The organism is Paenibacillus sp. Root52, assembly GCF_001426865.1.
Taxonomy (GTDB): Bacteria; Bacillota; Bacilli; order Paenibacillales; family Paenibacillaceae; genus Paenibacillus.
Genome location: NZ_LMFO01000007.1, coordinates 55,382 through 113,052, shown reverse-complemented (window position 1 = coordinate 113,052; position 57,671 = coordinate 55,382). Strand labels below are relative to the sequence as shown.

Annotated in this window: 43 protein-coding genes (2 of these 43 running past the window's edge); 27 read left to right on the top strand and 16 right to left on the bottom strand. The window is 40.9% G+C overall.

The window, feature by feature from the left end:
* From ASD24_RS09735 to ASD24_RS09710, 7 genes are all read right to left on the bottom strand, one after another.
* Positions 1 to 10 carry the beginning of a hypothetical protein gene (locus ASD24_RS09735; protein ID WP_056694941.1) on the bottom strand. 359 nt of this gene lie to the left of the window's left edge, so 10 of the gene's 369 nt are visible here — the first part of the coding sequence; its start codon is at positions 8 to 10; its stop codon lies off the left edge, out of view.
* A gap of 21 nt (positions 11 to 31) precedes the next feature.
* Complete coding sequence (locus tag ASD24_RS30235) at positions 32 to 208, bottom strand: hypothetical protein (protein WP_156395407.1); 177 nt, start codon at positions 206 to 208, stop codon at positions 32 to 34.
* A gap of 149 nt (positions 209 to 357) precedes the next feature.
* Entirely contained in the window at positions 358 to 798 is a 441-nt protein-coding gene (locus tag ASD24_RS09730; RefSeq protein WP_056694939.1) for a hypothetical protein, read from the bottom strand.
* Positions 799 to 1,121: 323 nt separating this feature from the next.
* The gene (locus ASD24_RS30230; RefSeq protein WP_156395406.1) at positions 1,122 to 1,295 is read right to left on the bottom strand and encodes a hypothetical protein; all 174 of its coding nucleotides are present in this window, start codon (positions 1,293 to 1,295) and stop codon (positions 1,122 to 1,124) included.
* Between the two features lie 200 nt (positions 1,296 to 1,495).
* Entirely contained in the window at positions 1,496 to 1,762 is a 267-nt protein-coding gene (locus tag ASD24_RS09720) for a hypothetical protein (RefSeq protein WP_056694934.1), read from the bottom strand.
* Between the two features lie 247 nt (positions 1,763 to 2,009).
* Entirely contained in the window at positions 2,010 to 2,381 is a 372-nt protein-coding gene (locus ASD24_RS09715) for a hypothetical protein (protein ID WP_056694932.1), read from the bottom strand.
* A 168-nt stretch (positions 2,382 to 2,549) separates the two neighbouring features.
* Complete coding sequence (locus ASD24_RS09710; RefSeq protein ID WP_056694930.1) at positions 2,550 to 2,735, bottom strand: hypothetical protein; 186 nt, start codon at positions 2,733 to 2,735, stop codon at positions 2,550 to 2,552.
* Positions 2,736 to 3,030: 295 nt separating this feature from the next.
* Between ASD24_RS09710 and ASD24_RS09705 the strand changes: the two genes are divergently transcribed.
* From ASD24_RS09705 to ASD24_RS09695, 3 genes are read left to right on the top strand one after another with little or no spacing between them, the layout of a single operon-like run.
* A complete protein-coding gene (locus ASD24_RS09705; protein WP_056694929.1) occupies positions 3,031 to 3,477 on the top strand; it encodes a hypothetical protein in 447 nt (148 codons plus the stop codon).
* Positions 3,477 to 4,622: a hypothetical protein gene (locus tag ASD24_RS09700; RefSeq protein ID WP_056694927.1), complete on the top strand. Its 1,146-nt coding sequence runs from the start codon at positions 3,477 to 3,479 to the stop codon at positions 4,620 to 4,622. The genes ASD24_RS09705 and ASD24_RS09700 overlap by 1 nt, the downstream gene beginning before the upstream one ends.
* Before the next feature lie 19 nt (positions 4,623 to 4,641).
* Entirely contained in the window at positions 4,642 to 6,957 is a 2,316-nt protein-coding gene (locus tag ASD24_RS09695; protein WP_056694925.1) for a DNA topoisomerase, read from the top strand.
* 88 nt (positions 6,958 to 7,045) lie between these two features.
* Here ASD24_RS09695 and ASD24_RS09690 read toward each other — a convergent pair whose 3' ends face one another.
* Positions 7,046 to 7,744: a hypothetical protein gene (locus tag ASD24_RS09690; protein WP_056694922.1), complete on the bottom strand. Its 699-nt coding sequence runs from the start codon at positions 7,742 to 7,744 to the stop codon at positions 7,046 to 7,048.
* Between the two features lie 547 nt (positions 7,745 to 8,291).
* On the opposite strand from ASD24_RS09690, the gene ASD24_RS09685 reads away from it, so the two are divergent.
* The 24 genes from ASD24_RS09685 to ASD24_RS09570 all read left to right on the top strand — a co-directional run bounded on the left by ASD24_RS09685 (position 8,292) and on the right by ASD24_RS09570 (position 53,065).
* On the top strand, positions 8,292 to 9,194 hold the full coding sequence (locus ASD24_RS09685) for a hypothetical protein (protein ID WP_235540495.1): 903 nt from the start codon (positions 8,292 to 8,294) through the stop codon (positions 9,192 to 9,194).
* A 43-nt stretch (positions 9,195 to 9,237) separates the two neighbouring features.
* Complete coding sequence (locus ASD24_RS09680; protein WP_056694918.1) at positions 9,238 to 11,151, top strand: hypothetical protein; 1,914 nt, start codon at positions 9,238 to 9,240, stop codon at positions 11,149 to 11,151.
* Between the two features lie 77 nt (positions 11,152 to 11,228).
* Entirely contained in the window at positions 11,229 to 16,166 is a 4,938-nt protein-coding gene (locus ASD24_RS09675) for a hypothetical protein (RefSeq protein WP_056694917.1), read from the top strand.
* Positions 16,167 to 16,368: 202 nt separating this feature from the next.
* Complete coding sequence (locus ASD24_RS09670) at positions 16,369 to 16,734, top strand: hypothetical protein (protein ID WP_156395404.1); 366 nt, start codon at positions 16,369 to 16,371, stop codon at positions 16,732 to 16,734.
* Between the two features lie 213 nt (positions 16,735 to 16,947).
* Positions 16,948 to 18,282 carry a hypothetical protein gene (locus ASD24_RS09665; protein WP_056694913.1) on the top strand — a complete coding sequence of 445 codons (1,335 nt, stop codon included), beginning with the start codon at positions 16,948 to 16,950 and terminating at the stop codon, positions 18,280 to 18,282.
* Between the two features lie 150 nt (positions 18,283 to 18,432).
* Positions 18,433 to 20,739 carry a phage tail tip lysozyme gene (locus tag ASD24_RS09660; protein WP_056694911.1) on the top strand — a complete coding sequence of 769 codons (2,307 nt, stop codon included), beginning with the start codon at positions 18,433 to 18,435 and terminating at the stop codon, positions 20,737 to 20,739.
* A gap of 183 nt (positions 20,740 to 20,922) precedes the next feature.
* Complete coding sequence (locus ASD24_RS09655) at positions 20,923 to 21,558, top strand: hypothetical protein (protein ID WP_056694909.1); 636 nt, start codon at positions 20,923 to 20,925, stop codon at positions 21,556 to 21,558.
* Complete coding sequence (locus ASD24_RS09650; RefSeq protein ID WP_056694907.1) at positions 21,559 to 22,254, top strand: hypothetical protein; 696 nt, start codon at positions 21,559 to 21,561, stop codon at positions 22,252 to 22,254.
* A 32-nt stretch (positions 22,255 to 22,286) separates the two neighbouring features.
* Positions 22,287 to 22,679, top strand: a complete 393-nt coding sequence (locus ASD24_RS09645) for a hypothetical protein (RefSeq protein ID WP_056694905.1) — start codon at positions 22,287 to 22,289, stop codon at positions 22,677 to 22,679.
* A gap of 406 nt (positions 22,680 to 23,085) precedes the next feature.
* Positions 23,086 to 23,556 (top strand): hypothetical protein, encoded by a 471-nt coding sequence (locus ASD24_RS09640; RefSeq protein ID WP_056694903.1) that lies wholly within the window; start codon positions 23,086 to 23,088, stop codon positions 23,554 to 23,556.
* A gap of 240 nt (positions 23,557 to 23,796) precedes the next feature.
* Complete coding sequence (locus tag ASD24_RS09635) at positions 23,797 to 24,840, top strand: hypothetical protein (protein ID WP_056694901.1); 1,044 nt, start codon at positions 23,797 to 23,799, stop codon at positions 24,838 to 24,840.
* 73 nt (positions 24,841 to 24,913) lie between these two features.
* Positions 24,914 to 27,124 (top strand): relaxase MobL, encoded by a 2,211-nt coding sequence (mobL, locus tag ASD24_RS09630; protein ID WP_056694898.1) that lies wholly within the window; start codon positions 24,914 to 24,916, stop codon positions 27,122 to 27,124.
* A gap of 149 nt (positions 27,125 to 27,273) precedes the next feature.
* A complete protein-coding gene (locus ASD24_RS09625) occupies positions 27,274 to 27,897 on the top strand; it encodes a hypothetical protein (RefSeq protein ID WP_056694897.1) in 624 nt (207 codons plus the stop codon).
* Between the two features lie 179 nt (positions 27,898 to 28,076).
* Complete coding sequence (locus tag ASD24_RS09620; protein WP_056694895.1) at positions 28,077 to 29,957, top strand: AAA family ATPase; 1,881 nt, start codon at positions 28,077 to 28,079, stop codon at positions 29,955 to 29,957.
* Positions 29,958 to 30,378: 421 nt separating this feature from the next.
* Positions 30,379 to 32,631 carry a hypothetical protein gene (locus ASD24_RS09615; RefSeq protein ID WP_056694892.1) on the top strand — a complete coding sequence of 751 codons (2,253 nt, stop codon included), beginning with the start codon at positions 30,379 to 30,381 and terminating at the stop codon, positions 32,629 to 32,631.
* Between the two features lie 149 nt (positions 32,632 to 32,780).
* Entirely contained in the window at positions 32,781 to 33,185 is a 405-nt protein-coding gene (locus tag ASD24_RS09610) for a hypothetical protein (protein ID WP_056694890.1), read from the top strand.
* A 122-nt stretch (positions 33,186 to 33,307) separates the two neighbouring features.
* Positions 33,308 to 37,006 (top strand): type IV secretory system conjugative DNA transfer family protein, encoded by a 3,699-nt coding sequence (locus tag ASD24_RS29905; protein ID WP_156395403.1) that lies wholly within the window; start codon positions 33,308 to 33,310, stop codon positions 37,004 to 37,006.
* Between the two features lie 189 nt (positions 37,007 to 37,195).
* Positions 37,196 to 42,454 (top strand): hypothetical protein, encoded by a 5,259-nt coding sequence (locus tag ASD24_RS09600; protein ID WP_056694888.1) that lies wholly within the window; start codon positions 37,196 to 37,198, stop codon positions 42,452 to 42,454.
* A 395-nt stretch (positions 42,455 to 42,849) separates the two neighbouring features.
* Positions 42,850 to 43,863 carry a WxL protein peptidoglycan domain-containing protein gene (locus ASD24_RS09595; protein ID WP_235540493.1) on the top strand — a complete coding sequence of 338 codons (1,014 nt, stop codon included), beginning with the start codon at positions 42,850 to 42,852 and terminating at the stop codon, positions 43,861 to 43,863.
* Positions 43,864 to 44,088: 225 nt separating this feature from the next.
* Complete coding sequence (locus ASD24_RS09590) at positions 44,089 to 47,274, top strand: hypothetical protein (protein ID WP_056694884.1); 3,186 nt, start codon at positions 44,089 to 44,091, stop codon at positions 47,272 to 47,274.
* A 55-nt stretch (positions 47,275 to 47,329) separates the two neighbouring features.
* On the top strand, positions 47,330 to 47,908 hold the full coding sequence (locus ASD24_RS09585; RefSeq protein WP_056694882.1) for a hypothetical protein: 579 nt from the start codon (positions 47,330 to 47,332) through the stop codon (positions 47,906 to 47,908).
* A gap of 12 nt (positions 47,909 to 47,920) precedes the next feature.
* The gene (locus ASD24_RS09580) at positions 47,921 to 51,097 is read left to right on the top strand and encodes an RCC1 domain-containing protein (RefSeq protein ID WP_056694881.1); all 3,177 of its coding nucleotides are present in this window, start codon (positions 47,921 to 47,923) and stop codon (positions 51,095 to 51,097) included.
* Between the two features lie 854 nt (positions 51,098 to 51,951).
* Entirely contained in the window at positions 51,952 to 52,569 is a 618-nt protein-coding gene (locus ASD24_RS09575; RefSeq protein WP_056694879.1) for a hypothetical protein, read from the top strand.
* A 64-nt stretch (positions 52,570 to 52,633) separates the two neighbouring features.
* The gene (locus ASD24_RS09570) at positions 52,634 to 53,065 is read left to right on the top strand and encodes an HU family DNA-binding protein (RefSeq protein ID WP_056694877.1); all 432 of its coding nucleotides are present in this window, start codon (positions 52,634 to 52,636) and stop codon (positions 53,063 to 53,065) included.
* Positions 53,066 to 53,300: 235 nt separating this feature from the next.
* On the opposite strand, the gene ASD24_RS09565 is transcribed toward ASD24_RS09570, so the two are convergent.
* The 8 genes from ASD24_RS09565 to ASD24_RS09540 all read right to left on the bottom strand — a co-directional run.
* On the bottom strand, positions 53,301 to 53,507 hold the full coding sequence (locus ASD24_RS09565) for a hypothetical protein (RefSeq protein WP_056694873.1): 207 nt from the start codon (positions 53,505 to 53,507) through the stop codon (positions 53,301 to 53,303).
* 326 nt (positions 53,508 to 53,833) lie between these two features.
* Positions 53,834 to 53,989: a hypothetical protein gene (locus ASD24_RS30225; RefSeq protein WP_156395402.1), complete on the bottom strand. Its 156-nt coding sequence runs from the start codon at positions 53,987 to 53,989 to the stop codon at positions 53,834 to 53,836.
* A 431-nt stretch (positions 53,990 to 54,420) separates the two neighbouring features.
* Positions 54,421 to 54,693 carry a hypothetical protein gene (locus tag ASD24_RS09560; RefSeq protein ID WP_056694871.1) on the bottom strand — a complete coding sequence of 91 codons (273 nt, stop codon included), beginning with the start codon at positions 54,691 to 54,693 and terminating at the stop codon, positions 54,421 to 54,423.
* A gap of 13 nt (positions 54,694 to 54,706) precedes the next feature.
* A complete protein-coding gene (locus ASD24_RS09555) occupies positions 54,707 to 55,024 on the bottom strand; it encodes a hypothetical protein (protein ID WP_056694869.1) in 318 nt (105 codons plus the stop codon).
* On the bottom strand, positions 55,021 to 55,530 hold the full coding sequence (locus tag ASD24_RS09550; protein WP_056694868.1) for a hypothetical protein: 510 nt from the start codon (positions 55,528 to 55,530) through the stop codon (positions 55,021 to 55,023). Before ASD24_RS09550 ends, ASD24_RS09555 begins: the two co-directional genes overlap by 4 nt.
* A gap of 537 nt (positions 55,531 to 56,067) precedes the next feature.
* A complete protein-coding gene (locus ASD24_RS30220) occupies positions 56,068 to 56,235 on the bottom strand; it encodes a hypothetical protein (RefSeq protein WP_156395401.1) in 168 nt (55 codons plus the stop codon).
* A complete protein-coding gene (locus ASD24_RS09545; protein WP_056694866.1) occupies positions 56,232 to 57,245 on the bottom strand; it encodes a nucleotide-binding protein in 1,014 nt (337 codons plus the stop codon). Before ASD24_RS09545 ends, ASD24_RS30220 begins: the two co-directional genes overlap by 4 nt.
* Positions 57,246 to 57,392: 147 nt before the next feature.
* Positions 57,393 to 57,671 carry the 3' portion of a hypothetical protein gene (locus ASD24_RS09540; protein ID WP_056694864.1) on the bottom strand. It continues 48 nt past the right edge of the window, so 279 of the gene's 327 nt are visible here — the last part of the coding sequence; its start codon lies beyond the right edge, outside the window; it ends in the stop codon at positions 57,393 to 57,395.

Below are 57,671 nucleotides of genomic sequence, written 5' to 3'. Positions count from 1 at the left end.
TGCTGTTCATATATAACATCCTTCCATTAATTTATCTTTCTGAAGATACGTATAATTCAAAACGGCAAGTGAGAGTAGGCAACTCGTTGCCGTTGTTGTTGTTTTTAATGGTGATGTTTTCACCATCTGAGGAAATGGCTTGATACTCCTTGCCTTCCGTTAATAAGTCCCCGGCTTCTCGATTGTCGATGCAAGTTACTGTAATCATATGTGTACCCCCTTAGGTGAAGATTATTTAATTATTCAATAAGTTGATTGGCGAATGTCATAGACTATCGCTATAGGCTTTAGAGGCATTTACAGATTGTTTTGAAAATAAAAAAAGCCACAGGATATGCTCCTGTGGCTTGTGTTTGCTTATACTTCGAGAGGGGCTTCCTCTTGCGGTTCTTCTTTAGTACCTGGAGTACTGTTTGCTTTAGCGGCTTTATTTGCTTTATAAGCTTCAGTGCGATCCATAACTCTCCAAACGTTTAAGTGTCCGTTGGATTCTTTAAATGTTACGGAAAGTAGATGTTTAGGTGTAAGACTCGCGTAAAATGATTCTAGTGCCTCACTGCCTTTAGCAATAAAAGCTTTCATAGTTTTGAAATGGGTCTCGCCTGTGTCTTTTTCATGGATTGCAAAACGGAAAATGGCTTGTTTGTTCCCGCCTTGAATCTCTTTGATCACTGCTTCACGAACAATACGAGCTGTTGTTTCTTGCGTTCCATTAGCTGCGTGCTCTTTCGCATACTTTGCCAGTCTTCTTTTTTGTCCTGCCGGTGTGAGATCTTGATATTTTTTTGCTTTTGCCATGATAAATCGCTCCCTTTATATATAAATGGTTTTATTTTTCGTTTGTGAGCTAAAGACGAGAGCTGCTTTCTCCGCTAAGCGATACGTCGGGTCAACATGCTTCCATTCTGTTGAGAGACAGGATGGGTTCGAATCTTAAAGGTTCTCAGGCTTTAAGGGTTCGATCTGCACTTACCGACGCAACGGGGTTCGAACCCGTGGCTGCTCCCCGCTTTAACCCACAAACAACTGTTTTAACCTGGCTACCTCTCATCCGTTTAATTGGCGACATGGATGTGTCGCGTAGTTTAAAAGGTTTGGATGATCTTATAAAACACATGGTGTTACGCACGTCGACGGTGGCTAGATACGTTATAGCTCTGATTGCGAGCTCTGTTACGTATGCCCAGAAGTTCATTTAGACTTTTTGATCTAAGTGTGTCTAAGCGCCATCCGTTCTTCGTCCACCAACTGGATAATTGGTCTACTAACATTTCTTTAGATTGAAAGTCGTTCATACGGGTTTCCTCCTAAAATAGATGCATTGGTTAATTTTCATTCTTACTTCAACCATTTATTTGGCGATCGATGGATCGCGCTTTGGCCTTTTAGGGGTTAAAGGGGAGTATGTTCGAATAAAAAAAGTCATACCGAATATGTCGATATGGCCATTTAAATTCGAACGAATTTTAGGTTTTTTGTAGAACGGGATCGCTTATTATTGGGTATTTAGTTTCCTATCTATTGCGTGGAGATTAAGTATAGTGGTAATTTGATCTGCATAATCTCGATGAAAATAACCAATTATTCCACCATGAATCTCGCTAACAATGGCATTCATTGCGCCTTCTTCTAACCAATTAATCGCATCCGTTGTATTCAAAGGTTCAAGATCTTGTGTAAAAAATGGGTGTTCACCACCATCGTATTCAGAGGCGATTTTTTCTTCATCATATCGTGTCAATTTCATTTCATTACTTTTCATTGTTAGGTTTTCCGTCCTTTAGTTTTGGTAGCTTTGATCTACGATTCTTTAAGGGTATTTCTTATAACCTTCAGATGGTCGTATCTATTAAAGTTATGTTGATGAGAATTAATTGCCTTAGAATGCAATTGTTCCTCATATGCTTTATTGGCGATCTATAGAGATCGCGTTTGTAATCACGTAAAAAAGCCATACCGGTTTTAAGTGGTATGGCTTCTTCGAACGTGCATTCAGTTATTACATAAGTTTAGTGGGAACTTGATCGATCGATGCTTATCTGCAGCTCGTCCCGCTGTAATTCTTCTCTTTTGATTAAAGTAAACGTGACTCGATCCTGGGGTAAAAGCGATAGTTGAACCATGTCAGCGATGTTGGTGTTTGTGATCGATCCATAGGAAACAAAGTGAGAGGGTATAAAGTAAAGATACGGGGTATCGCTCTCCATCGCACTAATATCCCAGATATCTGGAATTACGATAGTCATTCCTTGATTATGGATGGTAACATCCACAGATTTGGATGCCATGTTTGAAAAAAAGTGATTCAATAGATAGGTGTAATTGCTATCTATTTCACTGACAAGATCATGCATTGTTCGTTCAAAAACGGTTGCTTTCATGTTTTATCTCCTTTGAGATCTGTGTAATTTCTGATCATTATGAAACCAAATGATAATTTAAAATACAACATTGTTGTGTTTCATCATAACTAAAATTGATGCACCAAGGAAGAGACCCTCCAAAAAAAGAAACGAATCATTCGCAAATTCGAATGACTCGTTCTTTTTTTATTTGTTGTCGGCTTCCGTTACGTAAAATCGCTCTTCTGCTTGTACACGGTTAATTTTCAGGAGCTTGCAGATTTTCTGGTACCCTGCTGTAAAGATGTTAATAGAGCTGTCTTCAACGTGTTCAAACCGTATAACCACATTGTCATTAATGCTACTGCGTACTTCAATTGTCTTATTCTCCATTCTAAACCACTCCCCAGTTGTAATATTTGGACTGCTGCCGCTACGATTATTTTGCGTTTCATATTTCACTCGTTTTACCGGCGGTGACAAACCGCTTGTTTATATGAATTTGCAATTCGATTGGTGCTCTTGATATATGATGTAGAAAATTAAAATTATGACGTACAAAACACATGAATATGTATGACAAAAAGTTTAAGAATCCTTGTATGTATAGCGTTTTACGTTATATACTTGTACACACATCGAATTTTTCTTTATGCAAAAATGATGTTTTACAACGAGAGGTGATTGTATGAGTGATAAAGAGCTATCGACTGAAATGGGAGTAGAAAAGGAGAACATGGATGCTGTTCAAAGTGCTAAAGAAAAAAGTGCTAGAGAAAAAACAGATTCAAAGAAGACAAAGGAGGAAAGAGAAAGCCTTCGTCTTCTAAAGGAAGATAAGGGCTTTATTAAATATTGGGCTGAAGTTTTTGATATGAATAAAACCGAACTGATGATGAGATCGGTTCGGCACTATGTAGCCTGGAGAAATCAAGATTTCGATTTACCGACTGCGGAGATGCAGCGGCTTAATCAACTAATAGATGCAATGAACAATATGGTGTCGAGTAACGAGAGACTAGCCAATACTGTGACAAATGGTTTTGATTCAATGATGGGGATTATGCGTGGCGAAAATTATCTCCTTGAAACGGAAGATGGAGATCTGTCTGAGGAAGAGAGGTATCGATACTGATGACAGGTTTTGGATTTGATTTAAACCGTGAGCTGGCATCAATGCGTGGTTCGGCTAATACACCTAGTCCCGAAATAAGGGAGGAACCAACGCAATTAAAAGAGCCGGTTAATGAAGCACCAATACACCTTCCTCAAGGAAATGGGGGTGAACCATCGGTTCCTGACAATAGTGAGTCACCTGCCCAGTCTCCTCTGCGTGAGCCTGTGATTCCTTCTGTGGTCTTGAAAGAACCCGTAGCAACGGAACCGATAACAACTACGTCATATGCTGATGATTCTGGATTAGAAGTGAAGCAATCGTACGAAGAGAATTTGGGTGGATCGGAAGGCTTAACTGAAAAAGTATACAGTCAGATGATTAATTGGAAGAAGTTTATAACGTTGCCTGGAGTCTTTGAACATGTGGGTGGGGATCGACCTGTAGTTCTTCATCCGAATATCAAAAGAGTACAAGTGTCTGGACTACCTGAACCGATGGTATCTGTTATTCAAGAACGACTCAAAAAAAGACATTTAGGGGCTGTAATTGATTTTCCTTGGGGTACATATCGAATTGAAGCAACGAATAAGGTGTTTACTACGAAAACGTCGTTAATTCGCTATTTTCTATTTGATTCTCTTCGTGACGAAGAAGGTACGCATGTGCAGTACGCAAGACAATGGTTTGCGCTACAGTATCCCACGGGATTTTACCCGGATTTTAAACCTAAAAGTATGAACCCAAGTAGCGATGAACTTGATATTTATGCGCTGCTGGCTGTTGCTCAATCGTCAGAACCACAACGGTCTACTGTAGGTAACAGACATAATGGACTGGATGTTGAAGCGATGGAGCGTCTGCAGATGCTAAGCACGAATGTTGATCGAGTACTGAGTAAATTGACGGAGCAAGACCAGATGATGAAAAAGAATTCCGATCACAACAATATGATTCAAACGATTATGTTGCTCGATCGAATGGGATTGCTGAAGGGTGGGATCCCCCGAGATATGGGTGAATTTATTCGGGTATTAGAACAAAATCGAGAAGTTATCAATCAGACAACGAGTTCGGTAACAAACCACATGGAAGCGGAGCAAGAACGAAACAAAACGTTAATGAGAGAAGAGCGTATGCGGCAGTTTCAGAACAGAAATCGATGATGAAGGGATGAAATAACGAATGACCTATTTGTTGCTTGCTGAAAAGCCAAGTGCGGCTAATAACTTTGCAAAAGCACTGGGCGGGATGACAGGAACGTTTAATGGTAAGCCCTATAAAGTACAAACGCTGTATGGCCACATGCTTGAATTCGTTGAACCTCACGAAATGGTTCGTGGAGATGAGGCAAAAGAACGATTTAAGCTTTGGACTGGAAATGCTATGCCGTGGGATCCAAAGGAATTAACATGGAAAAAGCAAGCTCAGGTCACAACGAATGCGGTAGGTAAAAAGTCGTCTAAAGCTAAAGCGATAGCTGACGTGGCAGCAGCCGCAAAAGGAGTTAGTGCGATCGTTATCGCAACCGATAAAGATCCTTCAGGTGAAGGGCAGCTTATCGGATGGGAAGTGATTCAAGCGATTGGTTGGAAGGGGCCGGTAAAGCGATTGTATTTCATCGATGAATCCGAGAAAGAGCTCCAAAAAGGATTCACGAATATACAGGATTTGCCTTCCTATGATAAGGACGGTGAATATGTAAAAGCGAATTTAAGGAGCCGGTGGGATTATCTGAGTTTACAGCTTACGCGTCTATCTACGGATGCAGCACGGATCCACGGATACCGAGTTGTTGTTCGTCAAGGTCGTTTAAAATCTGTAATGACGAAGCTTGTTGCCGATCAGATCAACCTGGTGAAAGCTTACAAGAAAAAGCCGTTTTATGAAGTGAAATATAAAGATGATAAGGATAATGTCTATTCGCGCGTATTTGACGAAGATCGTGATCGTTTCCGTTTTGCAAGCAAGGGTGAGGCCGAAGCGGATGCCAGAAAATATGGTCCTTCAAAAGTCGTACAAGATAGTGTGACCAAAAAAGAAACGGCACCAGGTAAGCTGCTTGACCTGGGGGGACTAGCATCCATTTTGGGTGCTCAAGGGTTTAAACCTAAGGAAGTCCTAGCGACATATCAAAAGATGTACGAAGCTAAAATTGTTAGTTATCCAAGAACAGAAGATAAGTTTATATCTGTTGAACAATTTAAAGAAATGCTACCACTTGTTCCTAAAATTGCAGCGGTTGTAGGGGCAGATATGAAGCATTTGACGTATCGCAGCATGAGGAAAACGCATGTCAAAGATGGTGGAGCTCACGGAGCTAACCGTCCTGGGTTAAAGGTACCTTCAGCTTTAAAGGATCTCAAGGATTATGGGCCGAGTGCTATGGCCATTTATGAAACGTTAGCCAAGAACTTTCTAGCCATGTTTGGTGAGAATTACGTCTACAATTCGATAAAGGGTCACATCGAAAGATATCCTGAGTTTACTACAATAATTAATGTACCGATTTCTCTTGGATTTAAAGCGATTTTTGATGCTGACAAAGAAACTGCGGATGACGATAAGGGAAATGATCCAGTTAGTTCAGGGTTAGGCCGGTCTGCAAATCAGTTTGTGTTTGAGGGCGTGAATAAAAAGCCCCCGCATCCAACGCATAAGTGGCTGGAAAAACAATTGAGTCGCTATGAAGTAGGGACGGGTGCTACGCGGGTTAGTACATTGTCTGAAGTAACTACAGGGAAGACAGCTCTTCTTACCGATTCAAGAGGTAAACTTAACCTGACTACCATTGGAGAGATTGCAGCCGTGATGTTAGAAGGCTCTTTGATCGGGGATCCGGCGGTAACGGAAAAATTGTTCAAGGCGATGAAGGATGCTGGCCAGTTTAAGGTAACGCCAGAGACTGTGCTACATACAGCAACACAGTTAATTAAGCACGACAAAGAAGTATTTTATCGGAATGCCCAGAAGCTTCACAGCAAAGTTGGGGAGCCTGAACCTATCGTTGAAAAAGAAAAAGTGGATGGACTGTATGTCCCGACCGGAGAAAAAATAAGTTTTAATAAAGAATGGAACGGGTATGTGTTCTCGGATCAAGAAGTGCAAAAATTATTGCAGGGCGAAGTGATTACGATCGAAGGTAAGAATCCCACTTCGGGAGTTCCTTTCCGGAACGAAGGAAAGCTTGATAAAAGTAAGTTTAAGGGACATACTTTTTGGGGGTTTAAGCGTCTAGATGCCGATGCATATACAGCGAAAACGGCTCCGTTTCCAACGGAATGGTCGGGACATAAGTTTACGTCAGAGGAACAAGTGCGGCTCCGCGCTGGTGAGAAAATTAAAATAAAAGCAATTAGTAAATCAAAAAAAACGTATGAAGTTGAAATTACGTTTGAAGTTGAAAAGTATAAAGGGACTAGCTCTTGGAAGATCAAGCCTCATTTCGAGGAGCGAGCAAACTATGCTAAACCGAAAAGTACAAGGAAATCGCGATCATAGTGCTACACGGTAATGGTACCTCTCGTAATGGAAGCTAGTAAAGAAACGACCTACTCGAGTAATCGGGTAGGTCGTTTTTAATGTATTTCTATATTTTTTTCATTCGTTTTCCGTGAATCATCCATCGCTCAGATGCAAGTAAGCAAAGTTGCTCTTTAAAAATAAGGGGACTGCTTGGAGATTCATCTTCTATTGTCTTTTGGTACAAGACAAACCACCTATGATATGTACGATATAGCAGTTCTAGTGGGATCATGTCCCAATTGTATGACTGTTCGAAGCTATTCCAAAAGTCGGAAATGATATTATCGTTCTGTTTGTTTCTCGCCGGGATTGGGAGGTTTATTTCTGGTGCTGAAAGTCGAATATGACGGGTGACATTTGGTGTATCTAGTATTCTATGTGTTGGTGTAATTAAGAGAATCATGTTATTTATAAATTCTTTGTCAGTCAAATATTCACCGATCCGCTGTGATGTGTTATTCCAGATACCGTCATGCCCTTCGATTTGGATCCCTAAAGCGTCCTTTTCTGCGGGGAGAGGCATTCGTTTAATACAAAATACATGCATCAGTGTTGCAGCTATCTCTTCAAAAGAAAGCTTGGTTGGAGATCGTCCTCTTCGGAATATAGGATCAATATACTGGCGGTGTTCCATTTTTGTATCGAGCAGGGATGACCCCCATTGGCTTAAAAACGAAGATGTAACTAGATCTGGCTTGGGGGTTTGCTCGAAACACATTTGCAACCAGGTAGGTACACCGGAAGCGATTTGTGTTCCGTTCATGTTGTGATTCCTCCTAGAGATTGTATAGCTTTTTGACGTGGTGTTACTTAATAAGTTTGAATCTAATAGCTATTCTGGTTGTTGATTATATCACGAAAATAGTATTAATGAACTATAAAAAATATAAAAACCTCTGTACATACAGGATAATATAATGAGATTTTAAATATTTTAAGATTAATATTGTAGAAGTATGTATCTTAATGAATATTGATGCTGATGGAATGTCGTGTGGATTTGCATTACCGTAACCTTGTATTTTGTAAGATCATTCTTGATTTAAGGCGCATGATCTATTGAAAATTCATGAGGGATAAGGGAGAGGATGTATCACAATTAAATTAGCGTTATTTTACCGTTTCGAGTGATCCATTTTGTTGAGAGTTCACATTGAAAATTCAAGTAAATATGATGATTAAAATTTGTGAATTTGTTTAACAAAAGGTAACCATAATATTGATGACTCAATGTTTTTGCTATGATATAATATTTGATATGATCAAAGTTTGTAATTGAATTTTGCCTTTGGTCTATCCTTGAAAATTTCATGAAAAAAGGGGGGGCTGCTGTGGCGAAAAAGAGATTTAAAATCCCTACGACATTAGATGAAACTTACTTCGAAATGGAGTTCAATCTGCAATCGAAGAATGGAGTGGGTATCAATAAGCCAGTATCCGCCAAGATTATTGTATCGGTCTTATTTTTTGGATTTGCGTGGTTTTATCTGGTTTTTCAAACATTCATCGGTAAAGGTGGTATTCCACTAATCATTGGATTTTCAATGGCCTGGGGGATATTGTCTATGTTGCTGATTAAGTCGGACAAGACGAACCGGATGGGACTTGAATTAACACTTTCAATGCTAAATTACTTGCCTAAAAGTGGACGATACGTACCAGTGAGGATGAATGATTCCGTATATCGGGTTCAAGAGCTGCTCAACATCAGGGATGTAGATCCTGAGGATGGAATGATTCATTATTTAGATGGGCAAATTGGCCATGCCTATCATGTTGTAGGTTCAGCCTCTGCGTTGATGTTTGAACAAGATCAACATAGAGTTCTCGATAAAGTGGATGGTTTTTATCGAAAGCTACCGGTGGGTGTTGAAGTCATATACGACACAGTGATGGAAGGACATGTGGTAGATGAACAATTGCAAGCAGTGGCTGAAACCAAATCCAATTTAAATATTCAATCTAAGGGCCTAATTGCACTATTAGATGAACAGCATGACATCTTGAAATATGCGATCAATGACCAACAAGGTTTGACATCATTGCATCAATATTTAATTGTTCGCGCACCGAGTGAAGCGGCTTTGTCGGAATTTGAAAACCTGTTAATCGGAGATGTTGAGAATGATGGGCTGATGTTTAGGCTTGCAAAAACACTCAGCTATGAAGAATTAGAACGATATTTCGGTTCTATTATCAAGGCTGCCCATTAGTGAGTGGGCAATGAAATAGCGCATGGAAGGGGAAAGTGCTCATATGAGCAATGCACCAGCGAGAGGATTAAATAGTGTCATGAATAAGATGAAAAGGAAGGAGCGTGAGAAACAGGGCAATAAAAATAGTAAATCGTTGATCCGCGATTTTCCCTTCTTTAAGGCGATTAAACCGAAATCAAAGTTTATTTTTAAATCTGACTATTTTCAGATCGATAATGCTTATGCATCCATTCTCACGATTTTTCATCAGAAAGGTGCAGACGATGCTCTTAGTTATTTTTGGGGTGTTCATCTCATTCCTCGGAATCTCGGAAAGGATGTTAGTGTAAGAAGATTTGAACATGTTGGTCGTATGAGTGAATCTTGGATTGCGCAGCATCAAGGACGTGCAGAAAACCTATACAATAACCAAGCTGGGGAAACAAAAAAGAGTGGGTCACTCACATCGAAGCAAAAACTCAGTAAACGTCAGCAACAGCTTGTCGAAGTAGCTACGGATCTAATGAACGGATCTAGTTATCTTCGGGTGGCATTTCGTCTTATGGTGAAAGCTCCAACGCTTGAAAAACTGGACGAAGCAATCAATAAAATCAATCGGCAGTATAAAGATCGCTTTGATACAGTTTCTGCTGCTGCATACACTGGAGAGCAAAAACGAGAGTTATCGAACCTGTTTGGTAAAGTCGAAAACAAGATGGGTCGTAACTTTATGTTCACATCAAGTGAGTTTGCTGGCAACTATAGCTTAGTCACGCGGGGGATTGAAGATCCCCAAGGTGAATACGTTGGTCAGATGGAAGGCGATGTGAATAACTCAGCGGTGATTTTAGATATTGATAGATATGACTCCCATGTTGTTATTGCTGGTAAAGCAGAAGCGCAGACACTATCAGGGTGGGACTTTAGAGGACAACGAGGCGTTGACGTATGGGGAGCAAAGCTAGGAATGAGTGCTCTTGTGCGAAACAAACGTGTTATCCACTTAGTGTTAAATGGAGCCAAGATATCTAGTTTAGGTGTAGATCTCTCTGATATTACATCAAACGTCGATATGACCCGAGGGGACATCAATCCCTTTGAATTATTTGGATCCTATGAAGATGAACTGAGTGTGTATGCAGCACATCTCGTAAAAATGAGTCTAATGGTTCAAATGCTTTATAAGATGCCTGAAGGGCAGGAGGCTCGTTTTAAGGGTGAGTTGAATAATCTACTAAATGAATTTTATGTAGACAAACGAATGTGGTCGAGAAATGCGATGGAAAACCGAGATAAACTTCGGTTGGTTGGTATTTCGCATGATGAAGTGCCGATGCTTCCTGAGTTTTTGTCGTATTTGACTTCAGGTTATCAAGGTGAAGTGTATGCCGATAAATCGGATCCGGCTGTAAGAGAAGCCTATGGATTTCTCAAAACTGCATTCCGTGACATGCTAGATACGCATGCAGACTTATTTAATAAAACGACTTCGACGATTATAGATCGGGCTGCCGTGTCTAATCGAGTGGTGTATGATTTTAGCTCTCTATTAAAGAGAGGTCGAGGCGTAATGATGGCTCAATTTGTGAATGCACTAAGCTTTGCAGTGGGGAATCTCTCTTCAGGTGACGTTGTTCTTTTACATGGTGTCGATCAAATGGATGATAACGTAAAGGAATACGTGAAAGAGCAATTTCGACAACTAAATGATAATGGTGTTCGTGTCGTATATATCTACGGATCGATCGACGCCATGATTGAGGATCGTAATTTTAATGCATTTGACACTGCAGATTATACATTGCTTGGTGGAATGTCAAAATCCACGATTAATGCGTATGAAACGGCATTAAAACACGAAGTAACAAGTGACCTTAAAGTCTTATTAGAACATAAAGAAAAACATCGGTATTATTTACGCCGGGACTTCGCCAACATTGTGTTCGCAAATGATATTCAAATGGGTTTTCAGTAAAACTTAGCTTGAGCTTATGATCAGCGTGTAAGTTGAAATTGCTCCATATACAAATGAAAGAAAGGGGGCAAAGCAGATTGAGGCAAATGATAGTAAGAACTTTAGAGCGAACGGCTGTACGTGTAGCGCTTTTGGGCGTTATGGGCCTTTCGCTTTTTCTAGCGATTTTTATTCCTGTAAGTAATGTGTTCGCCGCCAATGACGGTGTTTCTGATCTATCCTTATATCAACGAGGCAGCGAGTTGACACGGGAATTCGGAACCGCACTTGCGCCAGGTTCTCAAATCCGGAACATGTACATGTTGGAAGCCACCAACAGTTCGGATCTTTTACCAGCAGGTAATGCCGGGGGCTTACTCGGTTATGCCGAAATTCTTTCAGATGACACTGGCATAAAAGGGTGGCTGATGAGTGCTTTCACTACAGCTTCAGCGACGATTACATACGATCAATTGATGAACGTCGTAGATAACGGCGGGGGTTCAATTTATCACGCAGGATTAAATAATCCGTTCTTTCAATACGCCGGTTATGGTGACGTGTTAACAGAAATGGGTCTAATTACGACGGTTCGACCGGGTCTTGAATCAATGGGAAGATTTTTAGCATCTGGACTCACGTTGCTGGTGTATCTTCTAGCAAATGCTGCACCGTTTTTGTTTCGTGCTGCTTTAATGCTTTTGAGTGCATTGAACCCATTTAAGCTATTTGAAACAGTAATTAATGGGACAGCAAGTGCTGATTTAGGAATCTTATCAGGTGCTGCAGAGTACGTCGGTTCCATTTATGAGACGATTCAAAATTTCTCAATTTATTTCTTGTTCCCTCTACTTTTAGCTCTAACTGCTTTTAGCGTGTTGGTGTTCAACCAAAGAGGAGCGGTGATGAAAAAGTTCGGCCGCTATGCTGTGCGTGTATTTATGCTATTTGCGGGTTTGCCTTTAATTGGTGCCACCTATACAGGTGTGGTGGAAGATTTAAATAGCAAAGTTGCAGTAGGCTCCGAATATGCCGATTATTTAGTTTTGTCCTCTTATGTGGATTTTGAAAACTGGGTGAAGTATTCGCGTCTCGCTCCACCTGAACAAAGTAAGATTCATAATCCACGCTATGAAGAGGATGAGCGCAGAACGTTGAGTAACCGTAAACTAATCTTGGAAATCAACGGAACGCGAGCAGCTAATACAAGAGCAGAAGAATTGAAAAATAGATACGCAGGAACTTCAAACATAAGTGAGATTTTTAAAGAAGGTGGAAATCGAACAGATGTCGATGCACCTCCTTCAACACCACCGGGCGTGCCCCCGGGTGGTTCGGGATCTTCATCCCCGAGTGATTCTAACCAGGGATCATTTTCAAAAGTGTTTAGTGTATTAAGCCGTCATATGAATAGTGCACTGTATTCAGGAAGTGATTATGACGGTGAAGTTGCAGGACAAATTCAAAGGATGAGAGCTTCAAGTCCATCTGAAGTAAACGATCAAGAAATCGCGCATATGTATTCACTCTCTGCTAGTGACAGTCGTACATGGAGCTCAAAGCTTAATCCATGGAACAATGATCCAAAATGGATGGAACCAATTCATTGGAACGGTGAAGACAACAAAGTTGAAAGTAGCGCAAAGGGGCTTTTCACAGCAGGACCAGCTTTAAATCGTTTGTATCAGTTTGGTATCTACTCTTACAACATCTATAATGCTGGGAATTTACAATACAGTGCGGATAAAGGGTACCATGTGCCAGGTATGCCATCTATCGTAACCAAGAAAATTGCTCCTATTGGTAGTGATGAATTGAGCACGGTAGGCGGCCTTTCCCCGATTGCTATGTATAACTTTTTAAATACTACGTTCTCCAATACCGGATTAACTGTATATTCACCTTCTAAGTCAGCAAGTGACTTATCTCGTGACTCCTATGCTGCTGTTGCATTTGGTGGTTCTGGTATGTCTTCATTTACGCGATGGACAGAGAACATAACAGTCATGCTTAGCTTGGCCATTCTTTCAATTATGTATGGTATTGCTATGATTCGAGTTGCTATTAAAAATATTCCTCGTATTCTTTCTGGTGTGTTTGGCACTGCACTCGGTTCGATCGCTTTTATCACAAAGCTACTCATTTCTGTTGCAGTACTGATCGCACAGATTATAGGTATGATCTTTTTCTATATTCTTAGTGAGAATTTGATTATGACCATCATGCTTAATTTCAATGATGTGATTGATGTTGGAGGGGAATTTTTAGGTTCAGGTTTGGTATTTGACTTTGTTGGAAGCTTCCTTACTGTAGCGATTACCTTAGGTGTAACGATCTTCATGATCCGAAATAAAACAGTATTTAATGAATTGATGGAAGAAGTCGTATCTGGTGGGATTAATCGTCTGATGGGCGCTCTCGATACTGGAACGGGTGGTAAGGGTCTCGACGTGGGGAAAATGACGGATGGCCGTATCGGTGCAGATGGAAAACTCACGCAAGGTGCCAAAGCTGCAGATGCTGGAGGATTACTAGGAGGAGCGGCAGGCATTTTGAATGCAGCTCATGGTATAGAGTCCAGAAAAGAGCAACTCGGACAAGAGCTTAATAAAAAAGGCGGCTCGTTTAAGGATAAAGTCAAAGCACGGATGGACACAGCGAAAGATTTAGCTACTGCGAAGGGCAAGGACATTGCAAAGGGTGCGCTCGGAATAGATGGTCAATCCTATGCAAGGGAAATGCAAGCTAAGGAAGCTGGAATTAACGCGCTGCCGTATAGCAAGCTTGCTCAAGATGAATTTGATAATGCTCGTAAGGGTCAGGCGGATTCTAGTTCACCAGATACCACGAGTAGCGGTCAAAAAATCGATGAAAACGGCGAGGTTATAAAAGATGCAGATGGTAACGCCGTGGATGCTGCAGGAAAACCTATCAGTTCGTCGTCTCCTCTAGATTCAATAGGCGCTAGAGCGATGGTGGCAGACGATGGTTCACTTCTTGATCAAAACGGAAGTGCGTATCGAGATGAGGCGGGTAATGCGTTCCATCAGAATGAAAAAGGTCAACTTGTTGATCAAAATGGTGCATTCGTTGAAGTCGGTAAAGATGGAATATTGACACCTGTAGCGGATACTCCTAATGGTAAAGGTAAGCCTGTATCTGCTACGAAGGCAGCTAAGAAACTGGATAGCATGCGATTCGACGCCGATAAGTTTGCCGCTATGAAAGCGGAACAGGATGCCACGCATTATGGTATGGACAAAGACGGGAATGTCGTGGGTAGCGACGGAGAATCATTACGAGCTCGCTCAGGTAACAGTACAGTACCGCTCGGTCTGGATGAGAAGGGTTTTGTAACGGATAAGAACGGTAATCGTGTAAATGCCGCTTCGGTTGTTGGAGCAGTGGATGGCCGTGCATTTGAAGAAGTCGTTGATTCTGAATCTGGAGAAACACAGCTACGCCACAAAGGTGACGCAGCGATCAAACCAAATGCAACAATCCCTGGAAAAGAAACTACTGGAGATCCTAACTTGACGATGCTTGCAAAGCAATCTAATCGTGCTAACGAGATTGCGAATCGAGCAAAAGCTCGCGTCGATGAACTTAAATCAAAAGGGGCTTCTCCATATGCTGTAATGCAAGCAGAGCGGTTTGCTAAAAAATCTAGTAATGATGCAAAAGCGGCACAAGGTGCATTCAACAAAGCGATGGAAGTTAGCATGTCACCTGCATCAGCACAGGCCGCTTTGACGGCACCTGTAGCACCTGTTACAAAGGATCATGTAGCAAGCGCATCACGCTATTTAAAAGAAGCACAATCTTCCTTACAACAGGAAGTCGATGCACTCAGTAATTTACAAACCCAGGGCGCTCCTGTGAAGGATATTACACGCCAGCGTGGTCGAATTGATGAACAGCGACAAGCGGTTCAAAAGGCTATGGTAGCGGAGCGTGATATGCAAAAGGCTCAAGAAGTTGGACGTTCATATGGCGAAGTGAGCAGCGCGAGAAACAGAGTAGATAAAGCATCGAAGTTCTTTATGAATGCTCAAGCAGCACATGAGCAAGCTATCGCTTCGAAAGCAGCGCCAGAAGTAATTGCGAAACATGAAGCACGGATTAATAAAGCATCGAAGTACTTGTCGGATTCACAGCGTAATTTTGAACGCGTTTCTAAGGCGCCAAGCGGTACACCTGCACAGATCGATCAAGCCACGGCTAGATTTGAATATGCTCAGGTGCGGCAAAAGCAGGCACAAAATGAAGTGGAGCAACTTATTCGAAATGGAGCTCCAGAGAAAGTGGTTAAAGCAGCTCAGCGTCAACAAGCGAGAGCGAAGAGTGATGCTACCAAAGCGTATAATGAAAAATTAAAAATGACGAGTCCTAATGGTTGGAGCAAGCTTACAGAATCTCCTTCTGTTAAACCGGTAGCAAAAACAACATCAAGTAAAAGCTTCACAGAGCTAGCTACGCAAGGGATTAATAACTATGGTGACTATAGCCGTGAAGTTACAAATCATTCTGCCACGATTAGACAAGGTCAACTGAAGATGAAACAAGCGCAGGAACGTCTAGCATCGCTTCGTGCTGAATCACGTTCACCGCTGCAAATCGATCATGCAAAAGCGGAGATACGTGGACTGCAGACGCAAATTAAATCGTCTCAAGAGAAAATGAGTCATTTGATGGGGCATGCGCACGGTTTACTAAAAACAGGTGATTTCCAGCCTAGTGTCGCAAGTCGTCCGATTCGCAAGGACGGCTCCGCGATCGTCAATCAATTAGTTAATTTGAGTCAGACCCAAGTATTGTATGACCGTCTTAATCATCAAGAGAAATCGGGTACCATTACCCAGGCTGGTCGTAAACAATTTGAATCGCTCGGAAACCGCATATCGTATATGAAACGTGAATTAATAGGATCTGGTATACGTGAAGATGCCTTGAGCACCCGAGCTAAGATTGCGAATAGTACTAAACAATTGCAACAAGCTTGGGATGATTATATTCAGGGTATTAGCATCGATTAATTGGAAACATATGATTTCGTTGAGGGAGGATCTGCAATTTGTTAACTATAGCATACACGTTGTATACCAAATCGTATTGTCTTCCAAAAAGTGCTATGATATAATTATTTCGTTATTAAAAGCATTGACTAGTCAGTGGTTTCAATTAATTTTGTTCGAAAAAATACATTCAGTTTTAACGAAAGAGGGGCACACGGTATTCATGGATATCTTAAATGAGAGCATGCTTAATTTTGATCTTTTGACTGGGGCTTGGGATATAGGGAGTTTTCTGGAAAATGTAACCGCAAAACTGGGAGATTGGAGTAAGTTATTTTTAATGTTGATAGGCTTGATTGCTGTAGTAGTAGCCGTATTTCAAGTCGTTACTGCTCTCTGGTCTGGCGGAAAAAAACAAGTAAACTGGTTTGTGTATGGTGCTTTGTTTATTTTAGGAGGAGCGCTATCTTCAACAACGGGCTATGATTTAATCAAGAATATTGCCGGTGGTGGTCGTCAAACAATCGAAGATCTTGGCGGCGGCGTCAGTCTATGGTTCGAATATTCGAAGTTTTACTTTTTCAAGTAATTTTTGATATTCTCACATAACTTGAGAGAGAGCGGATTAACCGCTCTCTTTTTTTGCTAAAAAGTTAAAGTACCCTCCTAGTCCTGAACTACTAGTTACTCAAATGCCTAATAACGTGATATATTATTAAAGAGTTATCATAAAAACGCTGAATACAAAGTGTTTTTGGGATTTTTTTAAATATTTATACATATAGAAAGGAGTATCAACAGATTGGCAAAAAAATCTTTGCAAGGATTAAGGAATAGAGATTCTGAAGTGGCAGAAGTGGATGTTCCAGAAAGATTAACATTAGTTCAACGTCTAACACAGTGGAGAGACCGTTTTAAATTTGGACCCCATCATCGTATGGAACGTTTTACGATCATGCTTAGTGCGACTCTAGTATTTCTACTTTTGTTTTCAAGTTTGTCGTTTGCAAAAGATCGAGGGAATCTGGCGCAGCAAGTTTCAACACAAGCCAGGTATACACAAAGTTTTGTCTTTTCGTTGTCTGGTCAAAAAATGTTTATCGATGGTGTATTCGGAGATCTAGACCATAAGGATGTTATGGTACTTTTTCGTCTGCAAGATGCAAAAGGGATGTCTGTAGATGCAAGTAATTATCAGTTATTCATAACAGGGTTAGATAAAAGCATGGAGGCAGAAGCCAAAACGACATTATCGATGTTTGGTTCAACGGGTTATGGAATTATTCGTTTTCAGAATAGTGAGGGTGTACCCAAACGAATTTTGGATGTGACGATTCGTGCGAATGAGCAATTATCGACGAAAGAAGGTACAGGATCAAGCGGAGATAAGAAAAATACCGATGGATCGTTTGCGAAGTATGATCAAGGTCGATTTTATGTTAACCCTGGTGCAGACAATATAACGAAACTGGATTGGTTAGTGCCTGGTGAAAATAATCCAACCAAGTTATATACGGCTTTGGTAGCAGAAGCTAAAGATGAAATCATTCGAGAACAAATTAAGTCACAAACCGTTGAAATGGCGAATCTACTAAACCGGGCAAAAGAGTACACTAACCGCTTGGTGTCCGTTGGATATGAGGCACCTAAAACACCATGGTTTATACAAGGTGATTATGTTGATGAGAACGGCACGTTCGTAGCAGCCAAAAACTTGGCTGGCGCACATCTCATTGATTATACGACGAAGACCATTCGAGATGGCTATATCAAACAGGTAATGGGTGGTTTGTCTGAGTTTGATGGATATATGAAAAAGAAAACAGAATCGACAAGTACGACGGCCGAGAAGAACCAGACGCGTAAAGAGCAGGTCGAGCAGGTAACTACTTTAAACAATGAGGATGGATCGATACTAGATTTGAGATTAGTATCGACGGGAACGAGCCCGTCCTCTCAGGTAGCAGCGAAAGATTCAGCAGAATCGCTACAGCAGACGTGGCGGTCGTATCTGTCTATCAAACAGAAGGTGCAGCGAGATCTGCTCCGTAGTTTGTTAGTACTCGATGCTGATGTGTTGTCTCAAGAACTAGGATTCACACAACAACAAAATGATAACGGTATAACGTACTACTAAGTGAGTTTGCTCAAATGTGTGATTTGATATAAAGCCTGTTGAGCGAAGGAAGTATTCAGCTCAGCAGGCTTTTACTATGGAATAACCATTCATAATCCTACTTCAGGATCAATCCCGATAAATATCGGAGGTATAGAGAGGAGCATCGACATGAGTGCGAACGGAGGAGCAGGGGGAAAGAGGCCATTAAGTGGAGCAGTGTCAAGCAGCAGAGCGCGATCTAGCGGTCAAGGAACTCAGATGAAACAACAAGCTACGGTTACGAATAGCGACAGCGCTCGTGGTGAAGTGCGATCCGATTACGCTAATACCAAATCGAAGCTTGCGGGTGGTGTTCGAACCGGATCTTCATCTGGTGGAAGCAAAGCTTCTGTCGCTTCACCTGCTATAAATCAAGGGGATAAAGCTAGTCAATCAAATCCGTCCAGAGCGGGTAATGTCAACCCTGCTCTCGGTGCTAGGCACAATTCAAGTGAAGGAAATGCTACAAAACAGAATAACGATCACAACAAAGCGGGATCTTCAGGGGTGAATGGTGCTCATCAAGGAAAGGCTGGTTCCTCAGGAGAATTGGCCAACCAAGAGGGACTACGGAATAAAGCAAAAGGTATGACATCGAATGCTACCGGTGTGGATTACAGTGACAAAAGCAAGAAAGATCAGCTTGAACACCAGGCTGCAGATGCCGCTATGGATTTAACGCCAGGACTTGCTCAAGCAAATAGTGTACGAAAAAAGCTGAAAGAGCATAACAGGCGAAAAAATCAGGCTGGCGGCAAAGACGACAGTGTGACGGATAAAGCAGAGGAAGTGGCAGATAAAGCCGTGGATGGTGGAATTAAAGCAACGAAAGCGATAGCCGCTACAGCAGCAGGGGGAAAAGCGGCAGGAGCAGCACTTATAGGTATGATGATGATGAAAATGATGATGATGCTGAAGGGTGTTGTCATGGCAGGCGTCAGTAAGGTTGTTGGCGCTCTAGCTACTGCCTTTAATGCTGTAAGTTCTTTCGTTTCAGGTATTCTAGGTGTTGGTGCCGCTATAGGGAATGCGGTTACGGCAGGTGTGGTTGCAGTTACGGTGACGACTACAAGTGTTCTCGGTTATGGTGTTGTTGGTGATCTAACCTTGAAAGATGATTCCATCTCTAATTGCGTACCGAATCGAACAATTGTAAGGCAGGGTTCACAGGATTATTTGTTAAACGGTGAGCTGGAAGTTATTCGTGAGGCGAATGCCGTGAAGGTTTGGTCCGTATATGAGCGCATCGGCGGTTCGAAAGAACAGACAGCAGCCGTACTTGGAAATTTACAGCATGAAAGCGGACTTGATCCCACCGGAGTCGAGACGATATATAATGAGCCATTCCAGATTGGCCCTCGTAAGCAAACTGCTATGGGAGTGGGATTTAACGTAAGTAAGATTAATGCCAAATATGCAGCGAAGTACCCTGCAATCAAGTACGTTGGCATTGGTCTGGCTCAATGGACTAATGGCCGTAATAATTTGTTAGTCAAATATGCACAGTCACATAGTTCAAACTGGTATGACTTTGATACGCAGATTAAATTTATGTTGGAAGGCGACGATGCCTTGCGTCAGAAGCAGTTAATTGATTTTCTACATACGCCACCTAGTAACGTACAGAAGGAAACAGAGCGGTTTATGAATACATGGATCGGATTGAGTTCTCCAAACAATTCGCTCTCACAACGTCTGAAAAATGCAGCCAATTTTATGTTTGTGTTGGAGAGATCTACGACGGATACAGCGTACGCAGATAGCATATTGAGCGATGTGAATGTAGGCAGATCTGAAGGCAATCGTGCCGTAGCAGCTTATTACCAGGATGACGGTTGTGGAAACCCCATTAAGAGTCATTACGGAAACCAGTCTATTGATGGTACCGGCGAGGTACCGGCAGATTTAGTTTTAGTACCGTGGTCTCGTCAAACACTACCAGCATCCTTACAGGTGTATGCGAAGAATCCGGAGGATGCGGGTCTAGTATGGGGTAGTTCGACCGGATGGGCGAATGGGATTATACCAGACCAATGTGCGGCGTTAGCCCATAGCTACTTTATGCGCTTGTATCCGGATTGGAATCAGGGTGGTAGGCCAACGGATAGACCGTATGGTGATGGTAAAGATGTCGCGGATGGATGGGCTAAACATTATGATCAAGCCGTGTCAGGCATACCAGCTTCAGGAGCAGTGTTTAGTGATGCTACAACTAGCCGGTACGGACACACGGGTGTCGTTCAACATGTTTTTGCGAATGGAGACATTCTAGTCAATGAACAGAACATTCGGGGCGTTAGTGGACGTAATGCACCAGGACTTAGTTATTCATGGAGCTGGCGAGTCATTAAAAAAGATCGCTATGAAAAGGATCATTGGAAATTCTTTAAACCAGCAGACGCTGCACCACAGTGGAGAGAATTAGAAACATACTAAATGATTGATAAAACACTGTGTGTACAGTATAATTTAGAAATTGTTTTCGAGTTATTTATTGTTGATACTATTTTTCGTATTTTATGCAGAAAAAAGTATTGATAATATGTGTTTTTTTTATGAGGATTATCGTTAAAAAAATATCTAAAAAAATGTGGTTTATTTTAGGAAGGGGATTTATCGATGCAAACGCGAAAAACTACTGTTTTGAAGTTGTATTGGATACCGATTGTGCTGGGATTGATCTCGATGATTTTTGTTTTCTTCATCTGGCAGCAGAATAAGAAGTTGGATGTACTTGAGTCCAATATTGCAGAAATTAAAGAACGTTTAGAGGTTGCACAGTCTGCACAAGAAGAGATAGCGCAACCGTTTGATGCAAAAGAACATGAAGAGACGCTTGAAGCAAGAACGGTATCCGCTATGAAGATTGGAGACGAGATTATTGCTGCAGAGAACGTGCTGACATCGTTTTATAAAACCAATGAAGATTTGCCCGAGGATCAAGCGGCTTATGACAAAATAGTAAAAGAACTTGAACAGGCGAAAGCAGAAAATACGCGTTTGACGAATGCTACGGAAAGCGATCATATAAAAACATGGAAGTTGAATCCTGATTGGAATCTAAAGCTCGAATCTATTGTCACGTACCAGGATACGGATAATGTACCTGTTCTGTTTAGCATGACGACCAAAAGTGGGAAGTCAGCAGGATTGATATACGCTGTTTATGATGTGGCCAATTATAAGTTGACGAACATCAGTCGGCATTACACGAAAGATGGATTAGATGATGAAGTTGATGTTGGGGGTGCATAAATGATGATGAGATTACTTAAAAAATTCAGTTTTGCTTCTGGAATTGCATTTGTAACGGGTTTAGTACTTGTTGCAATTACGTTTTACACGTATTCTAAGCAGCAAATGGAGATCCAGGTGCTAGATGATGAATATTCAAACTTAACGAACCAATTGAATCAAATGGAACAGAATATTAGCTCAAAACAGACGGAAGTACAAGCTCAAAAAACGAACTCTGTTAAAAAAGTGACTGGTCTGGATCCCGAACTTATTCAATCGGATTCGTTAGAAGCGGAGAAGTACTTTGTGGCCGCTTTTAGTTGGAGTAATGGAACGGAATACGAAGGAGTTAGACAGCAATACATAGAATCGCTCGGTGAAGATAATTCGTTTACGAAAACCTATCTCCCGCCGGATACTAAGATCGAAACAAATGATGGAATGTTGTCCTTTATTGATTTCAAAAAGCTACGCACGACCATGGATAGTATTTATGTAGTACCCATTACGGCTGAAGGCTCCCGAGTACGCTATGTGGCTTTTGTACAATACATCATGCACAAGGATGGCAGTGATTTAGCTAACCGGGATGCACTGGAACGTAGTGAAGCCATCATCGAATTTACCGCGGCAGGTGATGCGGGGAATGGTGAGCGGCACATCACGGAGGTTAGTGCTAGAGCGGGGTATAGTGCTGGACTACTTGGGAACTAAATAAAGCACGTTTAAAGGAGCTTGGATGATCGGTGAAAAATAACAAACTTCAAAACAAAACGGAACGGACATTAAATCTTGTTCCGAGTCCAGACGATAATGTTTCCGCAAGTGAGCCTAGTATGAGTAAGACGACACTTATTATGACTCGCGTTGTGGGAATCATCACAGTAGGGTTGAGTGTTTCGCTCTTTGTGCAACTCATTCCGTTTGTATTCCTCTTCATTGCGGGTTATGTAGGCATCCAGCCGACAGCCTCATTAAATAATATGAATGCCATGGTATGGATCTTGTCGTGTGTTACCATTATGCTTGTGACTGTCTATGGCTTTATCACTTGGATGAAATTTATATGGCGGCGCTTGATCAGCCAGCCAAAGAATATTTTATCGTTGATTCAACGACGTAAGAAGGGAGCCGAGTAATCGGCTTCTTTTTTTCGCTCCGTGGATGCGTATAGCGAAGGGCAGGAACGTATAGCCTCTTAGCGGCTTTGCAGCTTAGAGGATGTAGTTAACGCGCTAAGTAGTGTCCAGCGGCGCGTAGCGGCTCTTAGGCGGTGATAGAACCGTCTTAGAGCTGGTAGCGTGAGCCCCTAAATCAATAAGATTAATGACTTTCTGCATCAAACCAAATGTACAGTTGTCCTTTAGTAATGAAGAGCTCGTATAGACAAGTACAAACATCAGAAAAAGTGACTGGGCAAAGCAAGGTTTTGTTTAACAAATGTGATTAATTGTTCTTTCAAAACGCTTGCCCGTCAGTGATATTGATGTATAATTTAATTCATAAGTAGATTATAAAATGAAGTATAGAGGAGCGAATTTACGTATGGCGAGATTCAGAAAAGGTCAAAGTTTTAAGGGACAGCGAGTTCACGTGGCGAACGTATTTGAACAAACGGGTAAAGGAATGACTGGAAAAAATGTGGCTTTTAGCATTTCAAATGATACGCGAGAAGGAGACGATATCTTCACAGATCCGATGCTGGTATATGATAAATACATAGATAATGAAGGCAAGGAGAAACCGACATTTACAGCGGAGTATTCGGCCAAGCAGTGGGAAGCTATTGAAGCAGCAGCGAATAAAGATGGGGATAACTTGGTCATTGAAGCGGATTTATTTATGAATAGAAATGGCAAAGGTCTTCTCGTAAACACCAATACGTTAAAAACACCAGAAGTTCCGTTTAATAGTGAACAGCATAAAAGTAATACGCTTGCTGCACGAGCTTTAAAGAAAGAAGTGAGAGTTGAACAAGAATCGGAAAAACAGAGTGAGACAGAATTATCCTTGTAATTCGAATGAAGGATATAGTAAGGGAATATGAAAAAAGACATTGATGCTTTCTGATCGGTGTCTTTCTTTATGTAAATAGATCCTAATTGATTTTAAAAATATCACAAAAACATTGACTGTATAGATATTTATTGTTTGATTTAAGTTGTTAATGTCTCAAAATGCGTGCTATAATGTGCCTAGATTAACGGGGTACAAGTCCTTCGGTGAGTTACCGAAAAAGAAGGGAAGAACGATAAAATGGAAGTGTTAACGTATAATCGAGCGAGCCTGGAAGGTATAGAAATCAGCCGGCTCTTTGATGTTAAATACAATAAAAGCATCCTCGATGGCGAAGGAAATGCGAAGACCGTTAGTAAGTATCCTGTGGCAGCCGTAATGCACAGTCGAGTGAATCGAGTGAAGTTTTTGTTTGAAAGCAATCTAGCGGGTTTTAAACGTCCATTGATTCATGTTGAAGCAGATGTGGAGATGGCATGGGGAGATTTTGATAATCAAATATCAGCGCTGAATTTCAAACATGATAAGCAAGAATTGCCACTTACATATGTACAACCCATTGAAGATGAAACGATGAAAGTACTGATTGATGCTGGTTTGTACCGGGAGGAACGGTTTGAACAGTTGATGGAAAAGCTAATGGCAGGGGAAACGTTCGATGCTGAAGGAGATATGCAGCTCTCCTATTTAGATGTAGCGGATGCTGCAGGAGAGAACAGAGCGGTACCTGTCGTATTGGTAGATCCCATCAACATTGTACATGAGAAGGAGGATCCATCAGAGCGTACCAATTTAGCTGACCTTGTACGTTTGGCAGCGAAGAATGCTATAGAACTTGAAGCACAAGGTGTCAAAGCTGAATCGTTAGTGGTATCTCAGCAGCAAGTGAAAGAAGTTATGATAGAAACGCCGATTACCGATGTTGTTTCAACACACCATGAGAATCGGGTCATTGAAGAAGTAGATCAGTCGCTCAAAGCAGCATCTGCTTTATTAAACCAAAACATTGATATCACGGATCAAGTACGAAGTACCTTACGTTTGGGCAGTCTGAGCGAGGATGATCGCATTCGTGATTTGAAAGAGCGTAACCGTTTTGCGAATTTAGAAAAACAACAAGAGGAATTATCGGAGAGCGTTCAGAACAATATACAACTCGTACAAACGAGTGAAACGGACGTTCCTTTAGATGCTAAGTTATTCGAAAGTGGTATTGGGTCAAATCGTAGAACTTCTGATTCAAGTGAGGATCGTTCCCATACCGATGATGAACCTAGTTTATAACTTGTAGATTATTTATAAAAAAAGGCGATAGGGATTAACCTTATCGTTTTTTTGTGAGAAAGGAGATGGGGTTGTGGGGTTAAAGCAAGACATCGTCATCAAGAGTGAGTACACAAACAATGCTCGTAGTGAACCTGGCAAAGGTTCTAGAGGATCATCCCCGGGACAATATGTGATGCGGTATATGGCTCGTGAAGATGCAACGGAAGTGGTAGGGCCGGTGAGAATGTCGGCCAAGAATCTACCAGAACAGTATGAACCGTACAACAGTACTGCGTTTACCAGGTATATGGCTCGTGACCAAGCAACAGAAGCACTAATTACTAAACAAAATGAAGATTTTCAAGATCCTGAGCTTCATGGTTCGCCACTTGTTATAAAACATAAATTTCGACAGATTGATAAGTTATCAGGTAGAGCTTTTGGAAGTAGCGGGATGAGCTTGACGCATGATGAATTAAAAGACTCATCAGCTCACATTCAAGATGCTTTTGATGCAGGACATTCGGTACAAAAAATTGTTTTAAGCTTTACAGAGGATTATTTAAGAGAAACAGGGGTTGTAGATCCTGATTTTAAGCATAGAGGGCGGGGCTCATATAAAGGACAGGTAGATCAACTCAAGTTAAGACACGCCGTAATGAAAGGCGTAGAACGAATGACAAAGGTAGGTCGATTTATTCAACCGGAGTGGGTAGGAACCATTCAACTGGATACGAGTCATGTTCATGTGCATATCGCTCTGGTAGATACTCAATTCTCGAGAAGTAGAATGAAAAGCGATGGAGCAGATCGCGGGAAAATTAACGAACGTGAAAAAATGATGCTGCGTAAAGGGATTCATTATGGTCTAGAAGATATGCGGCAGTTGAAGTCATTCAATGCACAAGCTTCATTGGAACGGCGCAATGTAGTCGCGTATGTGAAGGATTATGCGTATGCCACGATGCAGGAGAATACGGCTATCCAGCTCCTGCTGGCGGGTTTACCAAAGAATAAGAAGGAATGGAGGTATGGTACCAATCGAAAATCAATGAAGCACTCGAATGCGCTCGCTGCTCAAATCGTGGAAAAGGCATTTGCCGAAGATCCGGATAAAAGTGGTTATACAAGCGCCATGCAATCGGTATATGACTATGCAGAGGAATCCAGTAAAAAAAATAAGCTGGATGCTCGTGCGAAACAGAAACTGATCAAAGTCGGAAGAGAGCGGATCATTGAACGTTCCGTAAATGGACTATATAAAACGCTGAAGGAGATTGATGCTGCAGAACTGAAAACCCGAACACCGATGACGGATGTGCAGTCTAGTTCTGATGAGATATTGGCTAAAACGATAAAACCATCCAAGTCATCAGAGTCCTTTGATCCAGCAGCTTTCACGTTGCGGGTACGTGGCTATCATCAACGTCAAGAAACACATACAGACAGTACAAGTGCGTACTATGCGCTTGCAACAGAGTATGATAACGCTGAAGAAGAAGGTAAGACCGATAAGAGTGCTCAGGCTATGCGGCTTTTTTATGAGGAAGAGCTTCAATACAATATGGGGCTTACGGATAAATATCGTACATTCATGTCCTTTCATCACAACAAAGATGTCGACAAAGTCGAGCGTATGACCCCCAAGTATGATGCATTAGTATCGCGGTATTACCAGATCGTAAATATGGAAAATGAGACGTCTCATGTGAACCAGCAGCTCAGAAATGAGTACTTGCGTGATTTAAGAGCCTATACGATGGATTGCTTTGAGCAAGGCATTGGATCTTTGAAAGAATGGCAGGCGATAACCGATTACAATCGCGAAGCAGGTACGGTAAAAACGCGGTTTGTTCTTCCCGTTCGCCCTAAAACAAAGCTTGAAAATTTAAGTACTAATCATTTTGATTCCGTGAAAGCCTGGGATGTGCATCACCTGGGACTCGATTATTATAATAAAGCCGATTCTCGGATAGACACGAAAAACACTTTGTCCTTTGCGAGTGTATATGAGGCACGTAAACAACGTGCAGAGGCGGCCGAAGTATATGTAAAAGGAACAGGGCAAGAACTATCTGAATTGAGTGCTGCTAGGCGAGATATCGACGATATGAAGCGAGTTGTACAAAAGGCGATAAATGAAGGGTTGATTCAGACTGTGCATCCCGCAGATCTCAATGCAGACGATGAAAGGCAGTTATATACGATTTCGTTGGAGCACTCCGTAGATGTCTCAATCCAGGTACGTCGTAGCCTGGAACATGGGGAGTTGATAGAGCAACTGGAAGAAGAATTGGAGTAGAGGATAAATAGATTGAAAAATAGGTAAAAACAAGATATAAATATTTCTTGTTTATGATATAATAATTTTTGGAAAGTATTGTGTAGTGAGTGTTTTTGTATATACTTCTACAACATATTTAAGTTGAATGGTAGAGAGGGTGAGCCATAATGACAAAAGATTTTGCAATGCTTACGGCGGTTCAACGACTTTCTCAATATTTTACGAGAGAGTTTGCTAGATTGGACGAGGGAATGGAGCAAGCGCATGAATCAGCCGCGCTTAACGAACGAAATATCCGGATCGCTGAGGTAAATGAATTGTCCAGTACGTTAAATGCGTTGTTTGGAACACTTTCAGATCATCCTGATTCGAATTTATTTACGATCTATGTAGATCAGAAAACGGAATCCAAAGAACCTGGTCCTTTAGAAAGTGAAGATGTTTCTGAAAACGAGAAGAAGACATCTAATGAGATGGATAGGAAAGACGAAAACGTTGTGTCGTCTACTGATTCCTCGAGTACGTTATCCCCCTCACAGCAACGTGCGGATGCCATGCTTAAGGAATATAAAGAAAACACCCCGCGTGATATTTCGCAACACTTACCCGGTAATGATAAACCGATAGAGGTACTTGGAGAAGGGGGGACGATAATCCTTCAGGGGGAGGGAATCACTACTGCAGGACAGGCTACCGAGGACATTAGAACGGAAGTGACAGGGATACAGGGAATGGATATTGACCCGGCACGATTTTTGACCAGAAGAAGTACGACTATGGTTGAGGGTTAGATGAGACTGACAGGTAAGCGTTGGGATCGGATAATTCCACCCGATGTAAACTCATATGGCCACATTGCTAAGACTTTGTAGTGTCTGGCTATGTGGCTATTCTTTTGAGAGAGTTGATGATTACATATCTTGCACCTATTAATCCGAAGAAGATACATCAAGATAAAGGAGATACAACGATGGCTATGATACTGGAATCACCAGAATTAGATCTGAGTAATAGAAAGGAAAAAACGTTTGACGAAAAAAAATATCCCTACCTTGCGAAGTACGCGACAGTTATGCAACCACCAAGCCGCCCCGTTATGGGTAGAGAACATGAAATGCGAAGATTACTTGCCTCACTAAATCGAGCTGAACTATCGAACGCTTTTCTACTGGGGGATGCGGGATCTGGTAAAACAATGTTGGTGCAAGGGACGCTGAAAAGAGATACCCGTCGTATGTATGTAGAAGTGGATCTTGCCAAGATGGCGGCTAGTGAACAGGGGGAAGACGGAGCTACGCAAATGGCTTCTAGAATCAAAGGGTTATTTGATGATGCTCAAAAATTCAAGCTCAACTTAAACGAGGAGAAAGCGATTGCTGAATCAATGAACCCGGGTGTCAAGGTCGAGACGTCAGAACTTGTCCTTTTTATGGATGAATTTCATCTTCTCGTTCAGATATCCCCTGCATCTGCTCAGGCGATAAAGCCTGCGCTTGCGGAGAGTGGGCGTCGTGGTATCAAAATCATTGCGGCTACAACGTTTGCTGAATTTCACGAGTTTATCGAAAAAGACCAAGCCCTGATGCAGCGTTTGCAACGGATCAATATCCGAGAACCTGAAAAAGAAACAACGATTGAGATTTTAAAGTCAATTGCAAGAGCGCATGAAGTGTCGGAACAGATTTATGATGAACAATTATATGAATGGATCTATGAGTTAAGTAATCGGTATGTTCCTGCAGATTCTCAGCCGCGTAAAAGTATTTTAATGCTGGATAGTATGATCGGCTGGATGAGAACCTACCCCGAAGAATACAAGATGGATCGGAATCTACTGGCAGATGTCATATATGACAGTACCGGTATACAGGTTTCGTTTAAGATTGACGGTCAATCCATTGAAAAACAATTGAATGAGCGGGTTTTTGCACAAGCATTTGCAATGAAGACCTTAGAGAATCGATTGCAAATTGCAGTAGCTGACTTACACGACAAGTCGAGGCCGATATCCAGCTTTTTGTTTACGGGGCCAACAGGTGTTGGTAAAACGGAAACGGCAAAGGCACTCAGTATGCTCCTCTTCAATGATGAACGTGCGATGATCCGTTTTGATATGTCAGAGTATGCACTTGAGTCCTCGCTCACATATTTTCGCGAAGAATTGACCTATCGGGTGTGGAACCGGTCGCATGCGATCATTCTTTTAGATGAAATCGAGAAAGCTAATCCGGCCATTACACGATTACTACTTCAAGTTCTAGATGACGGCCGTCTTTCGAATGCACAAGGTAGAGAGGTGAGTTTTCTCAATACATATATCATTTTAACCACAAACGTTGGTAATGAGGTCTATGAAGATATTGCTCACTACGCTCAAAGTGATGATGGCTCAGATGGATTACAGAAATATCAGAAAGTTATTCGACGTTCATTAATTCAAAGTCCATCTTTTGCGTCAGAGATTATCAACCGGATGAATTCAATCATTCCGTTTCAACCATTAGCAGTCAGTACCTATATAAAAATTCTGGTCAAAAAGCTAGAGGATCTTCAAACATTGGTGTATCAAACGCATGGTGTAGATCTTCATATTGAATCTAAGGTCGTTGATTATATTGTGCATGACCTCTTTGATGTAGATACCAACTCAGGGGGAGCTCGTGGACTAGTCGTCTTACTGGAGACACATGTCGTTGCTCCGCTATCGCGATATATCAATAAACATCGAGACGTTAAACACATGGGGATCATTGTAAAAGGCGAAATGGCATATGGCAACAAAGAGAAGTTGAAATCATCTGCATACATTGAGATTGGTTCGATTGATCCTAAACAGCTAAGACGTAAGTAAATTAAAATATTCTTAAACATATTAGCTATATGGGTAAAATGACCCAATAAATTTTATGATATTTTTCTATTATTAAAATAAAAATGATACAAAAACGTTGTCTGTTCAGTTAGATTCATATTGTATCGAAAAATTTCTTGTGATAGAATTACTCTAGGCATTACGGCGTATTTTTATCTATTGAGGGGGAATTGGTAGGGAGTTTTGAATTTGATAGCATGCTATCAGGTCACATGAGTTACGAAGATTGGAATTACAAGGATATAGATATGGATGTAAATACCGTTAAAGAAGTGTAGTTGTTACAGCTATAGAATGTTGCATATCTAATATGGAGGTATTGAACAACGAATGGATGTATTGACGTTGTTGCGCGTAGTCAAGCGGTATCCGTTGGTCAAAGGAAGAGAGGGCTCGTTAAATGGGATTTTTCACTCGTAAAAAAAATAAATCAAATGATATGGAAGAGAACAGTAAAAGTAAAGGGAAATTCTTTGGAGGAAGTAAAAAAACGGAGACATTGGTCGAACGGATGCAGCTCGTTGAATCTGTAGCATCTGCGTCACTCGATGTTATGAATGAACTCGTAGAAATGGGTGGCTCGGCTGTACGCGAAGTAGAGAGTGGCCTACTGATTGTAGTAATCACAAACGACATGCTTGTCGCGTCTGCTGTTGATCCAACAAGTGAAGATTTTGGTTCGTTTGCTCAAGCATTACAATCTGAATCGATTGATTCAATTACCTTAGCAGAAGACCTTGCTGATGGCATCATAGGTATTATCCCTTCGATGGATACGCTAATCTCACTGGATGAATTTGAATTCATTCAAGATATGCCGCTGCAGTGGGCCGTTGTTCCTTTTGATCTAACAGACGAGTCTAGGCTCAGATTGTTAGACTCAACCGTTCATCTGGATCGATTGATGGAAATTGCAAAATCATCATCCATTGAGCTGCACCTTGAAGGTAATGTAGTAGTAGACAATGGAGACAGCGAGCCCACTTGGGCTGAAGAAGATGACGACCGCGAAGGTAATGAGGAAAGGGAACAAGATTCTGATTTACATACAGAAAGTGATAACAACGACCCGTATTTTGAACCAACGGGTTCTGATGGTGAATACGATGTATTCTCCTCTGAGAATAATTCCACCTACAGTGATACCAGCGATAACGAAAGAACGGATTATTCAGGTTCGGATTTTTATGGTGAGTTTGGTAAAGATGGTGACGATCTGGATGAAGAAGAAGATCAAGATTTTAGGGATGAGGATCCGGAAGATGATCTAGATGTAGGAGATAGTAGTTTGGAATCAAGTCTCCAACAGTCGAGTTTGACTTCAGAGGAATCGAAAGAGGCTGTCTCCAAAGCGTTGGAACATTCATTCAACAACTCCGAACTAAATCTACATATCGATCTTTCTAAATTCGATGATTATTTTGGTTCGTTATCCGTGGTGAGATTCGATGACAAACCTACTGATGAAAGTGAATTAGAACGAGTCGTTTCCAATTTTAGAAAAGATGCGAATGCAGAGATTGAGAAGTTTCATGAGATCGAGATCGGCTCGTTACGAAATGTGTATGTTTCAAAACTTCGTGAACTCCATTCAAGTTTAGTCGAAGTGCTTGATCATACGAATCAATCGACCATTTATGGTGCACGTTTTGCTGAAATTGACGTTGCTTTTGATGCATCAATGACCGATATGGATCGGGCGTCGGCGAACGAAATTAAGCTAATCAATCAGAACTATAATGAGGAACGTGAAACCTACGGGGAGAATGCAAAACGTGAAGCAATGACCGTTTATGATACCCGCTATCGTGATGAGCGTAATCGGAAGATTGAAGGCGTCAAGGATGCACTGAAGAGTGATGTGAAATTAACTCGGGATGTTGCACGCGGGGAATTGTATCACGATCGCCGGGTAGTTGCTGCGACTCTGTACGATAAGGCATTAACCGAACTGATGCAAAAACTGCAAGATGAGTATCAAACGATTATGGAAAAAGAATTGCAGATGTTTGATACGTTCCGCCAAAAGATCGAGTTGTATTATCGAGAACATTTCTCTGATGAAGTGCTACGGGCTAAAGCGGAGGCAGAGAGACTGAAGCAAAATGATGAAGCGGCTCTGATCCGTAGCGAATTTGAAAAAGTTTTAGAAGCAAAAAATTTGTTGCTTCTTGAAGCGGATAGTCAAGCGCGTTTTGCAATTGAGCAGCTTGAAGACAAACATCAAGAGCAGCTTCGTGAACTGAAATCTGATTATGAACGGAACATGCAACGCGAAAAAAGTGAGATTGAGAACTTGCGTAACAGCCTCCAAAGCGTAACGGAGAGCAGTACGAAAATCGGAGAAACGAAGGATAAAGAGGTTAAGCACCGGTTGAAGATGTATGAAGACCAGATCGAAGCTCAAAGACAAGAACTGTCATATGCAAATGAGAGAGCAGGAAAAGGATTCAAACAATTTTCGCTGGTGTGTGTTGCTATTGGTGCTGCTGCACTTGCGATCGGGATTCTGTTTGGATTCGTGTTTGGAGCAAATTCAGCACATCAGCAAGCCCCTGGCGCTCCAGCAGCTCAAATGCAACCAGTGAGTATGAGTCATGGAGCTGCTGTTCCCTCGTTTGGTATAGAGCATCTGAACGAAGGAACGGCTTAGATTAACAACAATTCATCTCATCATACTGGCGAGTCTATAGAAATGACAGCCAATACACCGTTCCCCATACCGATCCGTCCGGAACCGGTATGGGGAACGTTTCTGTATGCGGTGAAAATTAAATTTTGTATAGAAAGTGAGTTCATTCAATGACTAAATATATCGAATTATATATCTGTAAAATCTGTAGTGAATACTGCGATACTGAAGACTGCTATGTATGTGATGAACCTTCTGGTGTGTTAACTAAAAGAGAAGATAGAAGTGAGCAGGATATTGCTGATATTAAAGAACGATTGCGTGGTATTCAACAAGTGAAGCTATTTCTCAGTTCTTTTGGTGACGCTCCTGCAGAAATCGATACGATTGAATACAGTACAGAGAAATTGTTCTCACTACTACAAACAAATAAATTTGTGTTTAATGGTATTTCGGCCATAACAGTGGGCGGTGAAATGCAAAATTGTGTGGGTGTTGCATTTTTAGAACCAGTTGAGATCCCAAACAATAACGAGCCAGAACCTATATATGGTCTGATGATCCTCACAGACTAATGATTTAAACACTCATCTAACCAAGGAGGATCAGTTTACAGCATCATTGTGGGTTACGTAGTGATCTTTGTGTGGTTCTGAATCGTGAGAAGTGGTTGTTTTAAAGAATTAGGGGTGGTTCAGTGGCGAAGAAGAATGGATCAAAGAATTGGAATCAGATTAAGAATCAAAAGTATACAGACCGAGTAAAAAACCGTGAAGTCCATGAAACGCAGAATATGATACGTGGTAAGCGTGGCGAGGTCGATAAGCCTATTAAGGAACGTATCCTTGCCATCATATTCGCTTCTTTCTTTGCGGGTCTAGGATATATTGTGGGGGCATGTGTCGCTGTAGGATGGCAGTTCTATCGCTTTATTGGCGACTCGGGAGGGACTTCGTTTTTAGATTATCAAATTCAAGAAGAGATATTTACGAATTGGAAGTTGCTAGCTTGGACAGGCGTGATATTTCTAATGTCCTGGTTGATTATAAACGACCGTATGATGGCGTTGTGGCGCTCTAAAAATAGTATGAATGATGCTACAGATATCAATACGTATGAAAATGATCAACACATTGCGCTTCCGGAAGAAATGAGAAGATTGTATGACTGGTTTCCGGATGTCGGAGCGGAGTCTAGTGTCCAAGTATCCAGCATGTTAAGCCATGTGATGTTAAGCAATAAAGGCTTAAAGAGCATTGATATGGTTCAGCGGTATAAGGAAGATATAAAGGAAAATGGGGTAATTGTTGCACTCAAAGGTGAGATCATATACGACGCGAATGGTCAGCCGGTAATTAAAAAAGTGCCTATTGTTGATGAGGAATTTGGGGGCGATCTCTTTACTGCAAGCGGGATACCTGTATCGGAAAAGGAGATTCGAACGCCGGTAGATGTGCGGAAGATTGAATACAATGAATTCGACGAATCCGGACAACGTAGGGATAGAGATAAGCTGCCATATGATACCGTCTCGGAACTGATTAATAATGACTGGACGTTTTTGGAGCATGAAGTACAGCGACCTGCAGGAGCCTATCTCGTAGACACGGCACCGGTGAACACCATGGTCCTGGCGATAACGAGAGCGGGTAAAGGTCAGACGGTAATCGAACCGACTATCGATATGTGGACCAGGGAAAAACGAAAGAATAATATTGTTGTTAATGATCCCAAAGGTGAACTGCTTGTTAAATTTTATGTGCCTGCTACGATACGTGGCTATGAAATTACTCAGTTCAATTTGATTAATCCACTAAACACAGATATATATAATCCTTTGGGTTTTGCGGCTGAAAGTGCTCGTGAAGGTGATTTTACAAAAGCGGCATCCTACATTGAGAATATTGGTGATATCTTCTTTCCTAAGGAAGGCGCGGATGATCCGATGTGGCCAAACGCGGCAAACAATGCATTTAAGCGTTCATCATTTGGTTTAATTGATTTCTACCTAGAAGAAGAACAGAGGATACGTAAGCAGGCTGAGGTAGAGGGATGGCTTGAAAAGAAACTGATGCAAACATTAGACGACTTGTGGGGTGCTGTTTCTCTCTATAATTCATATCAACTCTTTGTCAATCTCTCTGCGAAAAAATCAACGAATCTAGAGATGATTCGTATTGATGAAGACGATGGAGCAAAGGAAAAGGATCTGTTAACGCTCTTCTTTGATGCTACTGCCAAGCTCCCAACAAATGAGATGAGAAAACTGGTTCAGAACGCGGATAATGCACTACGTGCGATGGCTGGATCTGATAAAACGATCGCATCTGTTTACGGAATTGCACTTACAGCGATGTCATTTTTCACAGATCCTACGATTTCAACGTTGACGAGTGGAAAACCCTCTCAGAACTTTGATGCAAAGGGTTTGTCTTTCCCGCGGCGTATAGGCGTAAGGTTTGCTTCAGAGTATTTGGAGAAATATCGTTTAATTGGTTTGCAGTCTGTGTGGTCAGCTTATGAAGATCCTAATTTCGAAAAGCAGTTAGATCAAAAGCTGTTTGGTCACACGCAAATTATAGATCGTCAGGGTTGGGCTCGTTATTTCTTTGATGGTAAATTTCCGAATCGGAAAAGTTATGTGAAACTTGAAATCCGGAATCCAGCTACACAGCTACTTGTCCGTACGTTCTATTTTGAGGTTGAGCTTACGTACAAAACGGATCTATCTGGTCGTCGGTATGTTAAAGACCCGGTGCTGAATACGAAAATTATTAAAGATGGCGCACTTCGTGAAATGCGATTCAATCGGAAGCTAGAGAAGTATGAATACAAAGATACGTTGGTTAAGCGTCGTTATCATGATTTATTAAATCCAGAGTTAGGAGAGCAACTCGTTGAGATCCAAGCGTTTAGCCAGAAGACCGTTAAGTATTCGGAGCGCCCAAAAGCTATATTCTTTATCACGCCGCCTCACTTGATGAGCTATGCTAAATTGATACTCATTTTGATCAAACAGATGGTGGATGTGAATTTCGAAGGTTCATATATGACGAAAGATAATCAAAAGCCGCTGTATAAGACACGCTATATGCTCGATGAGGTCGGTAACTTACAATCGGAGGGGAATGGTATCCCTGCTTTGCAAACGATGCTCTCCATCGGTCTGGGTCAGGATCAGCAGTTCACATTGATTCTGCAGACGTTACAGCAGCTACGAGATGTGTACGGCGAATCGGTAGATAAAATCATTCAAGGTAATACAGAAAACATCGTTTTCCTAAAATCTACGGACGATTCCATGATTGATACCCTTGTGAAAATGAGTGGTACGACGCATGAATCCCGAGTTGATCAAAAAACGATTACGCGGGATAACGATCGTATTTTGTATCAAAATGAGGGTAAGATTAGCTTCACGATGCAGACGAAAGAAAGACCTGTACTACAATTTAACGATTTTATGTTTATTGAGGCACGTAATTCCATCATCATCAAAGCTGGAACGAGCCCAATATGGAACCGTAATGAATCGGCTTATCCGATGTCGTTCCGATTGTTCCAAAATCAGATTAGTCTCCCTGGTAAGAAGTTCAGCCTGCAGACGATACCGACGAATTCATCGGCGAAAGATTTTGATGTTCGAAAGAATCAACCAGACTTTTTCGATATGTTAGAACAACGTTTAAGACAGGCGAAAATGGCTGACAGGATGAAGCAAGCATATTTGGATGCATATGACCTTAGTGAAACAGATCTAATCCGTCTAGACCAGAACGTTGTAGCTGACGATATCATGCATGCTATTAACAGTAGACTTTATAACATTTCACATCGACCTGCAGCCAGTGACGCTTCCAGCGCGGATAGGGATCAGATACCTGAAATGGACGAGTTCGGTACGATATTAGATATGGTCATCGATAACACGGAGATCATGGAGGAAGCTGCAAAAGCGCAGAACGTGCAAAGTGATCATCAACATAAGCGGTATGCGGGTGGGCAAATCAGCCGTGAGGATTTAATTTCGATCGGTGGCCAAGTAAATCGACAGCTCGATAAGGTACTCGCTATAGCCTATGCGGAGTCGAAAGTGTATTTCGAAGATGCCTGGGGTTTCCGTACAACCGATAATGGAGACTTAGAGAGCGACGATGGCATTTTATATGTACGCAGCTCTAATGGAGCGGATAAAGCGGATATTGATGCATTAAATGATGCAGAGCGCAATGAGGAGTCTCGTGTATTCGGTGATGAGAATACTGGAAATGAGACCTTCTATGAGGTGACAGATGCATTCATTAAGTATCTATCTAGTCTTGATTCCTGGAGAGATCTTGCACAAGGACGCTTCGATCAAGAAGCGAATCGAGCATATCAACGGCGTATGCAATAAGGTAAATGAACAAACAAACGGAAGATGCTTTTTTGTTCCATCAGACTGCTGATTGTTTAACAAATGCAAGCCCTAAAGGAGCGAAAGCTCCTTTTTTCTATGGTATAATTGACCCATAAGTGCGTATATAAAACGCTGAGCGTAGAGTGATACGGTCGATATTTCAGAGTTGAAAGGGGTCTCAGTTAGATGATTGGACAGTATGGAAATAATACAAATGATAGACGATACCGCGATCTAGCGGAATACATAACTATGCGTATGCTTACTCAGGTCATGCCAGATTTAAAGAAGCAGGGTATCACCGTTACAGCATCGATTATGCAGCGTTTCCGCGATCGTTGGGAACAGAATGGAACACCTATCAATTTCACGACAATGAAGGTTAAACCAAGCGATGTCGCCCGGTTATTACGGAGTACAGGAGCTTCTTCATTTGGGGAAATTGATGATAACGATAAGTTAGAAGTTGGCATTACTGAATTTTGGAAAAAGTGCGTGGTTGAATATGATCAGGCTGCTGCTCAAGGGAATTACCTGCACGTAATCACTGATCCGGAAATACGGCAGTATGTACTCCAAAATGGTGATTCTCCAATGAGCAAAGCATTTTTCGTTTCAAAAGGAAAATCCCTTCGAGAAATGAATTCGGGAGATGCGGTTACATTATACGATCGTATTGACGTTACATATCGGTATACAAGCCGCATTACGATTGGAGTGGCACCGGAGCGTGCCGGTTCTAATCAAGCAGCGATTGTACAGCCGGGTCAACAATCCAATCGGAGACAACCGTCCGAATCTACAAATGTGGCCTACCCAGAGGATCGTAATGAGAATGGCCAAGTATTGAGTGATGAGAATCTGCTTGGATGGAACGGCGGTGTTATCGAAAATCGTGAGTATCGAGGTCTACGTCATGTGATGGGGGCTTATCTCTCGAAAGTAGATGCAGAGAGTGTTGCTAAAAATTTTGATAGCGGAAAACTGTTTGATGCTGAATTTGCACACAACGGAGCTGAGTTACTGAAGCATATGCGATCCAGTGGCTATGATTTTAGTGTTCGGGATAATGGCAATCGAAATCAGATCGAAGTACGGATGACGGTTGGTGACCGGATCACTGTTCGCGTATTTGATGAAGAAGCCAACGGGAACTATATCGGCCGGATCTACGATGCATCGAACGCCTATTATTTCAATGTAAAAGGTTCAAGAGATGTTAAATCGGCTACGAAGTTCACGGCTGAGGATTCAATTGCGTTACTTGATTACGTGACAGGAAACAAGACTGGACGTGTAACGAAATCGGTGAGTACGGATTCAAGCAGCGTCCAGATTAAGGGAATTGATTCAAAAAAATCGCTGCAAGTAAAACCAATCCCTGGAAGGTACCGTTCACTTGTGTTCGGTAGTGAGGTTGAAGCTAAAGAGTATATTGAAACGGCGATCAATGATGCTCAACGTTCGATTAATAATCAATTTAAAGCGGATGAAATTCAAGGTTTAATTGATAAGAGTTTGGATAATGATGAACTACTCATTACGGGGCCTGAGTTTCAAGGTGAACTGGAGACCATATACTCGGCTGACGATATGATCCGGGAAGCACAGGAACGCGCTGCAATGCTTGCTTATCATTCACAAGATGGTGGTCGTGAGTATTTAGATCGTGTTCAGAATGAGCTAGTAGGTAATTACGAAGACGGCTTTAACCCTGAAGTAGTCATGAATCATATGATGCAAACAGGTCGTGGAAATGAACGAGATGCCATGATGTCTGCATTGAAGACAGTGAAGTATGATATCACCAAAATCAAGGGTAATGACTTTGCTGTCGGTGCGACGCGTGACCGATTGATTGAATTTAATGCTGAAACAGCTAAAACGATTCATGAGATCGAAGATCCAATGTTGAAGCAGGCCCTTCAAACCGTACATGACACGTTGAATGATGGTGGTGTATACGGGGATCGAGGTTTTGGTTTCGATCCTGTTGTAAAAATTGACGAAAACGGGATCATACACTGGGAGGGGATTCGTCGTACCGGCTCAGCTAAAGAAGCGCAAAGATGGCAAAACATTAGTGGAGATATTGGGCAGGTGTTTGTTCCAAACGAGCATGGGATTATCGAAACGAAATTTCAAGGCGGTAATAACTATGGTATTGTGCCAGGCTACACCGGTTATTTCTCCTTTGAAGGTGATTACGATGATCGGATGAGCCGTTTCCGAGTGAAAGGGTTTGAACGGCACTTAACGGAGCAGCTTCGAGCACAGGTGACGCATCAACTCACACGTCCCTTTGATCGAACGATCAGCAATATTCCAACAACCCTCGATGCCAGCAGCATCAATGGATTGTATCACGGTGATGTCTATGGAAAACGGGTGGAGCTTGATTTCATTGAAGTAAACCAGCTCAATATGGAAACCAAGGAAGCGATTCTTAAAACACTTTCAAATCGAGTGCGATTCGATAACCAGTTCTCGGATTTTGCAACCACAAGTGCAGAGACTCAAGCAAACCGTGATCTAGGCGCAGGCGATGATAGTGCTGCATTTAGTTATTGGAAAGTAGCTGGAGAGACCAACATGCGAGTGTTGAGTCAGGATCTTGACAATTATGCAGATACAACGATGACAGGTACCGGAAAAACGCAAGGCTTGATTTGGTACTTGGTGGACGGAGCAGAAGTGAAATCGGATGGCAGCGTGATCCCTTCTCAAGGCATTGAGCTGGAAGATGGTCAAGTGATTCCGGATAAGACAGCACTACAGAAACTCTCGTATTTTGATAATAAAGCACACAACGCTTGGGATCGAAATCAAATGTCTTCGAATCAGCTTATGACTGCATTGAAGGTTGATGAAGGAGTCGGTACAGCTCTAATGAGCTTTGGAGGCTGGACGTTTAACGACAGCTATGCCGTATCTAAAGAATTTGCTGTACGTAATAAGATTTTTGGTAATGATTCGAATGATGTAAGTATGGATGTTCTGAAAGAAACGATCGCTCACGTAGCAGACGGGGGCGACAAGTTTGAAGTTTTGAATGGTACAGGAATGATGTGGTCAGATGAAGTACTTGCTGAAGGAGTACGAGCATGGCGTGCGGGACTCGATGAAGATGTTTCGCTTGATTTTTTCTTAGAGCAACACGGTCGATTCCGTCCATTGCAACGAGGAGATAAGCTGTCTGACTTTGGAGGAAATAAAGGTACGATTGGTATTATCATTGACCGACATATGTCAGATGAAGAAGCCAAAGCACAGAAACTCGATAAGGAAGTCCGTTTTCTACGTGCTAATCCTGATCTGGACGTAGTAAGTGCACCTTATTCCATGCTTTCGCGTCATAATGCAGGAGTCGTAAAGGAACTCATGAGCGGAGAAGTGAAAGACCTCGTAGACCCAGATACAGGTGAAGTTTTCAAAGGCGCGATGGGTAGACTCAATATCATCGTAACGGATATGAAGGTCGATGATAAAACGCATGCATACACCCGTGAGGATGTACTAAGCGGAAAAGGCCGTAAAGCAAGTGGACAACTTGCTTGGGCACTTGAATCTAAAAATGCTACCGGTATTCTGAATGAAATTTATGGTCGTAATGACGCGGCTTGGAGCACATACCGAGAGTACTTAATTGCGACTGGCTTAGATATGAAAGCAGACGGAACCATTTTAAATGGCTATCAGCCGCATGCTGCTGAAGAGAGAAATCATTTTAAATTTGATTCGACCATGGATGCATCTAATTTCTTAGATCAGATTAAGTCCCAGGGAGGCTTCCTGGATGTTCCCTTTGAGGTTCACTTCCAAACCGGTCAATCTTCATCAGAGATCCCTGTGTTGTCAGCGAGCTTACGACAAAACGTGGAATTAATTGACGGTTCGATGCGACGCTCTGATTTTACAAATTATTACGCGAACATCTATGAAGCTGTAGGAGAGTATGAGCAATCAGTAGATGATGAAGGTCGCCGAAAAGCACAGAGTAAAGCTCAGGAGCAGTTTGACAAGATTCAAACTACGATCATCGATCGTCAGTTCAACGGTGGCCATAACGGTAAACATAGCTTCATCCGTGACAAGATAATGGGGAAAAAACAAAGTAATTCCGCAACGGCTGTTGCTATCGTCGATCCTCGACTTAAAATTGGCGAAGGTGCCATGAATCAGAAAATGATGGACTCGCTAAATGTCAAAGAAGGCGAGATGGTCATGGGATGGCGTGATCCAGTCTGGCGTGACGGAGCAATTAGAACTTACAAAGTTGTTAAAGATGATTCGGTTCATGGGATTGCGATAAACCCAGTTGCGGATAAATCGCATGATATGGACCATGATGGAGACACGATGGGTCTAGTGAAGTTTGAAACGGCTGCTGCGAATCGTGATCTTGTGGAGAAGTTCTCCCATTGGTCAAATATGATAGACAAAGGAAACGGCAAAAATCAATTGTATTTCCAAACGGGTATGGATCTGGCTTCTGCTGAAGCTAGAGCCTTTAAACTAGGAGATACTTCAGTGATAGAACTTTATGAACGTGCGGAAAAAAATGCGAAATCGAGTCATTCCAAAGTGTTACAACAATCGCTTCGGGATCTATCGGCATATAGCCACAAATGCTTCCGTGAACATGGGTTTGGTGGTGATTATGTATCGTTGACGGATGATGAATCAGTTCATCGTTCCTTTGAGCAAATGGTAAATAACGGTGCGAAAGGTAACGCGAAAAAGCTTGAAGATTATATGGATTACCACATGGGTGTAAAAACCGATCATGATGCTCGGGAGATTCAGTACGCTACGGGAGTCAAATCGGATGATACGGGTCTAGCCGGTGCGTTTAGCCAAAAGCTTGTTGCCATTATGCGTAATGAAAACATCACGGCTGCGCTTGAATCCATGTACCCATTAACGCAAGGCACTCTGCAAATCAAGCATGATGCTGAGCATGCACGTACAGTAAATGAAATCCTTACGGATGACATGAATAAAACGTTTCGTGGTAAGGATGTAGATAATCCGAAGCGTTCTCTTACACCGAGTACGTTTAAAGCGCAGCTCACGAACATCATGGAAAACAAGATGAAAGTAGATGTGAACGAAGAGTACATTCAAGCTGTAACAGATACGTTGACTTATCAAGGTCAGATTATCCCTCTGAAGGAAGCGATGGCAATCAAAGGTTCCCCGATGGATCGGGTCGCATATGGCGGTGGTTATGACGAACTAAGACGTCTCGCCATGAAAGAAGAATCGCTTTTGGAAGGTGAACAAAATAAGCTGTTTGCTCCTTTCTCCATGCGTAATGCAGATGAACAAACAAAGCTTGCGAAAAAGGATACTCAACGTATGGTTAAACCGGCAATGAACACACCTGTTAACCAGTTGGAGACACATCATGAAGATGTAGAAGAAATGGGAATGAGTTTGTAAGATTCAAAAAAAAGCGAGCTGGTGAAAACCTCCATCCGCTCGCTTTTTTTCATGTAAATATGTTTTAGAAAATATATTAAAAACACTGATAGTATAGTGTTTTTCAAATAACTTGTTTGTGATATACTCGGATATAGCAACTTACCAAATGTTATGGATCATGCAATGTTGAATAAGGGGGACATGGAGTGATAGGTAGAGTTAAATCATGATCCAAAAATTTAGAAAATCTATTTATTTGAGGTAGGGCATCTACACTCACAAGAAAGGTGACTGCAATGAAATTACCAAAAAAATACAGACCACTTTTATTTTTTTTCGCTTTTTTTCCTATTTTCCTTATACAACCGAAGGTTACGCATGCATATTCTGAGTTTGACTTCGTCCTTTCCCCGGTGAAGGAAGTTGAACAATCCAGCGGTTATTACCGAGAAGTGGTCAACGGAGGGGAGACTAAAAAGTATACCTTCTATCTTGAGAACCTGATCAAGGAGCCTCTGGAACTGTCAGTCTATCCTGCAGACGCAGCGCCAATGGTTAACGGAGGGAAAAATTACACGATCAAAGGAGAGAAGAATACATCCGTAGGCGCTTGGATCTCTCCATCTAAAGATCAAGTTGTGAAGTTGAAACCACTTGAAAAGAAAAAATTCGAATTTACGGTAAATGTACCGAAGGATCTGAAGCCTGGTGAGTATGTAGGAGGTATCGTGGCAGAGCAAATCCCTAAAGAAAATAAGGAGGCTCTTGAAGCAAGTAAGAATCGAGCAGTATTGGTAATCGATGAAATTCCACGTAATGGTGTGCAGATTGTGATTGAAAAGCAGAAAGAGTTGGCTACGCACAGTATGAGCATCGATGATTTCAAACATAGTTACATAAGCAATGGTTATTCTCAGTTGACCGTGAAGCTGACAAACACAGGTACAATCTTACAACGTCCAAATGGCGTCATTATCATTCGTGATGCTCAAGGTAAAGGCATTTACAGCCAGGCATACGATGCAGCACCTAATGAAAAATCGATGTATGCGGGAAAAACGGTGGATATGGTCTATCACATTGAGGATCAAATTTTGTGGCCAGGGCAATACACTGCATACTTTGAAGCCAATTTTAACGGTAGAAAAGAATCTCGAACCTTTGATTTTACGATTACGGAAGCAGACGCACAGAAGGCTCAAGAAAGCTTGAGTAATGCTGGCTTGTTGCAAGGACGAGGAATTATGGATTGGTTGAAAAATCATCCATGGGTCTGGATTGCAGCTCTAGCACTCGTACTTTTAATTTTAGGAGCCTTCATCTTTATATTGTTTATACTCTTGAAACGAAAGAAGAAAGAAGAAGAAGCAAGAAAGCTTCGTCAGCGGACGGCTGCTCGTCGAACCACTCGCCCTTCTCAAAATTAACGATTACTACATGAGAGGATGTGATTTCGATGTGATTTTTAATTAGATACTAAATTGTTATTAGAAATTCGGCCGAGTAATGAAAAAGAGATTCAAGTCACTGACACTATCACTCCCTAAGATCATTAAAACAGTTGAAGGAAAAGAGATCGGTGTTGTTGATGGTAGGTACAAATCCAAATTTACGACAACTGTAACATCAGGTATATAGGAGGGCTGAAAATATTGAAAAATAAACACAAAAAGAAACGTAAGAGTAGTTTGCAATGGAAAAAAGGGTTAATCGGCACCTTAGTATTAGCTCTTATATTTGGCAGTATATCTTTCTCTGAATTAAGCTCTAAAGTTAATGCTGCTGAACATGCAAAAATTGTAGGATTTGAATCCTATGACTACAGGAATGGTCTGGATACAAGTGGAGGAAACTCTGGAGAACATATAGCCATTTTAGATAATGGAAGTAGATTTAGTTTGCCTAGATATGAGGCTATTCCGCTTAATTTTTTTGACAGTAGCGTGATAAAGCAAAGACGGTCTAGTTCTAAAGAATCAAGCAAAGATGATCTCTACTCAGTAGAACTAAAAAACAATGGGGAATTATACATTAAAGAGGGGTCTTCAGGTGCTCCTAAAAAGGTATTAGATGATGTAGTTGATTTTGAGATGTTGGCCAGTCAATATCGATTGTCAGACGTCAGTTTCTATGTTTTGATGAGAGATAACTCTGTTATGGCCTTTGGAAAAGGATCAGGAGGAGAATTAGGAATCGGGTACAGACAAGATAAGAACGTACCAACTGAGGTAGTAGATCCAGCTACAGGTGACCCTATAACCAATGTACGTAAATTGTTCCAATTGGGTACTGATCAGCATGCTAATAAAGGTGTGTTACTAGTTACGGATACAGATGTTTATCTGATTGGAAAAGCGTTTGGTCAAAACTCATTTCTCGTAAATAAGCCAGTTAAACTTGATATGTTTCCTTCATTTACGGATGCAAATTTTGATCTCAAGTTTATGGATAATGTTGTTGGTAACGTACAAGCTGTCGAACTTTATGGTACCGCAGTAAAGTATAGTTCAACTGAACGTTTAATATTTACAATTTCGGGAAACGAGTATACTCTAACTAGCTTAATGGAAGCTGACAAGAATTTTTCTTATAGAACTCCATATTCTGAGTTAACAAAAACAACATTGATTCCAGTTCCGGATGGAATCAAAACTTCAGAACTTGTAAAGTCCTCATTCTATAACTACAGTCAAAGAAGCCTTTCTGAATCACAGAACGTTGCTAGTACAGGATATGGGAAACTCTCTAATGGCGAATTTAGTTATTGGGGTACAACACCTTCCACTTGGGGGTCAATTGATACTGTATTTGATCCACAAATAAAAACGATTGCTACCGGTGTTAAATCTGTTGTACAAGCTGCAGGGGATTTCTTTTATTTAAGAAATAATAATGTGTTTGCATTTGGCCCAAATATATCAAATTCTTTAGGTGTTGGAGGCGGGGTGCAAACAGACCCAATACGAATTACAGGATCCAATAATGAGGTTAAAAATATAAAAGAGTTGGTTGCTGCTGGTGGAACCAAATACGCTCTAACCCATGATATGAATCTTATAAGCTGGTCAAATGATAAAAATTTCAATACAAGTGATAGGAAATTTCAAACTATATTTACAATCAAGAGAAATTTCACACATTTAAGTAGTGCCTACGGTATAGGCGAAGACAATAAATTATACCTTTTAAGAGGTAGCAATGCTCCTTATGAAATAGGAGCAGGAATTTTACCTTCTTTAGTCGCACAAGATTACGTAGAGCCAATCGTTGCACCTGGGATTCCGCAGTTGTCCATTGTAGCACTTGATAAGTTTAATCAACCTCTAGTAAATGTCGATTTTGGTAGCTTTGCTGATATTGCTACTAAACAATATCAAGTGAACTCTGGAGGATGGAAAGACTATACCGGTGATATCCTGATCACGCAAACTGGAAGTGTAACGGTTCAAGCCCGATCTGCAGATAGTAAGGGGAATATTAGTGAAGTTGGGGAGCTGACTCTTACAAGTAATCCGATCGTCATTACTGCAGGTCAACCTTTACTAAATAAAGTGTCAGGAGATGAATTTAAAGTTTCCGCAGATGCAACCGGCGTCATTAAGGTTCAGGTCAAGGTAGACGGTGGGGCTTGGCAGGACTTCAATGTGGCGAATAATCTATTGCTTACGCCTGGGGCTCACACGGTAGAAGTAAGACTACTCAATGAAAGAGATCAAGAACTGATCAATAAAAGCTTTAATGTTACTGCAGATAGTTCTGCACCAGGTACTATTACAAAACCTCAAATTAATCAATATTTGAGTGAACAGTTCGAATTAAATCTTCAGGTTGTTTACAATGAATCAGAAGGTGAAATTATGACTTCAATCGACGGAGATGTATGGCACAAAAATAGGTCTTCATTGATTGTAAGTAACCATGCGCATACAATTCGCGCCAAGATTGTATCAAGCGATGGCACAGAAAGTGAAACAACTGAATTTGTAACGACCCAAATACAGCCATTAATTAATGTAGCCAATAATGAAGTGACAATCGACCCAGGGGTACAGTTAAGAAATGTAACACTATTCTATAAAGATCCAAACAACAACGAATGGTTACAATATTTCGCTCCTTTCACTGCACAGCCTGGTACTCATGACATCGAAGTGGAAATTAGAGATATGGCAGGGTATGGTGCATCATGGCATGGTGGGCCATACTCGATAACAATCGCTGATCCGAATGCAGGTAATGGGGGAGGAAATACCCCAACTCCGTCTCCTGGGAATGAGGTACCGGTAGGCAAAGAAGATGTTGATTTTACGGTACTTAGTGGTGGATTAAGTGCTCGCTTTGAGGGAGCTGATCTGAGCACCATTATTATCGACAGTACGAATCCATATCAATCGATCAATTCAGTTTCTCGTGCGTTGATTGAAGATAGTCGAGGAAACGGAAAAGGATATCAGTACAGTATGGATGTCACAGACTTTGTTTCCGATCCGATGCAAGACAATAGTTTAAATAAACAAAGTTTGATTGTCAGTATCCCAGCGAATTCACTGTCAGTAAACGTAGGTCATACAAAAACGTTAAATGGACCGGCAGCGGAATTAGCGAATGTCGGAAAACATGTGTTTACAGGAAACGGCCCTGAATTGCTAGCGAGAGCACAAGCGTTTGAAGGGATGGGATACGTAGAGATCCCGCTGGACTTTACACTAAGTGTTCCGGATCGCGTAAAGGTTGTTTCTTCTGACAGTGGAAGTAAATTTGTGCCAGGCGAATTAACGGGTTTGATGGCTGGGATTTATAGATCTACCATTCGATCCACACTGACGTCTGGTATTTAATCTAACAGTGAATTGATTTTTGAAATTCCTAAAAATGATAAGGGGCTGTGAATGCGTGAAACTCAAAAATTTATTATTCTCTGCAGTGTTATTACTTCCTTTGGCTTTACCGACTATAGCTTCGGCTGAAGAGATGGAAAAAGAAGTACAAGTTACTGGTGGTAGTTTGATGGTTACGCAATCCAAAATTAACTTCTCAGATATCACACTTGCTGTTCGTCAGCAACAAACTTCTCAGGCTGTAGTTACATCGAGAGTGGTTGATGATCGTGGAAATGGCAGCGGTTGGACAGTAAGTCAATCCGGAACGGATTTCGTGACTACACTTGATGGGAAAGAATTTTATATCCCCATTGATGCCGTTAAAGTAACGGCCACATTAAAAAGTACAATTTCAGGATTACCAATAGATTTTACTCATAGTGGACACTTAGCTAGTAATCAAGTGCTGTCACATCAGTCCACACCTATTTTTTCAGCAGATGTTACTTCAGGACAAGGGGCGTATGATTTTGAGCTGCAGTATACTCTATCGTTACCTCAAGTAATAAAAGCGACTGATGGGAAAGAGATCGGTGTAGTAGCAGGAACCTACAGATCTACTGTTACAACTACTGCGACGTCAGGAATTTAGAGGGGTGGAATCATGAAAAAGACGAAAAGTGGCAAAAGGAAGTCTTTCATCCAAATTTTAATTGTAACTCTAGTTGTAGCCTTACTAGTAGGTACTTATTCTTTCGCTGATCTTGGTTCAAACGCTCAGGCGGCTGAGTATAAAAAAATTACAGGAATCGAGTTCTACGATTTTGGCGTATCCTCCGGATCTTCGGGTGGCATTCAGGCTGTGGCGAGGCTGGATGATGGAAGTCAGTTCAATCTACCACAGAATATTTATAATCAGGTTACTCTTCAAGGAGATAAAAAGTTCAGACGTATAGGCACTAGCGAGTTTGCCACAGCATACTCCGTGCGATTGACTAATTCTGGGGAATTATACGTAACCACAAAAGAAGGTGTGGAGACAAAAGTTATTACTGATGTTAAGGATTTCGAAATTTTCCCTAATGAGAGTAATATGGCTTACGGAAGCTTTTATGCTTTGCTAAATGATGGTACTGTTCAAGCCTGGGGAAGAGGTGTTAGTGGCGAGTTGGGGATAGGATATAAACAAGATAAAACTGTTCCTACAGAAGTAGTGGATCCTGTCACCGGAGATCCTATTGAGGGTGTTCGTAAAATAGTTCAATTGGGACGTGACCACACAGGGGGCAAAGGTATTTTGCTGGTGACGGACACAGAGGTATATTTAATAGGTAAAGCCTTTGCCCAGAATTCCTTTACAAATGGGAAGCCTGTAAAGCTAGACATTTTTCCGGCCTTCACAAACGCGGATTTTGATATGAAGTACTTGGAAAATATTCCTATGGCTATAACGTTGGTCGAAAAAAATTATAATACAAATCAAACTGGTGCGACAGAACGACGAGTCTTTGTAATTAATGGGAAAGAGTATGTTTTGAATGATCTTTACAAAGCTGAGGATCAGCCTGCGAATAATGCTCCTTCTGCGGATCTGTTAAAGACGACTTTAATTCCTATGCCTGATGGAGTCAGCGTGTCCGAGATAAAAAGAGTGAATTCTTACAAAACCTCCAGCAACAGTTTCGGGGATACAAGAACAATAAGTACTGGACTTGTAAGATTGGATGGAGGAGAACTTAGTTACTGGGGAACTCCTTTTGCCAACTTTGGATCATTTAGTCCTGGGTTCGAAGAAACTCCAAAAGTTATGGCAACCGGAGTGAAAAGCGTTTCTACTGCTAGCGGCGGTAATTTCTTTTACTTGAGAAATAATAATGTTTATGCTTTTGGTAACAATAATGGTGGACGATTAGGAGTTCTTGGAGGAGTTCAAGAAACACCGGTGAGGATAACTGGTACTCAAAACGAAGTTAAAAATGTAAAACAGCTTGCGGTTGGCACTTTTGGTGCTTACGCTTTGAAAGACGATGGGTCTCTTGTATATTGGTCAAATGATAAGGATTTTAGAACACTTAATCTCAAGTTTTTATCTTTATTTGAGGTCAAGAGGGATTTTGAGTCTAAGGCTATAGTGTATGGTATTGGTGAAGATATGAACTTTTATCAATTTAGCAGTTATGAGTACTATCAATTAGGAAAAGGTGTTTTGCCGGCGCTGGTACCTACTGATTATGTTGCTCCTGTAACATCACCTGATAAACCAATCTTATCAATCAAAGAGCAAGATAAATTTAATCAGTCTGTAGTTACAATCAATTATGGTAGCACAGGTGATATCGCTACCAAACAATATCAAGTGAACGCTGGGGGATGGCAGGATTATACCGGTGATATCTTGATCACCCAAACTGGCAATGTAACGGTACAAGCGCGATCTGCAGATAGTAAGGGGAATATTAGTGAAGTTGCGGAGCTGACTCTTACAAGTAACCCAATCGTCATTACTGCAGGTCAACCTTTACTGGATAAAGTGTCAAGAGATGAATTTAAAATTTCCGCAGATGCAACCGGCGTCATTAAGGTTCAGGTTAAGGTAGACGGCGGGGCTTGGCAGGACTTTAATGTTGCGAATAATTTACTTCTCACGCCTGGGGAGCACACGGTAGAAGTAAGACTTCTCAATGAAAGAGATCAAGAACTGATCAACAAATCTTTTAATGTTATTGCGGATACTCCTGCGCCAGTCGCTATCTCTAAACCGGTAATCGTCCAAAAAGGACTTAATAATCGACATGGGATTGATGTAGACATCACCTACGATAAATCCGAAGGTGAAGGGTTATTTTCTGTAGACGGTGGTCCGTGGAATACAGTGTGGGATTATTCAGTTGTTGGTCAATTTAGTCTATCTAATGATGTTCATACCATTCAAGCCAAAGTAGAAGGTGTGAACGGCTCAGTGAGTGAAATTGTTACGTTTGTAACAACTAAAGTAGATCCGAAGTTAACAATAGATAACAATGGAGATCTAAATATTGACTTTGGAGTAAATACTCCTGGATTTGATGTTTATTACAAGGATTATGTTAACAACAATTGGACTCTGTACACTGGTATGGTTAACTACCCTCCTGGAACGTACAGTATTGATGTTGAAGTAAGAGAGAATACATCAGGGGATGTTTATTATTCGGGAGGTCCTTTTGTAATTGTCGTGCCAGGAACGGATCCTAATCCAGGCAACGGTGGTACAACACCAACTCCGTCTCCTGGTAATGAGGTACCAGTAGGTCAGCAAGATGTTGATTTCACGGTGTTCAGCGGTGGACTCAGTGCTCGTTTTGAGGGAGCAGATCTTAGCACCATTATTATTGACAGTACGAATCCGTATCAATCGATTAATTCAGTCTCTCGTGCGTTGATTGAAGATAGTCGAGGAAACGGAAAAGGATATCAGTACAGTATGGATGTCACAGATTTTGTTTCCGATCCGATGCAAGACAATAGTTTAAATAAACAAAGTTTGATTGTCAGTATCCCAGCGAATTCACTGTCAGTAAACGTAGGTCAGACAAAAACGTTAAATGGACCGGCAGCGGAATTGTCTAATGTCGGAAAACATGTTTTTACAGGCAACGGGCCCGAGTTGCTAGCGAGAGCACAAGCATTTGAAGGCATGGGATACGTAGAGATTCCACTGGACTTTACACTAAGTGTTCCGGATCGCGTAAAGGTTGTTTCTTCTGACAGTGGAAGCAAATTCGTTCCAGGAGAATTAACGGGTTTGATGGCCGGCATATATAGGTCTACAATTCGTTCGACACTGACTTCTGGAATCTAATAAATGAAATGAGAATACTAATTTAAAATCCATTGTTAAACAGGTTGGTGAAGAATTTCATCAACCTGTTTTTTTGTTTGAGAAAATATAAAACGTTGAATATGCAGTGTTTTATTGTTGGTCTTTTGAGATGTGTTAGGTAAGGATTATAGTAAATAGTTACTAAATATTGTTTGCTTTTTGCTCAGATCCATCAATGAAAGCAATTAAAAAAGATATGAACCTTTAGACCCTTTTAGTATTAAAAAACAGGTTAATGGGACTATTCATCTTGCTAATTTCTTTTGATAAAATCGTAAAATAGTATTAGAAACGTTGAACACACAGTGTTTTTGATTGATTTTAATTATGGTATACTGTTAGAGGTTCAAAGTAAAATGAAAAGTATTTATTATACAACTAGCATGATATAGTAAGTAAGTTGTATCGTTTACAAGGATATTGAGATGGAGATAGTGAGTGATTTTTTTAAGAAACTAGTTAATGATTAAAGGATTGAGAAATGTCTACGAGAATATATATATTGAAAATTCGATTCGTCGATGTTGATAATGAGGTTATGGATCCAAGGATTCACCTTTTGTTATTGTGATAACTACACTATATGAAAAATTCACATAAGAAAGATCAAAACATAAACACCAAAACCACGTATCAAGGGAGGAGTTAACCCCCTAAACCCTATCAAAAAGGGTGGGAAATGTGGTATATGTTGATACAGAATGTTCATGCTATACTTGATTGAACATCAAGAACTACAAAAAGGCGTCAAATTAAGTGAAATTATGTTATTATTTAGACAGTATTCGACAAGGATTCGACAAAAGTTGACACGGAAAGGAGAGTGTTTTAGTATGGATATTTTGAATATGTCGTCTGACATTCGAGTCAAAAACAGCTATGAGTCATTGTATTACTGTTCGAACTCAAATGATCCAGAAACCGATGAAGTTCTTCGGGAGCAAATTCAGAAAGCATTTGTTATGTATGATGTATTGTTATCGGATCGGCCAAGCCGAGAAACTCTCCGAGAAGTAATGCTAGAAGCCTACACAGAATCAAAAAAAGTATTGGACAGATTACAACTGACAGAATTAGAGATTAAAGCGTTTACGCGAGATTTCGATTGTTTTACAAAAGAACATCAGGACTTTTATAATGTGACTTTTAAAATGTTTGAATCAAAATATCAGGGTGATTCAGTTGACCTAGCTGCTGAATATGAGCGAAGTGTTAGAGATCAAAAAGAAATACCTTTTATGGTAGATCAGCAAGAATATGAAAATAAATTATTAGTTGAAGTTGGTTCAAAAATGTCTTATTTGGGTCATGTTTCTCAAGCTTCTGTCCCTATTATTCGACAAAATTATGAAGTTGTTTCGCATGAAATTCCAGATCTAATTTTAGAGAAATCAAAGTGGCAGCGTGCTTCGAATGATGAAGAATTAGAATTTAAAGAGCCAGAATTATAATGAAATATGTATATTTTATATTTATAAAACCGAAAATACACTGGACTGAGAGGGGTTTTGTTTAATGTCAAGGAAAAATCTAAATGAGCATGATGAAAATAATGCAATAGAAGATGATGAAGATCAAAATAGAAGAAGAAATAATAAAAAGTTTGATGCTGGAATTGAAAGAAAACAAAATTATATTATAGACGTTGCCTCGGATGAAACCGGAATTCATCCAGAAATCGTTAAAACTGCTTTTGATGCATGCTGGGCAGCGATTCAGCATGAATTGGAATTAGGTAATAGTGTTAAGCTCCACGGAAAAGGAACGTTTTATTTGTCCAAAAGGAAATCTCGTATTGGACGTAATCCGGCTACTGGGGAAGAACATGAAGTGCCAGAAAGAGAAGCAATGGCTTTTCAAACGAGTACAGCATATAGTAAATTATTGAGAGAAATACGTGCTAAACGCAAGAAAGAAATGAAAAAAGATGTTAAGTCTAAAAGGTAAATTTAATTTATTATTATACCAGATATTATACAAAAGTATTTATTTACTGGATAATTAAGGATGATATCCCAAATGCTCTTCGTTGGACTAGTGTAATAGAGTGAAACGACAGTAAACAACTGACGAAGCATCATTTAGTGTATCGCCGGATACATATTTACCTTCTAGCGAACTAAAAAAAAAGACGAACCTAGGATAGGTTCGTCTTTTTTTATTAAATTTGAGATAACATTTGTTACTGTGCTGCAGTGTTTTGACCCCAGGACCAAGAACCACGTTCTTCACTGTATTGTTTCTCAAGTTGGGATTTTAACCCGGCTTGATCTATGTTTATTTTCAAGGCGTATGTACCAATAACTAAGGACAGTATGAGAAGCATTAGGGCTGTGCATGCGAGTATTTGGGCTAAAGGTGAAGGGTTTTTAAGTTGTACTTTTTCCATGTAATAGATCTCCAGTAATCGAGTTTTATTTTAGTTTACCTTAAAGGTATCTTTTTGAATAGAACTGCGTTAAATATTTTTTAAGGTAACCTGGTTTATTGTCTTAACAACAGAGCTAATTTTACCGCATTCATAGCATGTTGTAGTCGATTTCCAGATTACACCATCCTCAGTAGGCAGAGTGGTGTTATTGTCGCGGTTACAAGAAGGACATTCCCATGTTGATACATTGCCTCCTCGATTGGCTTGACGTACACAATGTTCGAGCATTTGTTGTTTGAGCAGCTTCAGGTCTGTCATTGTTTTAAACTCTCCGTATTATTTTCTTATTGATTGACCTCAATCACGGTTTGTACTTCGTCGTTATTTGATGCATTAAGCAATTGATTTTGAAGGACATCCATCTCTACCTGTGATCCGTCTTTTAATTCAATGAGGATGTTTGTGAGTGGGGAACCTTTTGTAATGATTAGTTTGGTCATAACTTACTCCTTCCATCGTTATTGTAACTGCTTTAAGCTGCTGAAGGACTGCTAGAAAGTAATCCTAGTTCCTCAGTGGTTGATATTTCGTAACAATAGGCGCAAGTGAAAAATGATTCTAATTCAGGTTGCTGAATACGTGTGAAAACCGTATCGGAATCTACTCCGAAATCATCTGCAGTGGCTACGTTCCACTCAAATTGTGATCCGTTGGTACCACAATGTGGGCAATTAATAAATGCGTCTGTTGCACCCATATCCGGTAGAGATGATTATTTATCGATATTGAGGATTACAATAGCTTGGTCATTTGGGTTGTTGGCGATATGCACATGGCCATTATTGGAATGAATTAGAATGGTGTTGTTCATGTAGATGACTCCTTCATTGATTTAATATTACACTGTTATGATTTGATGGTGATGAAGTGGTTAATCCATTGGTTTGATCCATACTATATCGTCAAAATGGAGGAACCCACCGGCTCCTAGTATCTCTTCACAGGTCTTTTTTCCACCGAGGGGAATATATGGACTGATATTATTTTTGAAGCGTAAATACCCATGCTCAGGATGTTTAAAAGCGTATCCTGTCGGTTTAATGTAGCCTCCTGGAACTTTGAATCTTTCATGAGTTAATTTAACTACCTTCAGAGCTAAGTTGATTTCTTTAGTGTTAGTGTGGTCTGTATTAACTTTCGCCATAAGATTTTTCTCCTTAGTATCGTATTTTTGGATCAGGCGAATTGGCTATCATATCTTTAAGTAAATCTATCTCGAAGTACTCACCGCCGGTGATCATATTACTTCCGCGATGACCATTTTCTTCGAGGATCTGAAGACGGATTCTGTATTGCTGCAGAACTTCAGACAATGGTGGAAACGTACGTGAAATGCTGTCTATTTCATCTACGCTGCGTATGTGCTTAACAGCTTGATGATAGCTAACCTCAATATCATGTGCGCCTTCGATATAACCATATTGAGTCCAGTTTGCTAGTGTTTCGAGAATTTCTTCGCTATCAATTACATTCATGCTGTTTCCTCCGTGATAGGTAAGTTCTCTAAGATCTGAATGACCTTTCCTTGTTTGATTGGTTTTACCTGATTCATGTGAACTTGATATAGTTTGTTGCTACCACGTTTTTGATCTAAGTAGTAATTAAGTGATGTTGTACAGCTTTCTTTCTGCAGCTTTGATTGATATGAAAGAGCAGGGTACATATTGGTTCCAGCTTCTCTGGTCATCCATATGACGTCCTGGTTGTATTTAAAATATAAGTGAGTATCGATGTGGAAGAAGTCGTTTAAATGGTGGTTTACGTTCTTTTCAGCTATACATCGCATTTGATTGAGGACGGTGTGATTATTAGGATCGATATTTGTTGGCAAATAGGAATGATGGCCGCCAAATTTTTTATCATATTCGTTTAACGTATCGAGATCCGCACATGATAAGCGATCTTCACTTAGAATAACTAACCGGCGCTTTATCCAACGTTGGCCAGTGTATCCCCATATAGTAGCTTTTTGGTTGTTCATGATGTGATCCCCCTTTTTAATCTTCAATCATTTTTTTGGTTATCCAGGTTAATCAGGATAACTTGTTTCGGGTCTTTGCTTAAAAGCAGACACGGAGCATGACAAAAAAAGACGAACCTCGTTAGAGTTCGTCTTTTTTGTTTTTGAGCTGCAGCATTGTCTAAGCTACGGCTACAGATTTATTTGACTTATAAGCATGCATCACATGAATTAATATAATGGCTATCAAAGGGATGAGATACATCTCATGAATTGTTACGAGTGAATATATGGCGAATAAGAAAGGTAATATAAACTGGCCAAGAGTAAACATTACTTTAATTCCTCCAAATTTTCGTGTATAACCGTGTCCACGTAGAGCATCTAAGAAGAGTAGTTGTGTTGTTATGTAGACATTCATCAGTGAAGAAAGTATGGAAGGGTGCAACTATTATGTTGACCATATTCACACTCTAGATGAGTTATTTATTTTGTATTACACGTCATGATTCCGTAGATAAGAAAAGAGCCAGCGGGTTAGCGCTGGCTCTTCATTATTTAACGTTTAACTTTGAGGAATGATGGAAGACCGTAGTCTGCTTTTCGCTCGTATACAACCGTTACTTCGCGATCTGGGCCGCCATCAGTCGAAGGAGCGATGAGTTTGACTTTAGAGAGCTCACCGTTTGGCTTTTCTTTAATAAACTCTTTATTGGCTTTACTCATTTCGTTCCCCTCCCAAAGAGATAATTTAATGTAGTAATCAATTCTTGATTTTCTTCGTCTAAAACAGCAAATTCTTCAATCGAGACCTCTTTTTGACCTCGAATGTGTAAGGTTACAACAAATTCTGTACCCAAAGGATAACATAATATATATTCGTGTGCAAATGCAACTCTACCATAATGGTGAAATTTAACAGTGCTTTCTAAGTGACAATCAACCACCATAATTCGTTCTTCTCCTGCAGCTTTTGATTCATTCTCGCTGAAGGAGAAAAATCGGTCTTTGCCAACATTACCAGCAACATGTTTGATACCATCTGTGCCTTCGACTTTCCATACAGCAGCACCTCTAATTTTAAATCCGGAGAGCGCGTTTAGATTGTACGAGTTGCGAATGCCGTCATATAATTTCTCATATCGATCTTGAAGCATGCTACGATCGATGAACTCAGTGAAGAATTCGAGTAGGGCATCCTTGCGTGCAATCTCTTGTTGTTTTTCTTCTATTATAGTCTTAGGATCAATAAATGATCCGTGTTCTTCAATAGCCGTTATGATTGTGTTACAGGCAACATCAACTGCTGCAGTATAATTACGATCACTCCTAATTTCATATTGGAGGACAGTCAATCCAGTTAAGTCTGACATCAGATGAAACGAATCTACGGTAAAATCCCCGATTTCTTGGGGGACGCTGTTTGGGATTATGTAAAATACTCGGGATCTGCGTAATCTCCCCCAAAATAACCCCATCTCAAAGATTGTGTTATCCCTCGGTTGTAAGTATGTTTTTCCACGCATAACCACTACATCGTCCGGAGATAATACGAATACTGCGAAGTCATTTGAATCGAGCTGCCGCTCTAGATCTTCCATGGGGTAATTATTAGCCTGAAATGCACCGGCAGACCAAGGAGTAACTTCAGCATAATGGCTCAATTGCGTATGAATTGCACGTACATATTGCATGGATTCACGAGCTGATCCTATAAATAAACGTGGTTTCCTCAAAATAATTCTCCTTCTCTGAAAGATGAATGTATTAATTAATATAACATAAGTCCACTTCGTAAAATATCAGCTATACATACGATTGAGAGATTGAGTTCCAACCTATCAAATACAACGACATCATGATAGAGAGCGACTTATCCACGATTATGCTGCATATCGTTTGTTTCCATAATCTGTAGTAGAAACCATCTGGGTACTAAATACTCCTTGGCGTACAGAAATAAATCCAGCACGTTTAAGCAACGTAAGACGGAATTCTAGTTCATCATGACACATATTGTGCTTCAGATCATCAAAGTTAGGATACATCATAAGGACTGTATTTAAAGGAGCCTCTGAGTTCTCGGCAAGATCTAATGCTTTAAGGACAGTTTCAAATGCTTCTCTATTACGCGAAGCAAGTTCCTCATTATCACGACCGAT

Coding starts and splice junctions, on each gene's coding strand:
- ASD24_RS30235 (WP_156395407.1), bottom strand. CDS start 208: ATGATTACAGTAACTTGCATCGACAATCGAGAAGCCGGGGACTTATTA.
- ASD24_RS09730 (WP_056694939.1), bottom strand. CDS start 798: ATGGCAAAAGCAAAAAAATATCAAGATCTCACACCGGCAGGACAAAAA.
- ASD24_RS30230 (WP_156395406.1), bottom strand. CDS start 1,295: ATGAACGACTTTCAATCTAAAGAAATGTTAGTAGACCAATTATCCAGT.
- ASD24_RS09720 (WP_056694934.1), bottom strand. CDS start 1,762: ATGAAAAGTAATGAAATGAAATTGACACGATATGATGAAGAAAAAATC.
- ASD24_RS09715 (WP_056694932.1), bottom strand. CDS start 2,381: ATGAAAGCAACCGTTTTTGAACGAACAATGCATGATCTTGTCAGTGAA.
- ASD24_RS09710 (WP_056694930.1), bottom strand. CDS start 2,735: ATGGAGAATAAGACAATTGAAGTACGCAGTAGCATTAATGACAATGTG.
- ASD24_RS09705 (WP_056694929.1), top strand. CDS start 3,031: ATGAGTGATAAAGAGCTATCGACTGAAATGGGAGTAGAAAAGGAGAAC.
- ASD24_RS09700 (WP_056694927.1), top strand. CDS start 3,477: ATGACAGGTTTTGGATTTGATTTAAACCGTGAGCTGGCATCAATGCGT.
- ASD24_RS09695 (WP_056694925.1), top strand. CDS start 4,642: ATGACCTATTTGTTGCTTGCTGAAAAGCCAAGTGCGGCTAATAACTTT.
- ASD24_RS09690 (WP_056694922.1), bottom strand. CDS start 7,744: ATGAACGGAACACAAATCGCTTCCGGTGTACCTACCTGGTTGCAAATG.
- ASD24_RS09685 (WP_235540495.1), top strand. CDS start 8,292: ATGAAAAAAGGGGGGGCTGCTGTGGCGAAAAAGAGATTTAAAATCCCT.
- ASD24_RS09680 (WP_056694918.1), top strand. CDS start 9,238: ATGAGCAATGCACCAGCGAGAGGATTAAATAGTGTCATGAATAAGATG.
- ASD24_RS09670 (WP_156395404.1), top strand. CDS start 16,369: ATGGATATCTTAAATGAGAGCATGCTTAATTTTGATCTTTTGACTGGG.
- ASD24_RS09660 (WP_056694911.1), top strand. CDS start 18,433: ATGAGTGCGAACGGAGGAGCAGGGGGAAAGAGGCCATTAAGTGGAGCA.
- ASD24_RS09655 (WP_056694909.1), top strand. CDS start 20,923: ATGCAAACGCGAAAAACTACTGTTTTGAAGTTGTATTGGATACCGATT.
- ASD24_RS09650 (WP_056694907.1), top strand. CDS start 21,559: ATGATGATGAGATTACTTAAAAAATTCAGTTTTGCTTCTGGAATTGCA.
- ASD24_RS09640 (WP_056694903.1), top strand. CDS start 23,086: ATGGCGAGATTCAGAAAAGGTCAAAGTTTTAAGGGACAGCGAGTTCAC.
- ASD24_RS09635 (WP_056694901.1), top strand. CDS start 23,797: ATGGAAGTGTTAACGTATAATCGAGCGAGCCTGGAAGGTATAGAAATC.
- ASD24_RS09625 (WP_056694897.1), top strand. CDS start 27,274: ATGACAAAAGATTTTGCAATGCTTACGGCGGTTCAACGACTTTCTCAA.
- ASD24_RS09620 (WP_056694895.1), top strand. CDS start 28,077: ATGGCTATGATACTGGAATCACCAGAATTAGATCTGAGTAATAGAAAG.
- ASD24_RS09615 (WP_056694892.1), top strand. CDS start 30,379: ATGGGATTTTTCACTCGTAAAAAAAATAAATCAAATGATATGGAAGAG.
- ASD24_RS09610 (WP_056694890.1), top strand. CDS start 32,781: ATGACTAAATATATCGAATTATATATCTGTAAAATCTGTAGTGAATAC.
- ASD24_RS09600 (WP_056694888.1), top strand. CDS start 37,196: ATGATTGGACAGTATGGAAATAATACAAATGATAGACGATACCGCGAT.
- ASD24_RS09580 (WP_056694881.1), top strand. CDS start 47,921: ATGAAAAAGACGAAAAGTGGCAAAAGGAAGTCTTTCATCCAAATTTTA.
- ASD24_RS09575 (WP_056694879.1), top strand. CDS start 51,952: ATGGATATTTTGAATATGTCGTCTGACATTCGAGTCAAAAACAGCTAT.
- ASD24_RS09570 (WP_056694877.1), top strand. CDS start 52,634: ATGTCAAGGAAAAATCTAAATGAGCATGATGAAAATAATGCAATAGAA.
- ASD24_RS09565 (WP_056694873.1), bottom strand. CDS start 53,507: ATGGAAAAAGTACAACTTAAAAACCCTTCACCTTTAGCCCAAATACTC.
- ASD24_RS30225 (WP_156395402.1), bottom strand. CDS start 53,989: ATGACCAAACTAATCATTACAAAAGGTTCCCCACTCACAAACATCCTC.
- ASD24_RS09560 (WP_056694871.1), bottom strand. CDS start 54,693: ATGGCGAAAGTTAATACAGACCACACTAACACTAAAGAAATCAACTTA.
- ASD24_RS09555 (WP_056694869.1), bottom strand. CDS start 55,024: ATGAATGTAATTGATAGCGAAGAAATTCTCGAAACACTAGCAAACTGG.
- ASD24_RS09550 (WP_056694868.1), bottom strand. CDS start 55,530: ATGAACAACCAAAAAGCTACTATATGGGGATACACTGGCCAACGTTGG.
- ASD24_RS30220 (WP_156395401.1), bottom strand. CDS start 56,235: ATGAGTAAAGCCAATAAAGAGTTTATTAAAGAAAAGCCAAACGGTGAG.